Genomic DNA, 57,671 nt, shown 5'->3' with positions numbered 1-57,671 from the left:
CGAGCTCGAACTGGCCGGGCGCGACCTCGTTGTGCCGGGTCTTCGCCGGGATCCCCTGCTTGAACAGCTCGCGGTCGAGTTCGATCATGAACGACAGCACGCGTTCCGGGATGGCACCGAAGTAGTGGTCGTCGAACTCCTGGCCCTTCGACGGCGGTGCGCCGAACAGGGTTCGGTTGCAGGTCATGAGATCTGGTCGCGCATAGAAGAAGTGCTCGTCGATCAGGAAGTACTCCTGCTCGGCGCCGGCGTAGGAGACGACGGTGTCGACGTCGTCGTGGCCGAAGAGGCGGAGCAACCGCATGGCCTGCTTGCTCATGGCCTGTTGGCTGCGCAGGAGCGGGGTCTTCTTGTCGAGGGCCTCGCCGGTCCACGAGATGAAGATCGTCGGGATGCAGAGGGTGTTGCCGTTCGGGTTCTCCAGGATGTACGCGGGACTGGTGACGTCCCAGCCCGTGTAGCCGCGGGCTTCGAAGGTGCCGCGCAGACCGCCGTTGGGGAAGCTCGACGCGTCGGGCTCGCCCTGCAGCAGCGTCTTGCCCGCGAACTCGGCGAGCGATGCGCCGGTGGAATCGGGTTCGAGGAACGAGTCGTGTTTCTCGGCCGTGAAACCGGTGAGCGGGTAGAAGACGTGGGCGTAGTGGGTGGCGCCCTTCTCGATGGCCCAGTCCTTCATGGCCACCGCGACGTAGTCGGCGAGGGTGGGGTCGAGCGCGCAGCCGGTGTCGACGGTCGCGGCGACCGCTTTGAAAACGTGCTTGGGCAGCCGCTTCTTCATGACCGACAGGCTGAACACATTGCGCCCGAACGTGTCTGCGAGGGGTTCGGTGAACCCCGGCGCCGACACGTCGTAGGTCGTCACGGCCTCGATCGCCTGTCGGCGGGACATGCTGCCACTCATGGACACTCCTGGATGATCTGGGCCCCCTGTGCGCGGGGGCGCACGACGACGTCGGTACGCCGTTTGTCGCAATTGCGAGCGCTTCGACGCTATGAGCTGGGTGTATGCGCCCGATTGCCCCCATGTGACGCCGAGGAAAACTAGTGCCCCTCGGAACCGGTCGAGGCAACGCCGTTTCCCGAAAACCCGTGGCGCGATGGTCTACCGCAGCGTCGCGTTGTCGCCCATCACCGCGCCCTCGCGGCGCGGATCGGCGCCGCCGATCCAGCCGCCGCCGTGTCGCAGCAGGGCGCTGAGCCCGCTCGACTGTTCCTCGACCGACACCTCGGCTCCGCGTTCCCGGAGGCCGCGGACCAACGGATCGTGTGCGCCGTCGTCCGTGGTGTCGACGAGCGGGTGTTCGCCGCCGACGTTGGAGGTCGGGGTGTTGGCCGAGCCGAAGTCGATCATCGACACGGCCTGCTGGGGATCGAGGCCCCAGTCCAGCATCCCGACGATCGTCTTGATGACGAACTGGATGATCACCGACCCGCCGGGGGAACCCAGGGCCGCGACCACCTCGGCCGGCGCTCCGTCGGCGCCGGGCTGCAGAACGAGTGTGGGCGCCATCGACGAGCGCGGCCGCTTGCCCGGCGAGACCCGGTTGGCGAGCAGCGTCCCGTCGTCGTCGCGGGGTTCGGCAGAGAAGTCGGTCAACTCGTTGTTGAGTAGGAACCCGTCGACCATGTGGTAACTGCCGAAGGCGGATTCGATGGTCGTCGTCATCGTGGCGACGTTGCCGTACCGGTCGGCGACGGTGATGTGACTGGTTCCGTGTTCGGTGCCCGGGTGCGACCCCAGGGGCACCGGTCCGAGGTCACCCGCCGGCGCCTCGCCGAGCGAGGAGTCGGGTGAGATGAGCGCTGCCCGAGACCGCAGATAGGCCGGATCGAGGATGGTCGCGACCCCGCGCCCGGGCAGCGGGACGAAGTCCGGGTCGGCCACATACTTGTCGCGATCGGCGTAGGCGAGGCGTTCGGCCTCGGTGACGAGGTGCACGGCGGCTGGGTCGGGACGCCCGCCGTCGGCGTCGAGATCGGACGGCGGCATCGACGGCAGATCGAAGTTCGCCAGGATGCCCAGCGCCGACGCGACGGCGATCCCGCCGGACGACGGTCCGGGCATGGCCACGATCTGTCGCCCCCGATAGGTGGTGACCACCGGCTCCCGGGCGATGGCACGGTAGTCGCGTAGATCCTGCTCGGTCATCAGGCTCGGTGTCATGCCGCCCGCGGTGCTGCCGGCCTCGGCGACGATGGCTCGGGCGAGCGGCCCGTCGTACATCGCGCCCGCGCCGTCGGCGGCGAGGGCGCCGAGCGTCTTGGCGTACGCGGGGTTGACGAGCCGCGTGCCCGCCGGCTTCGCGGCGCCGTCACTCGCGAGGAAGTAGGAGCGGGCCTCGTCGTCGGCACCGAGTTCGGCCGCCGACGCGGCGATCGCGGTCGCCAGCCGCGGGCTGATGTCGAACCCGTTGTCGGCCAATTCGATCGCCGGATCGAACAGATCTCGCCATGGTTGTCCGCCGAAGTCGGCATGGACCATCTCGAGCATGCGCAGCACGCCCGGCACGCCGATGGACCGTCCCGAGGCGCTGGCACTCGGCGCGGGTGGGGTGGGATCGTTGGGGGCGATCCGGGTCAGGTAGGTCTCGGTGGCCGCCGCCGGCGCCGTCTCGCGACCGTCGAAGGCCCGCACGCTCTTCGACCCCGCGTCGTAGTAGAGCGCGAAGGCGCCTCCGCCGATCCCGGAGGATTGCGGCTCGACGAGTCCCAGCACCATCTGCGCGGTGACCAGGGCGTCGGCGGCCGTCCCGCCGTCGCGCAGCACCTCGCAGGCCGCGCGGGTCGCGAGCGGATTGGCGGTTGCCGCTGCGTAGGTGTCGGTGACGACCGGTCTCATCCCTGTTCGGAAGCCGGACGCGACTTCCGGTCTGGTGGCGATGTCGGTGGGTGCGGCCGTCATCGTCTGGGCGTCGATCATCTCGCCGTTGGGGATCTCGGCGCAGGTGACCGGACTCGCTTCCGGCTCGGCTGGATCCGAGCCGCAGGCAGTCGCGAGGAAGGTGGTGGCCGTCGCGACGACGAGGACACGTACCACTCGAGAGACTCCGGACCCGGCCGTCATCGGCCAAGCGTACTGACCGAGTGGCCGTTCGCGACGCGAACTGGGTCGAATGTTCAGGACAGCGGCCGTGACCGCATAGGGTCGAGGCGGAGGGCCGCACCGGCATGGTCGGCCGGACGAGACGAACGGGGAGAATCGTGGGAGTGGTACGGCATCAGGCGAAGATCGACAGGCCGCGCGAGCGGGTCTTCGACTACATCGACGGTTACCAGAACGTCCCGGAGTACCTGCTCGGAGTCACCCGGTTCGAGCCGACGACGGAGAAGACCAGCGGACTCGGAGCGAAGTTCGCGGTCTCGATGGACGTCGGGCCGAAGACACTGAAGTCGGTGGTCGAGTGCACCGACTACGTCGAGAACGAGCTCATCGAGTTGAAGGCCGTCGAGGGTTTCGACGCGAACACGACGTGGCGTTTCGCCGACGCGGACGGTGGATCGGGCACCGAACTCGACGTCGAGATCAACTACAACCTCCCCGGCGGTATGGCGGGCAAACTCCTCGGCAAGGTCGTGGGACCGTTCGCCGCTCAGGCGGTGCGGCACACGGAAGCGACGATCAGGAAGAAGATCGACTAGGAGCCGGATTCCGGCTCGGGCTCGGCCGACTGCCGTTCGAGCGCCGGGCCGGGTTCCGGTATCCGGTTGGGCAGGTGCCGCGAGAACAGCAACGCCAGCACGAGCAGGCCGAAGACGACGAACAGCGACTGCTGCAGGGCCGCGATCTGCGAATCCGAATAGGCCTGTGACACCGCCTGTGCGGACTCCTCCGAGCCGCCCGCGTCGAGGACGAGGGTGCGCGCCTCGTCGGCGGAGATGATCGGCACTCCCTGCTCGTCGACGGCGGCGATGATGCGTTGTTGGTCGGTGGGGGAGAGGTTCTCGGCGTCGTCGACCGCCGACACGAAGCCCGACGACAGCATGAGCAGGAAGACCGATCCCGCGACCGCGGTGCCGAACGACGACCCCAGGTTCTGGAAGGTGCCCTGCAGGCCGCCGACCTCCGAGGTGTCCTTCTCCTCGACAGCGGACATGTTGACGTTGCCGAGTTGTGAAGCGAGCAGACCGAAGCCGGCGCCGACCACGAACATGCCCGCGGCGAAGGCGGCGTTGCGCAGATCGATTCCCACCGAGGCGATGACGAGGAGTGTCCCCAGCGCCATCGTGATCTGTCCGCCGCGCGCGATGAACCGTGCGGAACGCCGTGCGGTGAGCCAGGATCCAAGGATCGAGAACAGGACGAGCCCGACCGAGAGCGGCAGGATCTTCACCCCGGTCTGCAGTGCGTCGCGTCCGAGCATCGTCTGCAGGTAGACGGGGACCACGAAGAACAGGGCGGCGATCGCGAAGTACTGGGCGAGGAAACCGCCGAGTCCGCTTCGGAGAGCAGCGATGCGGAAGAGTTCGACACGCAGCAGCGGTTGGCGGCCGGACGTCGCCAGGGTGCGCTGCCGCAGGACGAACAACCAGAGCACGACGACCCCGGCGAGCAACAGGTATGCCACGGGGGAGACGCCCAGCGGGGCGATCTCGTCCCCGCCGATCTCCGGTGGATGCTGCGGCTTCAGCCATCCCCACGTCTTCGATTGCAGTACGCCGTAGACGATCAGCGACAGGCCGCCGGCGGATGCCACGACGCTGAGGGGGTCGATGCGTACCTCCGGGTCGCGGGGTACGTCACGAATCAGCTTGGCCGCGAACAGGACCGCCACCATGACGACGGTCTCGGCGACGAACACGTAGCGCCACGACAGGTATGTGGTCATCACGCCACCGAGCAGCGGGCCGACGGCGGCGGCCAGCCCGGTGACCGCGCCCAGGATCGAGAATGCGGTGACCCGGGCCTTGCCCGTGTAGTTGATGGCGGCCAGCGATGCGATCGCGGGGATGACGAGCACCGCGCCCAGCCCCTCGACGAGTGACCAGCCGATGAGCAGGACGGTCAGGTTGGGACTCAGCGCTGTGGTCAGCGAGCCGATGCCGTAGATGACCGCACCGATCTTGAATGCTCTTGCGCGCCCCATCAAGTCGCCGAGCTTGCCTCCGGTCAGCATGAAGGCGGCCATCGTCAGCGCGTAGAAGGTGATCGCGGCCTGCATGCCGGTGATCGAGGTCCCGAGGTCGTCGGCCACGACCGAGATGGACACGTTCATCACGGTGCTGTCGAGCACCATCACGAACTGTGAGACGGCCAGGATGATGATCACAGACCAAGAGCGCATCGTCAGTCTCCTCAGATGTGGTGAGCGCTCTGATCTTTACAGGTTCGGCGGTTTACTGCGCGGGATTGAGCATCGGTACGAGGAACTGGCGCGCCACCGTGGCGAGCTGCGCGTCGTCGGTGATGTCGACGACGCGGCTGGGCACGGTGAGGAACGACGCGGAGATGCGGACCATCATCTCGGCCACGAGATCGACGTCGAGTTCGTCGGAGATGTTGCCCGCCAGCTGTTCCCGGCGCAGCTGGGCGGCGACGAAGTGCTGGACCGTCGCGAGCAGCATGCCGTCGCCGCCGATCATCGATTCGATCAGCATGCTGGGCTCGGCGTCGCTGATCTCACCGATCAGCGGGTTGCCGGAGATCGCCCGCAGCGAACCGACGAACCCGACCACGACGCGGTCGGCCACGGTGTCGGCGCGGGGGATCTCCGCGCGGAACCGGTCGAAGTACCGACGGAACTCGCGGAGCACCACCTGGTCGACCAGGGCGTCCTTGGTGGCGAACTTGCGATACAGGGTGACTCTCGTGACGCCGGCGCTCTTCGCCACCTTCTCCATCGGCGTCCGTTGCACGCCCAGCCGGCAGAAGAGTTCGAAGGCCGCGTCGAGCAGACGTTCGGCGGTGGGATCGGCGGCCTCGTCGGATTGAGCCGCGGATTCGAGAAACGCCCGCTGGAGAAGCGAGCTGGACAGCGAAGCGCCGGACGGCTGCGTGGTCACTCGCCTCACCCCCTTCCTCACATCATGACCGCATGAGCTTCCATGATCGCAAAATTCGCGAAAGAGGTGTGTTCTGGACCACGCGGTGGTAACAATGATACAAGGATACGTTGTTTGTCACATTGATACATGGAAGTGATGGGACGGGGTCATGGAAGATCTGAACAGGCGGAACCTGATACGCGCGGGCGGTGTCGTCGGCGCAGCCGGTGCGGTCGCGGCGCTCTCGCAGACGACGCCGTGGACGTGGTCGCCGGCGAACTCGGTGCCCGGCCGCGGTCGCGGCGCGGACCCGCGGCAGCTGTGGGACGACGAGGCCGACCCGGTGATCGCCAAGGTCATCGACAGCGGGCAGGTGCGCAACGTCAATCGCCTGCTGCGCACGTGGCATCGCAACTCGCAGCCGCTGCCCGCCGGGCTGCCCTCGGAACTGCGCGACTTCATGGAGCACGCTCGTCAGCTGCCCGCGTGGGCCGACCAGGCCAAGCTGGCCGACGCGGTCCGATTCAACCAGAAGCGCGGAACCTACCTCGGCGTCCTGTACGGCTTCGCCAGCGGCATGATGAGCACCGTCATCCCGCGCGAGGCCCGGTCGGTCTACTACTCCAAGGGCGGATGGGACCTCAAGGACCGCATCACCAAGACCGCGAAGCTCGGATACGACATCGGATCGCTCAACGCCTATCAGCCCGGCGGCGAGATGATCGTGACCTGCGTGAAGACCCGTATGGCGCACGCCGGCGTGCGACACCTCCTGCCGCAGTCGCCGCACTGGGTGCACGGCGCGACGGAGAAGAAGCCGATCAGTCAGGCCGACATCATGGTCACCTGGCACAGCCTGCCGACGACCGTCATGCGCAACTTCGACAAGTGGAACGTCCCGATCGCGGCCGACGAATCCGCCGGATTCCTGCATTCGTGGCAGATCACCGCTCGCCTGCTGGGCGTCCAGGACGAGTACATCCCCGCCTCCTGGGCCGCCGCCGACTCGCAGGCGCAGCAGGTCCTCGACCCGATCCTGGCGCCGACCCCCGAGGGTCGCAAGCTCGCCGACATGCTGCTCGACCTCGGCATGAACCTCGACCTCTCGCTGATCTCGCGCGGCGTCCTGGGGGCGCTCACGCGATTCGTGCTCGGTGACAAGGTCGCCAACTGGTATCAGATCCCGCGGGAGCCCGTGTGGAGCCCGCTGCTCGAGACGGCGTGGGGTCCGTACGTACAGATCCGCGAGGGCCTGCTCAACGTCGGCATGCCGCGTGAGGCGTACTGGCTGTTCGACGAGTTCCTCCGCCAGTTCGTGCTCTTCTACATGTCCGAACTGCGGATGCCGATCAACATCGAGATCCCGGTGATCAACAACCCGAAGTACAACTAGCCAGAAACTAACCGGCGGACTTCTTCTCAGCCCCCGCCGACTCACCGACTTCCACCGCCCGGTCCTGCTTCTTCTTGTTCCGCTTCGGCAACAGGGGGATGCGGGGCCGGGCGGTGAGCCATTTGCTGAACGGTAGGCGTAGGAGCAGGTCGACGAGCGCCAGCGAGACCGCCAGAACCAAGGCGATCAAGATGATCGAGCGCAGGACCGCCGAGTGCGGGAACCAGTCGAAGAGTCCGCTGAGGAATCCCACCCGGCCCAGGATGTCGAGGACCAGCGGGTGGACTGCGAAGACGCCGAACGCGCGCAAGGTGGCCTGCGACACCAGCTTCCCGCCCGCCGGACGGCCGGCGGCGCGTCGGTCATCCCAGACCAGACCGATGAGCCACAACAGGACGAAGCCGCCGACGAACCAGGGCAGGGACACCGGGTTCCAGGCCGTGTTGGCCTTCCACGGCACATTCCCCGGCGATGTCGCCAGCAGGTATCCGGCAACGGTGAAGGCCGCGCAGCCCGCCGCGACCAGGACGACCGTCGCCATGTGGTCGCGGAGCCAACGGTCCACCGCCTCGCGATGCTGCGCGGCCAGCACGCCCATGGTGATGAAGAGCGCGTACATCGGCAGCGTCTTCCACAGGTGCTGGTAGGCGACGTCCCAGACGTGACCGGAGGGTCGGGGGAGGTACTGGTAGACGACGAACACTAGGAGTTGGATCGCGGTCCCGCCGGCCAGCAACAGCCATGGGTGATTGCGGCCGCGTTCGAAGACCCACGCGATCAGTGGGAAGAACAGGTAGATCTGCATCGAGATCAGCAGGAAGTACAACTGGTACTTGCCCTCGCCCACGAGCAGGTCGTGCCCGAGCCGGGGCAGCATCTCACTGATCGGCGGGAACGGATTGTCGGCGATGATGATGTGGTCGGTGATCGTGTAGATCAGCGTCCATGCCAGGTAGGGCCCGACGACGAGCCCGAAACGACGCCGCCAGAACTGCCACGGCGACATCTCCCGACCCTGCATGCTCAGCACGAGGACGTAGAGGGTCACCGCCACGAAGCCGTATCGCGTCAGGTGGCACAGGGTGCCGACGAGATTCGCGCCCCTGATCTCGTCGGCACCGCCGTTGATGGCGTTGATGCTGTGCGCGACGACCACGAAGGTGAACAGGACGACCCGGACGAAGTCGGCGGTGTGCGCGCGACCGCGGGGCTTGGTCGTGGGCGAGGGAGGGGCCGACTCGGCGGGACGGGGTGCCACGGAGTCCGCAGACCCTTTCGCGCTGGTCGTGGTCTCGTCGTCGGCGGTGGGTGCCGACCCTGATGCCGCGTGCACCAACGAAAAGACCTCCCCGGGTGAAACGGTAGAACGTATGCGGTAGGCAGTGTACGGACACAGGCTGGCAGGAACCTCAACGCCGGGGTGTCCTCAGTGGTGACGATCACAGCCGGAAATGTCCGGTTCGCGTCGGGGTCGATCGTACCGGTCCTCGCATTCCGACGCCGGGCGTCACACATCGTCGTGGGTGTTCCCGGCGACGGGGGCGAACTACACGATCTTCACCATCTGAGGTGTGTGGTGTGGCCGGGTGAGGTCGCTCGCGTAGACTCCCGCTGTCGGGGAGCCGCGCCACCGTGGGCTCTTCGCGGTCCGCCTTCGTAGCTCAGGGGATAGAGCAACCCTCTCCTAAAGGGTAGGTCGTAGGTTCGAATCCTACCGAGGGCACCAGTCTGGCCGTTCCACTGCGCGAGTGCCGTCTCGCGGGGTTTCGGCCTACGAACTCACGCCGGATTTCGCGAACCGCCGACGGTAGACGAGTGGCGAGACGCCGACACTCGCGGCGAAATGGTGTCGCAGCAGCGTCGCCGACGTGAAGCCGACCTGGCGTGCCACCTCGTCGACGCTGGCGGTGGTCGTCTCGAGCAGGTTCTTCGCCGACAGCACTCGCTGTTCGGTCAGCCAGCGGCGAGGCGAGATGCCGACCTCGTCGACGAAGCGACGCGCAAAGGTACGTCCGGACATGTGCATCCGGGACGCCATGTCGTCGATGCTGATGTCGCGGTCGAGGTTGGCCGTCATCCAGGCCAGAAGCGATCCGAAGCCCTCGTCGGTGCACGCCGGCATCGGGGCCTCGACGAACTGGCGTTGTCCGCCGTCGCGGTGCGGTGGCACGACCATGCGCCGCGCGATGCGGTTGGCGACGGCCGGTCCCCAGGATTCGCGGACCAGGTGCAGCGAGGCGTCGATCCCGGCGGCTGTGCCGGCGCTCGTGGTCACGGGTCCGTCGTCGACGAAGAGGACGTCGGTGTCGACCTGCGCCTGGGGGAACATGCGCGCGAGATGGTCGCCGTAGCGCCAGTGGGTGGTGCACCGACGGCCGTCGAGGAGTCCGGCCGCGCCGGCGACGAACGCGCCCGAGCAGACGGTGAGGACACGTCCGCCGTTGTCGACGACCGCACGGATGGTGTCCAGGATCTCGACGGGGTAGTCACCGCTGATGCTTCCGCCGGGGATGACGACGAGATCGACGTCGCGGCACTCGTCCAGGGTGTGCGACACCTGGATCGACACCCCGTTGCCGACGGCCAGCGCGGTTTCGGGATCCGGCGTGGCGACCCGGAAGTCGAAGGCGGGGACGTCGTCGTCGGTGCGGTCGAGGCCGAACACCTCGTGCACGACGCCGAACTCGAAGAGCGCGACGTGTCCGTACAGGAGGACACCAACCGAATGCAGCACCTGACCAGTATGGCAGATAATTTGCGAACATTGACTGAACTGCCACTGGTGGCCGAAATGATGTGGGCGGAGGATTACTGCCATGACACTCCTCTTCGTTCTCGCCCTTGTCGTGGTCGCCTCGGTCGCCGGTGCAGCCGGCCTACTGAGTCTCACCGCGCGACGTACCCCCGTCGGCCAGCGGACGCCGGGCCAGCGGATTGCCGACTGGTTCACCCGGAATCCGCGGCGCCCCTACGGTCCCGACACTGAGCGAGTGGCAGCAGAACTGAGCATCCTCACCCGCCGGTACGACAAGCTCATCTGACCCGTCGGCCGCTGCGCTACCGTTGCGGTCGTGAGTTCACAGACAGTCCTCGTGACCGGCGCGACCAGTGGCATCGGGGCCGAGGTCGCCCGCCAGTTCGTCGCGAGGGGACACCGGGTCTACGGCACCACCCGCAATCCGGATTCCGTACGCAACCCGATCCAGGGCGTCACCTACGTCCGGCTCGACAACGCCGACTACGAATCCGCCGAGTCCTGCGCGGCCCTCGTCGGCGACGTGGACATCCTGATCAACAACGCCGGCGAGTCCCAGGCCGGTGCGCTCGAGGACACCTCGATGGCGGCCGTCGAGGATCTGTTCCGGGTCAACGTCTTCGGGCCGATCGCGCTGACCAAAGCGGTGTTGCCCGGCATGCGTCTCCGGCGCCGGGGCACGGTCGTGATGGTCGGGTCGATGTTGTCCAGCTTCCCGGTCGCCTTCCGGTCCAATTACGCCGCGACCAAGTCGGCGTTGAAGGCTTTCGCGCTCGCGTCGCGACGCGAGTTGGCGCCGTACGGGATACGGATGATCAGTGTCGAACCCGGCACGATCGCCACCGGCATCGGTGATCGCCGCAGCATTCACATCGGCGACGACTCGCCCTATCGCGCCGAGTACGAGACGCTCGCCGCCGCCACCCGGCGCAACGAGGACGCGGGCATCAGTGCGGCGAGCATGGCCACCCAGATCGTCGGCGCCGCCCTGTCCGAGCATCCGAAGCCGTTCTACGCCAAGGGTAATCAGGCGGGGGTGGTCTTCCTGCTCCGGCGGCTCGCGCCGCGACAGCTGATCCTGGACATGACCGCGCGCAAGCACGGACTCCCGAAGGTGAAGATCTGACCGTGCGACTCACGTTGCGAGTCATCGGGATCGGACCCGGCGGACCGCGTCAGATCACGCTGCAGGCGATCGACGCGATGGCCGACGTCGATGCCTTCCTCGCGTTGGAGAAGGGCCCGGCGAAGAGCGGCCTGCTCGACGCACGCCGCGCCATCCTCGACGAGCATGCGCGACAGGGGCATTCGCTGGTGGAGATCCCCGATCCGCCACGCGACCGGGAACCGGACGACTACGACGCCGAGGTCCGGCGCTGGCACGCCGCGCGCGCCGAGCTGATCGCCGGCGCCCTGCGCGACGAGGTCGGCGACGGGGGAGTGGCCGCCTTCCTCGTCTGGGGCGACCCGGCCCTCTACGACAGCACGCTGCGGATCGTCGACGATCTCGCCGCCCGCGACGACCTCGAACTCGAGGTCGAGGTCATCCCCGGCGTGACCAGCGCGAGCGCGCTCACGGCGGCCCACGGCATCGTCGCCAATCGCGTCGGCGAACCGATCCACACGACCACGGGCCGACGCCTCGCGGAGACGCCCGCGGGCGCCGACGCGAATCAGATCGTGATGCTCGACGCCGACCTCACCTTCCGGCACACCGCCGACCCGGAGGATCACATCTGGTGGGGCGCCTACGTCGGCACCGAGGACGAGATCCTGATCAGCGGCAAGGTCGGTGAGGTGACGGACCGGATCGTCGAAGCTCGCGCCGAGGCCCGGGACCGGATCGGCTGGATCATGGACATCTATCTGCTGCGGAAGAGTCGCCAGTAGCCGGACCCTTCGTGACGCGCCCTCCGCAAGCTCCGGGCGCTCCTCAGGGAACGGAGGGGCTGCGCTCGCTTCCTCGCACCTCGGGGCCCACCCCGCTCCCTGAGGAGCGAGCTTGCGAGCGTCACGAAGGGTCCTGGTGAGATGCGTCGCCAGATCACAGGTGTTCTCGCGCCACCAGTTCCACCGTCACGAGCATCGCGATGGAACTCACCGCGAGCAAGGCGATCAGCACGAACATCTGCATCGCCGCGGCCGCCCACACCGACGCCCCGCCGAGGACCATGCCGACGAACGCGCCGGGGATCGTGACGAGTCCCACCGACTTCGTCTGATCGAGGCCGGGGACGAGCGCGGTCGCCGAGGGCGGGCCGGCGATCTCCATCCGAGCGTCCCGCGGGTCGAAGCCGAGCGACAGCGCGGCTTCCACCTCGCCGCGACGGACCGACAGCTCGTCATGCGCCCGGCGTCCGGCGAGCGAGGCGGTGACCATCGCGCCGCCGAGCATGATGCCGGCGGTGGGGATCACGGCGATGCCGCGAGCGGGAAGCACACCGACTGCCACCAGAGCGGTCACGATCGCGATCGTCGGCGCCGCCACCGGCCCGGCACACCACGCGGTTCCCGCCAGGCGGGGACCCCCCGGTCGCACGCGTCGGGCCGAGGTCCAGGACGCGGCGGTCGCCATCACCGCGACGAACAGCGCCGAGGCCCACAGGTGGGGGATGACGGCGGCGAGCACGGCAGCCAGCGCCGCGAGTTGCGCGCCGGCCCGGAGCGTGGCGACGACGGTCTCCCGGGCCAATCCGCTCCGACGGTTCACCAGCACGGCGACCACGGCCAGCAGTACGACGGCCACCACCAGTGCGGGCCCGATGCGCACCACCGCGTCGCCGATGCCGTTCACCGGTTCAGTTCACCAGATCTGACGCAGCGCGCCGAGCATCTCCTCGCGGATCTCGCTGCGGCAGATGACGAAGTCCGGCATGTACGGATGCCGGTTGTTGTACACGATCTCCGACCCGTCGAGGCGACTGCAGTGCAGTCCGGCCGCCAGCGCGACCCCCACCGGCGCCGCGTTGTCCCACTCGTACTGACCGCCGGCGTGGACATAGGCATCGGCATCGCCGCGGACGACGGCCATCGCCTTCGCGCCGGCCGAACCGACCGGCACCATCTGCAGACCCAGTCGGTTCGCCACGTAACTGGTCTCATACGAGCCGCCCCACCGGGAGGTGACGAGACGCCGGGTCAGTTCGCCGGTGGTCTCCGCGACGGTGTCGGAACGGAACAGTTCACCCGTCGCGGGCAGCGACACCGACGCCTCGGTGACGATCCCGCTCTCGGTCAGCGCGACGTGTACGGCCCAGTCCGGCGAGCCGCCGGCGAATTCCCTTGTGCCGTCCAGGGGGTCGATGATCCACACGCGCGACGCGGTGGCCCGGTCGCCGACGTCGGCGGCTTCCTCGGACAACACCGCATCGCGTGGCCGGTGTTTGCGGAGCACCGTCGAGATCCAAGCCTGCGCAAGCGCATCGCCCACATCGCCGAGCATCGCGCCGCCGAGCAGGTCGCCCGAACGGATTCCGAGGAGTACTTCGCCGGCTCCCTGCGCGATCCGGGCGGCCAGCTCGGCGTCGGAAAGTCGGGAGTTCATCCCACAACTAGAGCACACTGGTGGCATGCCTGAGCTCCCAGAGGTGGCCGCCATCGCCGACTACGTCGACGGCCGTGCGGCCGGACTCCCGATCCGCCGGGTCGACGTCGCGTCGTTGTCGGTGCTGAAGACCGCGGACCCGCCCTACACGGCGCTGATGGACCGGATCGTCGAATCCGTCGGCCGGGTGGGGAAGTACCTGGTCATCCGTACCATTCCCGGTTCGGCGGCCACTGCGTCAGAGCCGTTGCTGCAGCTGGTCATCCATCTGTCGCGGGCGGGCTGGGTGCGGTGGAGCGAGGACTTGTCGCCCAAACCCCTGCGGCCGGGCGGGAAGAGCCCGATCGCCCTGCGGGTGCACTGCGGCCTACCCGGCGAGGGGTTCGACGTCACCGAGGCCGGGACGCAGAAGCGACTCGCGGTGTGGCTGGTCCGCGACCTCGCCGACGTCGAACGGATCGCCGGTCTGGGACCCGACGCGCTCGAGCTGACGTCCGAACAGTTCGCCGAGATCCTCGCCGGCACCACCGGCCGGATCAAGAACGTGCTCACCGACCAGCACACCATCGCCGGGATCGGCAACGCCTACTCCGACGAGATCCTGCACACGGCACGCCTGTCGCCGTTCGCGTCGTCGAAAACACTGAAGGCCGACCAGGTCGCGACACTCTACGATGCCATGCGCGGCGTGCTCACCGACGCGACCGGGCGTCTGGAGGGGCAGGCCGTCGCGCGGCTGAAGTCCGAGAAGCGCACTGGTCTGCGCGTGCACGCCCGCACCGGCCTGCCGTGTCCGGTGTGCGGCGACATCGTCCGCGAGGTGTCGTTCGCGGACCGGTCCTTCCAGTACTGCGCCACGTGCCAGACGGGCGGGAAGGTGCTGGCGGACCGTCGGATGTCGCGGTTGCTGAAGTAGGTCGCGCCGGGCGACCGGGAAGGCAGAACTTACCGGCCGGTAGCCTGGTCCTCGTGACGACACGGCAGAGGATTCTCATCACGGGTGCGAGTTCGGGGCTCGGGGAAGGCATGGCCCGACGCTTCGCCGCCCAGGGACGTTCGCTCGCCCTCGCGGCGCGCCGCCGCGAGAAGCTGGACGCGCTGGCCGGCGAACTGCGGCCCACCGCCGCACAGGTCGAGGTCGCGACGCTCGACGTCACCGACGTGGACGCCGTCCCCGAGGTCTTCGGGAGGCTGGCCGACGGTCTGGGCGGTCTCGACCGGGTCATCGTCAACGCCGGACTCGGCAAGGGCGCACCCCTCGGCACCGGCAAGGCCGCCGCGAACATCGAGACCGTGCAGACCAATCTCGTCGGCGCGCTGGCCCAGGCCGAGGCGGCGCTGGAGATCTTCCGTGCCCAGAACGCCGGGCACCTCGTGCTGATCAGCTCCATCTCGGGTGTTCGCGGCATGCCCAAGGCGCAGGCCGCCTATTCGGCGTCGAAAGCCGGGCTGACGGCGCTGGGGCAGGGACTCCAGGCCGAGTTCGCGTCGTCGCCGATCACGGTGTCGGTGGTCGCGCCGGGCTACATCGAGACCGATATCAACCGAGGCGTGAAGACGTCCCTGATGGTCGAGACCGACAAGGGCGTCGACGCGCTGGTCAAGGCGATCGAGGCGGAGAAGGACTGGGCCCCGGTGCCCGCGTGGCCCTGGACACCCATCGCGGCCGCGCTGAAGTTCCTGCCGGCGTCGGTCAGCCGCCGACTGGTCTGACTTGTGTAGTTCGTTCAGACAGTGGATGTTTCGCGTTCGACCCCGGCGACGGGCTACCGTCACGGGATGGGTGTTCATCGGTTCGAGCGGCTGACGGCCGTCCTCGCCGCGTGCGCCGCGGGGTCTGGCGTTCTCGCGGGTTGTGCGCCTGCGGCACCGCACGATCGCGATCCGATGCCCTCGCCTCCGGCGTCGACGTCAGCGCCGCCGCCCTCCACCAAGATCGTGACCGCCGGACCACAGCGCGACGAGGGGCCGGTGATCAGACGGTTTCCGCTCCTGCAGGGCTCGGTGATCGAGGGCTGGACGGCCGGCACCCTCGGTGGCAACTCGTCGGACAGGGTCCCCGGACCATCCACCTACTGGTTCGACGCGGTCGTGCACGTCGGTACCGACCGCGCGGCAGCATGGGCGGGGCAGTACGACGCCGACCCGGTGGCCCCGCCTGACTCGGTGGCGGGCGCGTTGCGCGACCTGGTGCCGCCCGGCGGCTTTGTCGGCGGGCCCGCCCTCGACCGTGCGTTTTCGTCACCGGAGTGGCGCGCGACGGTGTACCTGTCGCTGACGACGGGTCGCGTGGTCGTCCTGGGTATCGACGACTGACCTGCGTAAGGTGGCCGTCGTGGCGAACAAGCAGGGACAAGTGGTGGCCTCGGGCGCGTTTCAGGTGTTCGGCGCTCGACAGCGGGATCAGGTCGGCGAACTGCTCGGCGAGATCTTCGACCGCACGGACATCGCGGCCTTGGGCTCCGACTGGCGGGGCATCGTCTACTTCACCCTCTCCGACGACGAGACCACCGCCGCCGACACGGTTCTCGGCTTCGACCCGTCGAGCGGGACCTCGGGTGAGCTGGCCACCGTCGACGAGGTGTCCGAGGCCGTCCGGACCGGTGACGTCGCCGAGGCCGTCGACGTGGCGAGCTTCGATGCGTGGCGGGAGGCGACCGGTACCCGCGCCCTGGACATGGGTGCCTGCGTGCCACCCGCCCTGTATGAATTCCTCGGCGGTGATCCCGCCGAACGAGACGTCGAGCCAACCGATCTCGTCACCTACGTGGCGACCGCGGCCGCGATCATGGGCCGCATCCAGTCGCTCGGCGTCGAACCCGGGGACGAGATCCCCGATGCGGTCTTCGACGAGGAGTACTGGAAGTAGCTCAGACCGCGCGGCCCCGTCGCTCCCGGTACCACGCGACGAGGGCGTCGGTCGACGAATCGTCGTGTGTGTCAGGCGCTTCGGGACGGGTGATGGTACCGAGCAGTTCCTTGGCCTGGGTCTTGCCGAGTTCGACGCCCCACTGGTCGAAGGGGTTGATGCCCCAGATGGCGCCTTCGACGAAGACCTGGTGCTCGTAGAGCGCCACGAGCTGGCCGATCACCGAGGGGGTGAGCTGGGGGGCGAGGATCGAGGTGGTGGGACGGTTGCCCGGCATCACCTTGTGGGCCACGACATGTGCGGGCACGCCCTCGGCGGCGATCTCGTCGGCGGTCTTGCCGAAGGCGAGCACCTTGGTCTGGGCGAAGTAGTTGCTCATCAGCAGGTCGTGCATGGAACCCGAGCCGTCGGGGGAGGTCGGCAGGTCGTCGGTGGGTTCGGCGAAACCGATGAAGTCCGCCGGCACCATCCGCGTGCCCTGGTGCAGCAGTTGGTAGAAGGCGTGCTGCCCGTTGGTTCCCGGCTCGCCCCAGAAGATCTCGCCGGTGTCGGTGGTGACATGGTGGCCCCCGGCGGTGACGGACTTGCCGTTGGACTCCATCGTCAGCTGCTGCAGGTAAGCCGCGAAGCGGGCCATGTCGTTGCTGTACGGGAGCACCGCGCGAACGCCGACATCCCAGAAATTGTTGTACCAGAGGCCGATCAGGCCGAGGATGACCGGCGCGTTGCGTTCGAGGGGCTGGGTGCGGAAGTGCTCGTCGACCTGGTGGAAGCCGTCGAGGAACTCGGCGAAGCGTTCCTTGCCGATCGCGGCCATCACCGACAGCCCGATCGCGGAGTCGACCGAGTACCGGCCGCCGACCCAGTCCCAGAAGCCGAACATGTTGTCGGTGTCGATGCCGAACTCCGCCACTTCGGCGGCGTTGGTGCTTACGGCGACGAAATGCTTTGCCACGGCGTCGGAGTCGGCGTCGAGCGCCTGCAGGAGCCAGGTGCGCGCGGCGGCGGCGTTGGTGAGTGTCTCGAGAGTGGTGAAGGTCTTCGACGCGATGATGAACATTGTCGTCTCGGCGTCGAGGTCGGCGAGGGTGCCGACCATGTCCGCGGGGTCGACGTTGGAGACGAAGTGGCAGCGGATCCCGGCGTCGACGTAGTGGCGCAGCGCCTGATAGACCATCACGGGTCCCAGGTCGGAGCCGCCGATGCCGATGTTGACGACGTCGGTGATGGGTTTTCCGGTGTGTCCCTTCCACTCTCCGCTGCGGAGGCGGTCGGTGAACTCGCCCATCCGGGTGAGGACCTCGTGTACGTCGGTGACGACGTCCTGGCCGTCGACGGTCAGTGTCGCATCGGCCGGCAGGCGCAGCGCGGTGTGCAGGACGGCGCGATCCTCGGAGGTGTTGATGTGGGCGCCGGCGAACATGTCGTCGCGGATCTCCTCGAGACCGACCTCGCGGGCCAGGCTCATCAGGAGTTCGAGCGTCTCGCGCAGCACCCGGTGCTTCGAGTAGTCGATGTGCAGATCGCCGACGTCGACGGTGAGTTCGCGCCCGCGCGCGGGATCGATCGCGAACACCTCACGCAGGTGCATGGCGTACACATGCGGCTGATGAGCCGCGAGCGCCTGCCAGGACTGCGTCGCGGTGATGTCGCCGTGGTCGGTGCCGGTGAAGTCGCTGCCAGGTGCCTGGGTGCTCATGACCACCAACCTTATGTGCTCGGCGTCGCGGCCGCGACGGTCGTCACACGTGGCGCCAGGCGTCACCGGATCACCGCGTCGTCGGTGTCCCGGGGCCGACAGGTCAGCGGCCCAGTGGCCCTCGCCCCAGACGCAGCAGCAGCATCGCGAGGGTGTGCCCCTCCTGGCCGAGATCCTGGAAACGCTCGAGGACCTTCACCTCGCGGCTGTGGACCAGGCGAGGGCCGCCGGAGGCCATGCGTGCGGCACCGATCTTCTTCGACACCGCCGACCTGCGCTTGATCGCGGCGAGGATCACGGCGTCGAGCCGGTCGATCTCGAGCCGCAGCTGGTCGATGTCGTCGGGCAAGTCGCCGACCTCGGACGAGAGCTCGTACTTGTCGAGGTCGATCGAGTGCTCGAACGACGTGCCGCCGGACGGGCGGGGGTCCTGAGCGCCGGGGCTGGGGCTGCGGTCGGTCACGCGCCCGATTTTGCCACGACGCCCCGCGACGACCCGCACGCGGCCGAGTCACCCGACCCGACCACGACGCCGCTCGCGGCACATGGAAACTGGAGCGCATGCCCAATGCTCGGATGGTGTCCCTCGTCGCCCTGTCCCTGATCGTGGGTCAGCTGATCATCCGGGGCTGGCTCGTCGCGACGGGCAACTTCTACTGGGACGATCTGGTCCTCGTGGCACGCGCGTCGTCGAACCCGATCCTGTCCTGGGAGTACCTGGGCCACAGTCACGACGGGCACTTCATGCCGGCGGCGTTCCTGCTCGCCGGGGTGGCCACGTGGCTGGCACCGCTGAACTGGGTGCTGCCGGCGCTGATGCTCGTGGCGATGCAGGCGATCGCGTCGGTGGCGGTGTGGCGGATGGTGCGGGTCATCGCGCCGCGCGCCCGCATCGGTGCGCTCGTCGCGCTCGCGTTCTATCTGTTCAGTCCGATGACGGTGCCCGCCTTCGCCTGGTGGGCGGCCGGCCTCAACACCCTGCCCCTGCAGGCGGCGATGGCGTGGATCGTCGCCGACGCGGTCCGCCTCGCACGCGGTGACGTCGACGACGCGCGACGACGGCTGGTGTGGATCCGCTCGACGATCGTCTTCCTGATCGCGCTGGCGTTCTTCGAGAAGTCGTTGTTCATCCTCCCGGTGGCGCTGGTGGCCGCGGTCCTCGCGAACGGCGGTCCCCGCGCGACGACGGCGACGCTGCGGGCCGCCCGGGAGCTGTGGCTGGCGCTGACCGTCGTCGCCGCGTCGTGGGTGGCGGTGTACTTCGTCACCACCGACCCGACGTCGGGTGAGCATTCGGTGGCGCAGACCGCGCGCCTGGTCTGGCGGTCGGTGACCGATGCGATCGTGCCGTCGCTCGTCGGCGGGCCGTGGGAATGGGAGCGGTGGACGCCGAGTCCGCCGACCGGCTTCCCGCAGATGTGGATGATCGTCGGCGGCTGGCTGGTGCTGGCCGCGGTGACCTGGTGGGCGGTGGCCCGCAAGCGCGGCGGCGCGGCGATCGTCGTGTGCGCGTTGATCTACGCCGTGGCCGCCCAGATCCCGGTGATGTGGAACCGGTCGAGCCCGCAGACGGCGATCGAACTCGCCCAGCACATGCGCTATCTCCCGGACACGGCGCTGGTGTTCACCATCGCTCTGGCCCTGCTGTGCGCCGCGCCGGCCCGGACGACCGAGGTGGGCGGACGGCATGCGCGCACGTCCGACGCCGCGGCCGGGCGCGATGAGGAGCGGTCGGCCGCTCTGCCCGCGTTCGCGTCCGTCGTCGGTGCGCTCGTCGTGGTGTCCGCGCTGGTGTCGCTGGTCTCGTTCGCGTCGTCGTGGCGGGACAACCCGACCGGCGACTACCTCGAGACCGCGACCGCATCGCTGCACGACGCCGCGACGCAGGGACCGGGCGGCGTGACCATGCTCGACCAGTCCGTGCCCCTGGAGATCCTGCAACCCTTCGTCTACCCCGACAACCAGGTCAGCCGCATCTTCGGCCGCGTGGAGCCCCGGCCCGACTTCGGGGTGGCCACCGACCGGTTGTTCGTACTCGACACCGCGGGAAATCTCGTGCCCGGCGGCGTGACGCAGCGCCGCACCATCTACGCGGGGGCGGGGACCTGCCGGACCCCGGAGGTCGCCGGACCCACCCGACTGCGACTCGACGGTCCGCTCTTCTCCTGGCCCTGGACGATCGCGCTCAGCTACTGCGCGACCCGGGACGGCGAGATCGAGATCGCGCTCGCGGACGGGGACGCGGTGCGGGCGCCGGTCCGGGCGGGCCTGGGGTCGGTGTATGTCCGGATCAACGGTGGCGGCGACCACGTCGATCTGCGGCCCCTGACGCCGGGGCTGCGGCTGCACACCGGCGCCGGCCGGGTGGGCGAGGCCGCCGAGGCGCGCTTCGCCGGCGGCTGAGTTCTAGTGGTGTGTCTCGGAAATAAGCGACTGGTCTCCGGCGCTCGATCGGCGCCTGGCTGCGTTGTCGTCGGTCGAGATAGCTCCGCTATCCCTCCCTCCTCCGCCTTGCCAGACCACCGATCGCTCCACCGGATACCGGCCACCTATTTCCGAGACACACCACTAGTCGTAGTAGAACGCGGAGATGTTGTCGCTCTGGTTCTCCGCGGCGATGAGGGCCCGCAGCGCCGACGCGGTCTCCGCCTCGGCGACGAAGTAGACGACCTGCGCGTCGCCCGCCGCGGCGACCTGCTGCTCCATCTGCTTGCGGAGCACCTCGGTGCCTTCCCAGGACGGATCGAAGGTGCCGCCGACGATGTGGTCCTGATATCCCTCACCGAAGGTGATGTGCATGTTGCCGTCGGTGCCGATGCCGTCGAAGACGTAATCGCCGCGCTTGATCGCGTAGTAGCTCGGCAGGCCGGTCACACCGGAGCCGAACCGGGCCTGTGCCGGTTCCTTGTTCCCGGTGCGGACGTAGACGATCTCGGTGTTGGTCTGCTTCTCGTTGTTGTCGATGAGATCGTTCAGTTCGTCTGTGGTCGCGTCGATGAACGCGAGATAAGTGAAGGTGTACCGCGACGCGATGTTGGTGTCCGGCGGGAGGTTGGTCGCCGCGCAGCGGGTGGTTCCGTTGCGTCCGAAGTCCACCCGCAGGACCACCTTGCACTCACCTCCGACGGCGCCGGGCGGGCGGTTGCCGACCGCGAAGTTCAGCGTCAGGCCGTAGTTGAAGTGGCCGCGGACGTCGTCGGCGTACGGGCTGCCCTGCACGGTGTAGTCGAAGGCGCAGGACGAGGTGGTGCATGCACCCGTCTGGCGCGAGGACACCACCGGCTGCTCCATCCAGAGGCCGGGGGCGGGCACCGACAGCAGGTCCGAGACGAGTGCACGCTGGTTCGCGAACACCTTCTGGGCCTGGTCGGCCGGCTGCAGGCTGACCGCGGCGTCGATGTCGTAGGTAACCGGGCCCTGCACGCTCTGACCCTTGACGTTCGTGACGTTCTTCGTCTCCGGGTCGAAGGTGACCTCCCACGCGCCGATCTTCACCTTGTCGTCGCCGACGAACTCGATCGGCGGGTCGGTGGTGGGCCAGCGCCGGGCGTCGGGGGTGCCCTTGTTGGGCGCCGGGAGCTCGGCCCCGAGCTGCGGCGCGTCGCCGTTCTCGATGTTGCCGATGTCGCCGGCGAGGTTGTCCGGGCCGAGGATCGTGCCCAGGCGCGGCAGGCTGGTGAAGCGGGTGGAGGCCCACTTGTTGTCGAGCGGGGCGGCGTCGAGATTCGTCTTCTCGGCGTCGACGAGGAGTTCGTCCCACAGAGCGCCGGGGGCGCTGAGGAACGGGCTGTTGCCGATCTGCCGGTACTCGCCCTGTTGCGAGCCCAGGGTGATCGTGCCCTCGGCGGTGTTCGACGTGGTGACGATCAGGTCGTCGAACTCGACCGTCCCCTCGCCGCGCTCGTCGTCGTACTTGTAGGTGACCTTGCCGGTGAACTTCGCCGCCGGGCTCGTCGCCATCTTGAACAGCACCTCGTCGAGGCTCTTCTGCGCACGGAACGCGGGGGTGGGCTCCACGGTGCCGGCGCTGCTGAACGGGACGAACGACAGGACGAGCGCGATGACGAGGGCCAGTGCTCCGACACCGAGGGCGATGGCGGCGGGGACGATGGACGGTCTCTTCATGGCGCCTCTTCCTGCTCGCCGGGGCGTCGTCGCCGCGTGCGAGTTGTTCGCAGACAGGGCACCCCGAGCCGGTGATACCGCGTCATATTAGCCGCGGGACACGGCGATCGGGGCCTCAACCCACGGGGCCGGTCGGCTGTTCGGTCGACCACGTGCCGGGGTGGAGCGGACCGGCCGACGGGGGTCTGTCGGCGGTGGCGGGTAACCTGGACAACCGATGAACAGCTCTTCTTCTGCCCCTCTTCTCGCCGGTCGCGCGGGCGCCGCTCCCTCGGGTGCGGCCGCCGACGACCGGGTCGCGCGCCTGCTCGACGGTCTCAACCCGCAACAGCGCGCCGCGGTGCTCCACGCCGGCGCGCCGTTGCTGATCGTGGCGGGCGCGGGCTCGGGCAAGACGGCGGTGCTGACCCGCCGGATCGCCTACCTGCTCGCCGCGCGGGACGTCACGCCCGGGCAGATCCTGGCCATCACCTTCACCAACAAGGCCGCCGCGGAGATGCGCGAGCGGGTCATCGACCTCGTCGGCCCCCGCGCCGCCTACATGTGGGTCTCGACCTTCCACTCCACATGCGTGCGCATCCTCCGGGCGCAGTCGGGGTTGCTGGAGAAGATGAACTCCAACTTCTCCATCTACGACGCCGACGACTCGAAGCGGTTGTTCGGCATGGTCATCCGTGACCTCGACCTCGACCCCAAGAAGTTCAGCCCGCGCGGCGTTTCGGTGGCCGTGTCGAACTTCAAGAACGAACTCATCTCGCCCGACGAGGCGCTGGCCGCGGCGCCCGAGGACGACCCGACGTCGACGACGATCGCGCAGATCTACGCCGAGTACCAGCGCCGTCTGCGCGCCGCAAACGCCTTCGACTTCGACGATCTGATCGGGGAGACCGTCGCGCTGCTGCATCGGCATCCGCAGGTCGCGGAGTATTACCGGCGCCGATTCCGTCACGTTCTCGTCGACGAGTACCAGGACACCAACCACGCGCAGTACGTGCTCATCCGCGAACTGGTGGGGGAGCAGACCACCGCGAGTGGTCTGGAGCCCTCGGAGCTGTGCGTCGTCGGCGACGCCGACCAGTCCATCTACGCCTTCCGCGGTGCCACCATCCGCAACATCGAGGAGTTCGAACGCGACTTCCCGTCCGCCGAAACCGTTCTGCTCGAACAGAACTACCGGTCGACGCAAACGATCCTGTCGGCGGCCAACGCCGTCATCGCGCGCAACTCCAACCGGCGCGAGAAGAAGTTGTGGACCGACTCCGGTGACGGCGAACTCATCGTCGGCTACGTCGCCGACTCCGACCGCGACGAGTCGACGTTCATCGCCAAGGAGATCGAGGAACTCACCGACTACTCGATCGGCGGGTCGTCGAGTCACAAATACTCCGACATCGCGGTGTTCTACCGCACCAACACCGGTTCGCGTGCGATCGAGGAGGTGTTCGTCCGGCACGGGATTCCGTACAAGGTCGTCGGCGGCACCAAGTTCTACGAGCGCAAAGAAGTGCGGGATGTGGTGGCCTACCTGCGGGTGGTCGCCAACCCCGACGACTCGGTCAGCCTGCGCCGGATTCTCAACACGCCTCGGCGCGGTATCGGCGATCGCGCGGAAGCCTGCGTCGCCGTGCATTCGGAGAACACCGGACGGAGCTTCTACGAGTCGCTGATGGACGCTGCCGAGGGCAAGGTCGCATTGCTCAACACGCGGGCGGTCAAGCAGATCGGCGGGTTCGTCGAACTCATCGAAGGGCTCCGGTCGGACTTCCTGACCCACTTCGGCGAGGCCGGCTCGGAGGACGCGGATGTGGCCTTCCTCGACGCCACAGAGGAGTCGGCCGACATCGGCGAACTCGTCGACGCGATCGTCGAGCGCACCGGCTACCGCGCCGAACTCGAGGCGTCCAACGATCCACAGGACGGCGCACGCCTCGACAACATCAACGAACTCGTCGCCGTGGCACGGGAATTCAGTGCCGACGCCGCGCAGGTCGACGCCGATGCCGACGACCCCGAGGTCGAGGTGGACCGCGAGGGCGAGCCCGAACCCGGTTCGCTCGCAGCGTTTCTCGAGCGGGTCTCACTCGTCGCAGACGCCGACCAGGTGCCGGATGAGGGCGAGGGCGTGGTCACGATGATGACCCTGCACACCGCCAAGGGCCTCGAGTTCCCGGTCGTCTTCGTCACCGGTTGGGAGGACGGTCATTTCCCGCACATGCGCGCGCTCGGCGACCCGGCCGAGCTGAGCGAGGAGCGGCGCCTGGCCTACGTCGGGATCACCCGCGCCAAGCAGCGTCTGTACCTCACCCGGTCGGTCACCCGCGCCTCCTGGGGGCAACCGGTGTCGAACCCGGAATCCCGTTTCCTGCAAGAGATCCCGCAACACCTCGTCGACTGGCGCCGAACCGAACCCAAGCGCTCCATGCGCGGCTTCGGCGGATCGTCGGGCGGCGTGTTCGGCCGCGACGGGGCATTCTCCGGTTCGGGTGGTTCGTCGATGGGCCGTGGCCGCTCGTCGTACTCGTCGGATCCGGCCCGCGGACGCAACAAGCAGGTTCAGCTCGACATCGGCGACCGACACAACCATCCGAAGTACGGCATGGGCAAGGTCGTGGCCAAGGAGGGCAGCGGCGCCACCGAACGCGTCACCATCGACTACGGCGGCAGCGCGGGACGCGTCACACTTCTCACCGCGGGCGGGATTCCCGGGGACAAGCTCTAGGGCTGGGTCCGCAAGGAGCGCACGCCCCGCTCCCTGATCCGGAAGAAGTGACCCCCACTGCTCCCTGAGGAGCGCCCGGAGCTTGCGGAGGGCGCGTCACGAAGGGTCCTGGCAACCGAGACTGCGAATGCCCTTCGTGACGCGCGCGAGCTCGCCCCTCAGCAACCGCGCCTGACGGCCATCGTGGACTACGAAAGAACTCGTTGTGCTCGGAGCGGGCCCAACCACTGCTCCCTGAGGAGGCCGGAGCTTGCGGAGGCCGTCACGAAGGGTCCTGGTGAGACCGCGTCGCCAACCCCTCGTGGCTCGACGCGACCTGTGGGGCCCTTCTGCTAGCCGGTGTAACCGGAGAGCTTCACGCCCTTGGCTGCGAGCCAGGGCACAGGGTCGATCTTGGTGTTGCCGTTCTTCCACACCTCGAAGTGCAGGTGCGGGCCGAACGAAAAGCCCTCGTTGCCCACCAGGGCGATGACGTCGCCGGCGGTGACGCGCTGGCCTTCGGTGACCAGGACGCCCGAGGAGGCCATGTGGCCGTACATGGTGACCGTGCCGTCGGCGGCCTGGATCTGAACCCAGTGGCCGTATCCCGACGCGGGCTCGGCCTTGATCACGACACCGTCGGTGGCGGCGTGGATCGGGGTGCCGAGGGGAGCGGCCATATCGATGCCGCCGTGCATGGTGCCCCAGCGCATCGCGAAGGCGGAGGTGAAGTCGTAGCTGCCGAGCGGGATCGGCGAGGTGAAGAGCGGGCGCCGGGCCAGGGCCTCGCGACGATCCTGGTCCGCCGCCATCTTGGCGCCCACACCCAGCTGATTGGTGAAGACGTTCATCTGGTCGGTCTGTGCGGTCGCAGCAGCGACGCCGGGGCCCAGCTCCGCGGGTGCGGCGCCCGGGGCGGTGGCGTCGTTGACGGCCGCGGCGTTCACGGGTGCGGGCGCCTCGTCGCTCGTGCCGACCTGAGCGACCGCGGCGACGGCCGCGCCGGCGGCCATGGCGATGAGAGCTGCGCGTCCGCCCTTGAGGGCGTTCGGCGGCGCCGCGATGCGGTGCTTGCCGCCACGCCGGACCCGTTGTCCGGCCGGATTCGTCCGGAAGGGGCGATGCTCGGTGTCGTCGTCGAGATCGTCGTCGTCGAGCGAACGGAGTTCGCCTCCGTCGAAGATGTCGAGCTCGGCGCCCTCGACGTCGAACGGCTCGTCGTGCTCGTACTGATCGAACTCGTGCTCGGGGATCAGGATGTCCTGAGTGATCTCCGAACGGGTGGGACGGTAGTAGCCCTGCCACGACGACGGCGTCCAGCCGGCGTCGGAGTGCTCGCGAGTGGAGGTGTCGGAGTCTGCGAAGTCGAACTCGTAGTCGGTGAGGTCGTACCCGGCCGCATCGTCGGTGTCGACAAGGGGGATGATCGTGGTCATCTCTTCCGCTGTGACGTCATCGATCAACCCGCCCGATCGGACGCGGCCCGATCCGCGTGAGACACCGAGTCCCGCCAAATCGTCCACCTCATCTCTTCGCTACCGCATCTCGTCGCCGGCGGATCGAAGTCACCGTCCGTAATCCTTCTGTGACCACCGCTGAGAGCCGACGGTAACGAAATGATTGCGGCAAGTCCAACCGTAGAAAGCGACAAACCGGCATATTGTGAGCTGAGTCACATGGCTGGTCGCCAAGTATGGAAATTGCCGGATTTTCTGTTCACTACAGCAAATTCAACCTGTGAAGACCGCGCGCCGATGAATTCTGCGGTCGTCGCAGTTCATGGGGTCGGACCGACGCTGCGGACCTCACGTCACGACGTCAATACTGTGAGAACCGACCGAGCGAGTGATCTGTCGCACAAGCGCAGGGTGCGCGCGGGGTGGCGATTCCCGACAGGTTTAGAGTCCGATATGGCCCGCATTACACCCTTGCGCGGGCAAATCTACGAGATGGTGAGCTGAATGGATCTCTTCGAATACCAGGCGAAGGAACTGTTCGCCAAGCACGGGGTTCCCACCACACCCGGTCGGGTGACCGATGATGCCGCCGATGCGCGGGCGATCGCCGAGGAAATCGGCAAGCCCGTGATGATCAAGGCGCAGGTCAAGACCGGCGGGCGTGGCAAGGCAGGCGGCGTCAAGTACGCCGCGACCCCGGACGACGCGCAGTCCCACGCTTCCAACATCCTTGGCCTCGACATCAAGGGCCACGTCGTCAAGAAGCTGCTGGTCGCCGAGGCCAGCGACATCGCGGAGGAGTACTACATCTCCTTCCTGCTCGATCGCACCAACCGCTCCTACCTGGCCATGTGCTCGGTCGAGGGTGGCATGGAGATCGAAGAGGTCGCGGCGACCAAGCCCGAGCGCCTCGCGCGGGTCGCCGTCGACGCCGTGAAGGGTGTCGATCTGGAAACCGCGCGCTCGATCGCCGAGCAGGGCCATCTGCCTGCCGAGGTGCTCGACGCCGCAGCGGTCACCATCGCGAAGCTCTGGGAGGTCTTCGTCAAGGAAGATGCCACCCTGGTCGAGGTCAACCCGCTCGTCCGCACCCCGGACGATCAGATCCTCGCCCTCGACGGCAAGGTCACCCTCGATGCCAACGCCGACTTCCGTCAGCCCGGCCACGAGGAGTTCGAGGATCGCGACGCCACCGATCCCCTGGAGCTCAAGGCCAAGGAGAACGACCTCAACTACGTCAAGCTCGACGGCGAGGTCGGCATCATCGGCAACGGCGCGGGACTGGTCATGTCGACCCTCGACGTGGTCGCCTACGCCGGTGAGAAGCACAACAACGTGAAGCCCGCGAACTTCCTCGACATCGGCGGCGGCGCCTCGGCCGAGGTCATGGCTGCCGGCCTCGACGTCATCCTCGGCGACGAGCAGGTCAAGAGCGTCTTCGTCAACGTCTTCGGTGGCATCACCGCATGTGACGCCGTCGCCAACGGCATCGTCGGTGCTCTCGAGAAGCTGGGGTCCGACGCCAACAAGCCGCTGGTCGTACGCCTCGACGGCAACAAGGTCGACGAAGGCCGCAAGATCCTGGCCGATGCGAACCACCCGTTGGTCACGCTCGCCGAAACCATGGACTCGGGCGCCGACAAGGCCGCCGAGCTGGCGAGCAAGTAAGGGAGCCACGGAATATGTCGATCTTTCTGAACAAAGACAACAAGGTCATCGTCCAGGGCATCACCGGCGGTGAGGGCACCAAGCACACCGCTCTGATGCTCAAGGCCGGCACCAACATCGTCGGCGGTGTCAACGCGCGCAAGGCCGGCACCACCGTGTCGCACGTCGACGCCGACGGCAACAACGTCGAGCTGCCGGTGTTCGCATCGGTCGCCGAGGCCATGAAGGAGACCGGGGCCGACACCTCGATCGCCTTCGTGCCGCCGAAGTTCTCCAAGGACGCCATCATCGAGGCCATCGACGCGGAGATCCCGCTGCTCGTGGTCATCACCGAGGGCATCCCGGTGCAGGACTCCGCCTACGCGTGGGCCTACAACGTGGAGAAGGGCGAGAAGACCCGCATCATCGGCCCCAACTGCCCCGGCATCATCACCCCGGGTGAGGCGCTGGTGGGCATCACGCCGAACAACATCACCGGCAAGGGGCCGATCGGTCTGGTCTCCAAGTCGGGCACCCTGACCTACCAGATGATGTACGAGCTGCGCGATCTCGGCTTCTCGACCGCCATCGGCATCGGCGGCGACCCGGTCATCGGCACCACCCACATCGACGCCATCGAGGCGTTCGAGAAGGATCCCGAGACCAAGCTGATCGTGATGATCGGTGAGATCGGCGGCGACGCCGAGGAGAAGGCCGGCGAGTACATCAAGGCCAACGTGACCAAGCCCGTCGTCGGCTACGTCGCGGGCTTCACCGCCCCCGAGGGCAAGACCATGGGCCATGCCGGCGCCATCGTCTCCGGCGGTGCGGGCACCGCGCAGGGCAAGAAGGAAGCCCTCGAGGCTGCGGGCGTCAAGGTCGGCAAGACGCCGTCCGAGACCGCCGCGCTGGCGCGGGAGCTCTACGAGGCACTGTAAGAAGTCACGGAAACCGAAGAACCCGAGCGGGTCTGCCCGCTCGGGTTTTTTCGTGGGCCGACCGACCGGATCGGCGCGTGCGATAATTCGTCGGTGAACTCCCCGGCGCGACGCGGCGCGATCTCCCAGCTGGCAGGGGAGTCGATGCGGTTCGCCGGGGTGGTGGCCGACGTCGCGGAACGTCTACCCCTCGCGGGCGGGGTCGTCGGGTCCGTCCGTGCGCGGCTGGCCGAGGCCGCCGACACCGCTGTCACCGTGGTGGTCTCGACGACGCGAGCCGTTCTGGGAGTCGTCATCCGTGAGGTCGTCGACGCATTGGTCGAGGAGGTCGACCTCACCGACCTCGTCCTCACCCACGTCGACCTGAAACGACTCATCAGCGAGGTCCTCGCACTCATCGACATCGACGAGGTGATCACCACGGTCGATCTCGATCGGGCTGTCGCACAGGTGGATCTGATGGCGGCGATCGATCTGGTGGACCTCGACAGGGTGATCGGCAAGGTCGATCTCGACTCCGTCGCCACCCGGATCGACATCGACGCGATCGCGGCCCGGATCGACATCGACGCCATCCTCGGGCGCGTCGACCTGATCGGACTCGCCGAAGAGATCATCGACGGTGTCGACCTCCCCGACATCATCCGGGAGGCGAGCACGTCGGTGACCGCCGATGTGATGACCGACGTGCGCAGCACCAGCGAACGTGCCGACGACGCGGTGGCCAACGCGGTCAACCGATTCTTGCGTCGCCGCGGTGCCGCGGCCATCGAGGCAGCTCCCGATGAGGAGGGGCCACGATGACCGCGGAACCGAAACCGACAGAGCCGCTGCAGAACTCGTCCCCGACGACGCCCGGTCTGCCGCCCGTGCACAAGGCCCATGCGGTGCAGGACCGGGACAAGAACGCGGGCATCGTGAGCCGGGGTGTCGCCTCGTTCCTCGACCTCCTCGTCGTCTGGACGATCCTCGGTGCCGCCTATGCGGGCCTGTCCCTGATGAAGTTCGTGCTCTCGGTCAGCGAATTCTCGTTGCCGGAGGTCAATCTGGTCTTCACCACGACCGGCTTCGTGCTGGTGGCGGTGCTCTACCTCGCGACGTGCTGGGAGGTCTCCGGACGCACCCTCGGGTCGGTCGTGATGGGCCTGCGGGTGGTCAATTCAGAGGGTGCACGCATCCGGCCGACCATCGCGGTGCTGCGCGCCCTGCTCTGTACGTTCTTCGCGATCGGTCTGGTGTGGGTGGTCGTCGACCGGCGTCGGCGGTCGGTGGCCGACGTCCTCCTGCGCACCCGGGTCATCTACTCTCGCTGACCGCCTTGAGCTGAGTCAGTCCCTTCTCGAAGTCCTTGCCCAGCATCTTGTCGAAGATGCCGAAGAACCCTGCCACGCGGCTGAACAACGTCTGTGCGCCGACCATCGTCCAGGACACCCGCGTCGCCTGTCCCTCCGGCGCGAGTTCGAAGGTGACGGTGTTGGTGGCCTTCATCGGCTTCTCGAAGGCAAGGTGCACCTCGACCTCGCGCGGCTCGTCGACGCGCGTGATCTCCATGGCGCCGCGACCGGCCTTCTTGTTGCCCGACCACGCGTACTTCGCGCCGACACCGGATTCCGCACCGGAGTAGTCGCGCGTCATGTCGGGGTCGACGCCCTCCCACGGCGACCAGTGCACCCACTGGTGGAAGTCGACCAGGTACGGCAGCACCGCAGTGGGCGGTGCGTCGACGATGGTGGATCGGGTGATGCGGAAGGTGTCGGACATGCGGGCCCCCGGAAGATCGGTCGGATGGTACGGAACGGGTGTCGGGCTGACGAGAGTATGACACCGGGCGCCGACGAAAATCATCGCGTCGGGGCGTCGCCGGGGGTCGACGTCAGGCCGGAGCCACCCGGCCGTGGCGGGATACGGTGTGAGGCATGGGTGAGCGGGCACGGCTGACGGCGACAGACCTGCGCGAGATGATCATCGACGACGACACGTGGGAACCGTGGGATGCGCCGGTCGGTGAGCCCGCGACGACGTCCGATGGTGCGGACGACACCTATGCCATCGAGCTCGACCGGGCACGCCGAAAGAGCGGTTCGGACGAATCGGTCACCACCGGCGCCGGCGCGATCGGCGGCCGGCGAGTGGCGATCGTGCTGGTGGAGTTCGAGTTCCTCGGCGGGTCGATCGGGCGCGATGCGGGGGCCCGGATCGTCGCAGCGGTCCGACGCGCGACACGCGAACGACTCCCGCTGCTGGCGTATCCCGCCTCCGGAGGCACCCGGATGCAGGAGGGAACCGCGGCGTTCCTGCAGATGGTTGCCATCACGGGTGCCGTGACCGACCACAAGGCCGCCGGCCTGCCCTACCTGGTGTACCTGCGTCATCCGACCACGGGCGGGGTGTTCGCGTCGTGGGGTTCGCTCGGCCACATCACCTGGGCGGAACCCGGAGCGCTCATCGGTTTTCTCGGGCCGCGCGTCTACGAAGGCCTGTACGGGGAGCCCTTTCCGGCCGATGTCCAGACCGCGGAGAATCTGGTCCGCACAACGGTTGTCGACGACGTGGTCGATCCCGTCGATCTGCCGGCCCGCCTCGCCGCGGTGCTGCGACTGCTCGACGCGCGTGACCGGCCGTCGTCGGACGACTCGGTGACGGTACGTCCGCAGCGCACGCAGTCGGGGGAGTCGGAGGACACCTGGGCCTGTGTGCTCGCCACCCGCGAGGCCGGACGCGCGGGCCTGGTCGAGTTCCTGGCCGGCGGGGATTCGGCGCCACTGTCGGGTGCCGGGCCACTGCGCTTCTCGCTCAGCGACTTCGACGGTCGGGTCGCGTTGGTCGTCGGCTACGACCGGACGTCACAGGAGGCGGGGAACCTCCCGGGGCCGCGACATCTGCGCGAGGCGCGGCGGGCGATCATGGCGGCCGACGACCTCGGACTCCCGGTGGTCACCGTGATCGACACCCCGGGCGCGGAACTGTCGGTCGTCGCCGAGGAGGGTGGCCTCGCGGCGCAGATAGCGCGCTGCACAGTCGAATTGCTCAGTGTGCGCGTGCCGACGGTCTCGGTCCTCCTCGGGCAGGGTGCGGGCGGCGCCGCGCTCGCGCTGTTCCCCGCCGACGTCCGGGTGGCGCGCGCCGACGCCTGGCTCTCGCCGTTGCCGCCCGAGGGAGCGAGTCTCATCGTGCACCGTGATCTCGACCATGCCGGTGAGATGGCCTCGCGGCAGGGCATTCTCGCCGGGCGCATGGCCGCGCAGGGCATGATCGACCACGTCGTCGACGCCGGATCGGACGACGAAGCGCTGTCGGCGATCCGCGACTGGATCGGCCGGTATCTCGCGGGATCGCCGGTTCCGGACGACGAGGCACGAACACGCGTGCCGACGAAAGACGCGCGATGAGCGCGCGCACCGTCGCCGTCGGGGCGCTCATCACCGACGAGTCAGGACGGATCCTGTTGATCCTGAGGCGGAACGAGCCGTCGGCCGGGCACTGGAGCCTCCCCGGCGGCCGGGTGGAGCCCGGGGAGTCGCTGGAGCAGGCGGTGGTCCGCGAGGTCGAAGAGGAAACCGGCTTGCGGGTGACGGTCGGCGAACCGGCCATCCAACTCGAGATCCCGGTCGGCGACGGACGGGTGTACGAGGTCCACGACTTCCGTGCCGAGATCCGTTCCGGGGAACTACGTCCAGGTGACGACGCCGCGGACGCGGCGTACTTCACACCGGCCGAGGTCCGTCGGGCGAAGGTCACGAACAGGTTGGTGGAGTACCTGGAGCAGGCCGGTGTGTTGCCGCCGGAGTCGCCCTGACGGCGCACCCGCCGACGGTCCCGGCGCAGCGGGGCCGACGTGGTGCACGGACATGGTTTTGTGCAGGATGGAGGGATGACCGATCTACTGCCCCTGGACCCTGACCAACTCCTCACCACCACCCGCTCGGTGCGCAAGCGTCTCGACTTCGAGCGTTCCGTGCCGCTCGACGTGGTCAAGGAGGCGCTCGAGGTCGCGTTGCAGGCACCGACCGGCAGCAACAGCCAGACCTGGCACTGGATCGTGCTCACCGATCCCGAGCTGAAGCAGAAGGTCGCGGACTATTACGCGCAGTCGTTCGCCAAGTACTACTCGGGCCAGGCCCCGCGGGATGAGACCGGCAAGCGCGTCGCCTCCAGTGCCCAGTACCTCGCCGACACGATGGGTCAGGTCCCGGTGCTCGTCATCGGCGCCATCTACACCGGTGGCGACCTGCCGGCGGGTAACCAGGCCGGTGTCTGGGGTTCGCTGCTGCCGGGTGCCTGGAGCCTGCAGTTGGCGTTGCGTGCTCGCGGCCTCGGATCGGCGTGGACGACCCTCCACCTGAACTACGAGAAAGAGGTGGCCGAGCTCCTCGGCATCCCGGCCAACATCCATCAGGGCGTGTTGCTGCCGGTGGCCTACAGCAAGGGCACCGATTTCAAGCCCGCGCCGCGGAAGTCTCTCGACTCGGTCCTCCACATCGACGGCTGGTGAGCGCGAGGTGCCGGATCACTTGTGATCCGGCACCTCACACCGCAGAGCCGCCAGTGCCATCGCGGTCAGGAGCCGGCGCAGTCCGTCCTGGTCGAAGTCGGGTAGGCGAGGCGAGGAGTTGAGCAGCCCGAACATCGCGTGAACGCGCACGCGGGCTTCCTCGCGGTCGAGTGTGCCCCCGTTCTCGTCGACCACCGCGAGGAGCACGTCCACCCACCGTTCCACATAGCGGCGCTGCAGCAGCCGGACCCGGTGATTGGCGTCCGGGGTCATCGACGGCAGGTCCCGATCCTGCACCGTGATGAGGTCGGGACGGGTGACGAGGACGTCGATGTGAAAGCCAATGAGCGCCACCAGGGTTTCCGACGGTGAGCCGCCGCGGTCGGCGACCTCGCTGCCGCCGTCGTGCAGTCGCTGACTGATGTCGATGAGCATCTCGTCGAGAAGCTCGGTCTTGGAGGAGAAGTGGCGGTACATGGCCGGGCCGCTCACCCCGACGGCTCGGCCGATGTCCTCCAGTCGCACGCCGGCGAATCCGCGCTCGGCCATCTGGTGGGCGGCGGCGGACAGCAATTCGGCACGACGGGCCGCCTTGGCCTGGGTTCGGCGCGTCGGCGGACGATTCGTGATCTCCGATTCGTCCTCGCGCGGTTCATGCGTCGCGGACATCGATCCCGAACTCTACGCGTTCGCGCGTGCGGACGAGATGCAGCGTGTCCGACGTCGGCGCGCGGGGTGGGTGACCCGGTCGAATGAAAACTGCGCCGGCCGGTGCTCACGAGGCCGGGAAGGGCCTAGTCTTGCGCATGATCGCGCGCCGGACGGCGGGCGCAGAACAGTCCGAAAGGGCGGCGGGCCGAGTCCCGCAGCAGCGAGGAGGAGCGGATCGTGAATCCAGGCGAACCCCAGCACCCCGGCGGTCAGTGGTCAGGCGTTCCGCAGGGCCCACCGCAGACCGGGGGCTTCGCCGACAACCAGGATCAGACGGCCCACGTCCAGCACCCGGGCACCGGGAGTCTTCCGCCTCAGCAGTGGAACCCCGGCGCGCAGTACCCGCCTCCCGGTCCCGGCTGGGGACAGCCGGCACGCGGACCACGTGCGGACCTGTCGGTGATCTTCGCGCTGGCCTCCGCGGTCGCGGGGGTGGTCACGTACTTCATGGGCTTCCTCGGGTGGATCTCGGTCGGGGTCGGCTCCGAGGAGGAACTCAACCGCTGGGGAACGGATTTCGAGGAAGGGCAGGGCGGTATTCCCGCGTACTTCTCCTACGAGATCGTCCTGAACCCCGGCAAGTTCTTCATCCTGCTCGGGGTCGTCGGCATCGCGGCGACGTTCGTGCTGGTTCCGAGCTATCGCAAGGCGCTGCCGTTCCTCGCGGTCGTCGGAGTCGCCGCGTGGCTGGCCCTGTTCGCCGCGGCACTGATCACGCCGCCGTTCCTCGACCTCGGCGCCGGTGCGATCGTCGGGCTGATCCTGGGATTCCTGCAGGTGGCGCTGCTCATCGCGGCGGCCTTCTTGTACGGTCTGAAGAAGGATGACGCGCCCAACCGGGGATGACGGCCCCGACGATCCGATCGTCGGCCTCCTGCGTCGTGCGGGATGTGTCTTCGCCGACGAAGAAGCCGCGGTGCTTCGCGAACACACCACCAACGCAACCGAACTCGACGCGCTCTGTGCCCGACGCGTGGCCGGCGTGCCGATTGAGCATCTGGTGGGCTGGGTGCAGTTCGGCGAGTTGCGGTTGTCCGTGGGCACGGGCGTCTTCGTGCCGCGGCAGCGTTCCCTGTTGTTGGCGCGCACCGCGATCGCCGCAGCAGATGCGTGCCGGTCGCCGACCGTACTCGAGGCGTTCTGCGGCGTCGCACCCATCGCCGCGAGTGTTGCGGCCGCGGTGCCCGGCGTCGAACTGCATGTCGTCGATGCTGACGACACCGCCCTCGGCTTCGCGCGCCGAAACCTGCCGGGCGGGACCGGGATTCACCTCGGTGCCGGGCTCGTCCCGCTGCCGGCAGCACTACGCGGCCGCCTGGACGTGATCGCCGCAGTACCTCCCTACGTGCCCGAGTCGGCGCTCGGACTGCTGGCGCCGGAGGCGCGGGATCACGAACCGCGCGGCGCGCTGCTCGGCGGCCGGGACGGCCTCGACCACATCACGGCCTTGATCGCCGACGCCCGGAGATGGCTCGCCGTCGGTGGCGAGTTGCTGATCGAGATGAACACCGCGCAGTACGACCTGGTCGCCGTCGCCCCGCCGACCAGAGCGCACTACGAGTGCGAGGTCGTCTCGGGCGACGACGGCCAGACCGCCGTGGCGCGTCTTCGGCGGGCACGCTGAGGCCGGCCGGTGTGAGCGAAGCGCTCCTATCTGCCTAGAGGTGTGAGCGAAGCGCTTCTAACTGCTCCCTGAGGTGTGAGCGAAGCGCTTCTAACCGCTCCCTGAGGAGCGAGCTTGCGAGCGTCACGAAGGGTCATGGTGAGCCGGGTTGTGAAGACCCTTCGTGACGCGCCCTCCGCAAGCTCCGGGCGCTCCTCAGGGAGCAGGGGCAGGTCGTTCTTTCGGATTGGGGAGCAGTTGTAACCAGGTGTTTCGAATCACGGACCGATGCTCAGCCTCAGATCCCCAGCACCTCCCGCTGCCGTGCGACCGCTTCCCGGTAGCGCGCGACGTTGGCCATCTTGATCCCCTCGTAACCCCGGACCATGTCCGGTAGTTCCGCGAGGTCGACGACCGCGGGTACCTGGTCCGCGCCGATGCGCCCACTCGCGAGCGCATCGAGCGCGGCGTCGACGAGTTCCCGGTACTCGACGATCAGCGCGCGTTCGGTGCGTCGGATCTCGCTGCGGCCGAACGGGTCCAGTCGGGTCCCCCGGAGCCGCTTCGCCTTCGCGAGCGCGCTCAGCGGGGTGTCGGCCCACGATCCCAGCGCCAGCTTCTCGCGCATCCCCATACTCCGTAGGGTCGGTGGGTGGAGGCGTACCGCGACCTCGGCGTCGGCGCCGAATTCGTCGGCGATGCGCGCGGCGAACGCCGGATCCTGCGTGAGCCGGGCGACCTCGTACTCGTCCTTGTAGGCCATCAGCTTGTACAGGTTTCGGGCGACGGCGGCGGTGAGCGGGGCGTCCGATGCGACGCGTCGTACGCGGTCGACCGTGTCGAGGTAGGTTCGCGCGTATCTCTCGTCGGAGTGGGCGGTCAGCTCGTCGTACCGGATCGCGATGGTGCGCCGGAGGTCGGCGTCGATATCCCCGAGCGCGCTGACCACCTCGAGGGCGTGGCGGCTCGGTTCGATCTCGGCGACCCCGCGACCGTGCAGTCCGTCGATGGTGCCGGACACGGAGTCGGGATCGGACACGACCTGCCGGCCGCGCCGGAACGCCTGGACGTTCGCGTCCACGGCCACGCCGTTGAGCTCGATCGCCCGCTCGATGGATTCCGCCGAGATGGCCAGCGCCCCGGCTTGATACGCAGCACCGACCATCAACATGTTGGCGTACTGCTCGTCGCCGAACAAGGCTGTCGACACCGCTCCCGAATCGAGGTACACGGTCCGCGCGACCCGGGAGTCGACCGCGGAGTGGACGGCGGAGTCCGCCGGGAACCCGACCGAGGTGTCGATGACCATCAACCCGGTCGGCACCTGGGTGGTCGAGACGATCGCGACCGTCTTCTCGGGAGCGGTGACCTTGAGGTTGACCGGGTCGGTGCCGACCAGCGGATCGCACACGAGGTACAGGTCGCAGTCCTCGGACGCCACCTTCGCCGCCTGCTCCAGCGGATACGGGGCCACCTTGATGTCGCTGACCACGGCGCCGCCCTTCTGCGCGAGCCCGGTCATGTCGACGGTCCGGGCCGAGTGGCCGTCGAGGACGGCAGCGGTGGCCAGGACCTGGGACACGGTCACCACGCCGGTACCGCCGATACCCGTGATGCGCAGGGAGAAGGTGTCGCGGATGGCGGGGACCGCGGGCATCGGCAACACGGTGTCCGCCAGATCGGCTGCGCGCGTGCGGATGCGGTCGGTGCCCGGGGTGACCGTGACGAACGACGGGCAGTCGCCCTTGAGACAGGAGAGGTCGAGGTTGCACGAACTCTGGTCGATGCGCGTCTTGCGTCCGAACTCGGTCTGGACCGGGTGCACCGAGAGGCAGTTCGACTTCTCGCCGCAGTCGCCGCACCCCTCGCAGATGCGTTCGTTGATCACGACGCGACGAGTGGGGGTGGGCATGGCGCCGCGCTTGCGCTTGCGGCGCTTCTCGGCGGCGCAATGCTGATCGTGCACGAGCACCGTGACGCCCGCGACGCCCGCGAGTTCGGTCTGTACCTCGAGCAGGTCATCGCGGTGGCGGACCTCGACGGTGTCGGGGAGTCCCAGCGTACGAACATGTTTCGGGTCGTCGGAGGTGACCACGACCCGGCTGACACCTTCGTCGAGCAGCAGTGACGTCAACCGCGGCAGGGTCATCCCGCCCACCGGGTCCTGTCCGCCGGTCATCGCGACGGTGCCGTTGTAGAGCAGCTTGTAGGTGATGTTCGCGCCCGACGCCACGGCCGCCCGCAACGCCAGCGACCCCGAGTGCGAGAAGGTTCCGTCGCCGATGTTCTGCACGAAGTGGTCCGCGGACACAAACGGGGCCATGCCGATCCATTGCGCGCCCTCGCCGCCCATCTGGGTGACCCCGGCGATGTCGCCGACCTGCCGGGGATCCATCAGCAACACCATCGCGTGACAACCGATGCCGGCGCCGACCAGGGTGTTCTCGGCGACCTTCGTCGAACTGTTGTGGGGGCAGCCGGAGCAGAAGTACGGGGTGCGCACCGCCAACGGGAGTTCGATGCGGGTGCGGCGAGCGGCTTTGCGGTCGAGCCAGATCCGCGCGGCGTCGACCCCGTGGCGGGCGAGACGGTCGGCGAGTCCTCGGGTCACCGCGTCGACGTCGAGTTCGCCGAAGCGGGAGAACAAGGTCGATCCGTCTTCGTGCACCTTCCCCACGATGCGCGGGGCCCGCGGGTGGCGGAACAGGATGTCGCGCATCATCGTCTCGATGAAGTCGCGCTTCTCCTCGACCACGATGACCTCGTCGAGATCACCGGTGGCGGTGTCGAACATGAAGCGATTCAGGATCTCTCGCTCGATCGGGTAGACCATGCCGAGCTTGAGGATGCGGATTCCGAGCCGGCGCAGATCCTCGTCGTCGATCCGCATCAGACGCAGTGCTTCCCGGAGATCGAGGTAGGTCTTTCCCGCGGCGACGATGCCGATGCGGTCGTCGGGACTCGAGACCACGATCCGGTTGAGGCCGTTGAGCCGTGCGTACTCCTGCGCACGCGGGAGCCGGGTGGTCAGCTGATTCTGTTCGAGTTCCATGAGGTGGGCGCCGAGTAGGCGCCCGCTGGGCACGTGGGGGCTCGTCCCGAGGTCGCCGTAGACGGGCACTATGCGGTCCGGGTCGACGCGTGCGGTCGACGCGCCGTCCGCGACGTGCGCGGAGATCTTGAGCGAGGTCCAGACCCCGCTGGTGCGGCTCATGAGCGCCGCATGGACACCGAGATCCAAGATGTCTTGGGAATCGGCCGGATAGAGGATCGGGATGTAGAGGTCGGCCAGCGCCATCTCCGATGCGCACGGGACCGTCGAGGATTTCGCGCCCGGGTCGTCACCGACCAGCGCGACCGCGCCACCGGTGGAATGGGTTCCGATCAGATTCGCGTGCCGCAGGGCGTCCGTCGCGCGATCGAGACCGGGCGCCTTGCCGTACCAGTATCCGACGACGCCGTCGCGGGGGAGCCCGTCCGCGGACGGCGTCAATTCGGCACCGCCGATGACCTGTGCGGCGAGCTGCGAACCCATCACCGAGGTCGCGGCGAGCTCTTCGTTGAGACCGGGCCGGTGGATGACGTCGTACGGGGCGAGATGCTCGTGCCGTCGGGCGAGTTCGAGATCGTAACCGGCGAGGGGAGAGCCCTCGTAGCCGGAGATGAACGAGGCCGTCCGGAGGCCGGAACGGCGGTCGACGCGAGCGCGGTCGCGGACCATGCGTACCAGGGCCTGGATGCCGGTGAGGTAGATGTCGCCGGACTCGCGGGTGTAGCGGTCGTCGAGCGAGAACCCGGTGGCTGCCGTCTCGGGCGGCGTGCCGGGGGTCGGGACGTGCTCGGAGCGAGCGCGGTCGTCTGCGAGGGTCATGGGGTCACCTGGCCTTCTGTGTGCGGTGGCCGGTCCGGGGTTCCGGGGTGTCGGCGCATCGGTTGTGTCGGCCCGGGGGTGGTGGGCCTGCCACAACAGTACGAGAAGACGTGATGCGCGTCACGTAGGTCATGTCGACGCGGTGGATGAACCGGGGCGTGACATGGGCCACTTCATCGCGTACGATCACTTTCAGTTAATAGCCACTAACTGAAGGGTCGACGGTGACCAGCACGCTCGACGGCTTCCGGGCCGCACACCAGCGCAATCTCGACCTGCTCGACGAACGCCTGCGAGAGGTGTCCGCCGGCGGCGGCGCGAAGGCTCGTGATCGCCACGTCGCTCGCGGAAAGTTGCTCCCGCGGGACCGGGTCGACGGGCTGCTCGACGTCGGGTCGCCGTTCATCGAGGTGGCCCCGCTCGCGGCCTTCGGGATGTACGGCGGCAAGGTGCCCGCCGCCGGGGTCATCGCCGGCGTGGGGCGCGTCGCGGGTCGAGAGTGCATGATCGTCGCCAACGACGCCACGGTCTCCGGCGGCACGTACTACCCGGTCACGGTCAAGAAGCATCTGCGTGCGCAGGAGATCGCGGCGGCCAACCGGCTCCCGTGCATCTACCTCGTCGACTCGGGCGGCGCGATGTTGCTCCAGCAGGACGAGGTGTTCCCCGACCGGGATCACTTCGGACGGATCTTCTTCAATCAGGCGACCATGAGCGCCGCCGGCATCCCGCAGATCGCCGCGGTGCTCGGGTCGTCGACCGCCGGCGGGGCCTATGTCCCGGCGATGAGCGACGAGACGGTGATCGTGCGCAATCAGGGCACCATCTTCCTCGCGGGCCCGCCACTGGTGAAGGCGGCGACCGGAGAAGATGTCTCCGCCGAGGACCTCGGCGGTGGTGCGATGCACTCATCGGTCTCCGGTGTCACCGACCACCTCGTCGACAACGACCAGCAGGCGCTCGCCAAGGTCCGCGAGATCGTCGCGACGCTCGGGCCCCGTGAGGCGCCACAGTGGGAGACGATCCCGGTCCGCGAGCCGGTGCGGCCGCAGACCGACATCTACGACGTGGTGCCCACCGACCCGCGAACTCCGTACGACGTCCGATCGGTCATCGAGATCCTGTGCGATGGAGGAGAATACAACGAGTTCAAGGCGAACTACGGCACCAGTCTGGTGACGGCGTTCGCGCACCTGCACGGTCACCCGGTGGGGATCGTCGCCAACAACGGTGTCCTGTTCAGCGAATCCGCGCTGAAGGGAGCTCATTTCATCGAACTGTGCGACCAGCGTCGCATCCCGTTGCTGTTCCTGCAGAACATCACCGGCTTCATGGTCGGCAAGGCCTATGAGCAGGGCGGCATCGCCAAGAACGGGGCCAAGATGGTCAATGCCGTGGCGTGCGCACGCGTGCCCAAGTTCACCGTCATGGTCGGCGGCTCCTTCGGCGCGGGCAACTACTCGATGTGCGGACGCGCCTACTCGCCCAGATTCCTCTGGATGTGGCCCAACGCCCGCATCTCGGTCATGGGCGGACCGCAGGCCGCCGACACCCTCGGAACGGTGCGACGCAACCAGATCGAGCGATCCGGCGCGGAATGGTCCACCGAGGACGAGGAAGCGTTCAAGGCCCCGATCCGCGAACAGTTCGAACAACAATCGGATGCCTACTACTCGACGGCCCGGCTGTGGGACGACGGCATCGTCGACCCCGCGCAGACCCGGACACTACTCGGCCTCGCTCTCGAGACCGCCCGCTACGCACCGCTCGCCGATCCGCGCTACGGCGTCTTCCGGATGTGACCGCCGATGCCGACGCCGCTCCGCCTACCCCGAGGACTTCGACCGTGAGTACCAGACCCATCCGCAGTGTCCTGGTGGCCAACCGTGGTGAGATCGCCTGCCGGGTGATCGACACCCTGCGCCACATGGGAATCCGCAGTATCGCAGTCTATTCCGACGCCGACGCGCAGGCGCGCCACGTCCGGGAGGCCGACGTCGCGGTGCACATCGGCCCGGCCGCCGCCACCCAGAGCTACCTCGACATCGCAAAAGTGGTCGACGCGGCACGCAAGACCGGTGCCGACGCCGTCCACCCGGGCTACGGATTCCTCTCGGAGAACCAGAAGTTCGCGGCCGCTCTGGCGGAGGCGGGCATCGTCTTCATCGGGCCGCCCGCGGAGGCGATCGCGACGATGGGAGACAAGATCACGGCCCGGGCCGCCGTCACCGCTCGCGACGTGCCGGTGGTGCCGGGTCTGTCGCGCCCCGGCCTGATCGACGACGACCTCATCGCCGCGGCCCCCGACATCGGGTTCCCGGTTCTCATCAAGCCCAGTGCGGGTGGCGGTGGAAAGGGCATGCACCGGGTGGCCGAGGCGTCGGAGCTGCCGGCCGCGCTGGAGCGGGCCCGCCGTGAGGCCGCCGCCGCGTTCGGCGACGACGCGCTGTTCCTCGAGCATTTCGTCGACACCCCGCGCCACATCGAGGTGCAGGTCCTCGCCGATCAGCACGGGAACGTCATCCACCTCGGCGAGCGTGAGTGCTCATTGCAGCGGCGGCACCAGAAGGTGATCGAGGAGGCGCCGTCGGCGCTGCTCGACGCCGAGACCCGTGCTCGCATCGGTGAGGCCGCGTGCGATGCCGCGCGCAGTGTCGGCTACACCGGGGCGGGCACGGTCGAGTTCATCGTGTCGGCGCACCGGCCCGACGAGTTCTTCTTCATGGAGATGAACACCCGCCTGCAGGTCGAGCACCCGGTGACCGAGCTCGTCACCGGAGTCGACCTCGTGGAACAACAGATCCGCGTCGCCCGCGGAGAAGTCCTGGGTCTGACGCAGGACACGATCACCCTCAGCGGCCACGCGATCGAGGCACGCGTGTACGCCGAGGACCCGGCCCGCGGTTTCCTGCCGACCGGCGGCACGATCGAGCATCTCGTCCATCCCGACACCTCGGCCGGTGGCGGCATCCGCGTCGACTCGGCCATGCTCGACGGATTGCGCGTCGGCAGTGACTACGACCCGATGCTCGCGAAGATCATCGCCTACGGTGCCGACCGGGAGGAGGCGCTCGAACGTCTCGATCAGGCACTGGCCCACACACGCGTGCTGGGCGTGGTCACCAACATCGACTTCTGCCGCTTCGTCCTGCGCCAGCAGGCGGTCGTGGACGCCGACCTCGACACCGAGCTGTTGGACCGCCTCGTCACCGATTACGCTGCGCCGGAGCCCATTCCCGAGGCACAGGTGCTCGTGGGTCTGGCACGGATCGGCGCTCGCGATGCCGACGACGTCTGGTCCTCGGCGGTCGGATGGCGGGTCGGTCGATCCGCTCCGGTCCGCACCCGCCTCGTCGCCGGCGGACGACATTCGACGGTGGCCATCCAGGTCGATGCCGCCGACGAATGGTCCGTCTCGGGAACCGCCACCGTCACCTTCGACGACGACGCCGAGGCGCCGTGGACCGGGCACGTGGTCTACCAGCCGGCGCAGCCCGGCGACGGTCGCGGATCGGACCGCCTGGTCGTCGACGGGGTGACGCAGTCGTGGTCGAGTGTTCGAGTCGGAGAGAGCTGGTGGGTGGGAGGGCCGTCGGGCACCTGGGTCCTCGAACTCGCGAAGCCCCTGCTCGACGAGGCCGCCGACGAGCACGCCGGCGAGATCACCAGCCCGATGCCGGGCACCGTGGTCGCCGTCGCCACCGAGATCGGGGCCGACGTCTCCGCCGGCCAGTCGATCGTCGTCGTCGAGGCGATGAAGATGGAACATGCACTCACCGCGCCGGTGGACGGCACCGTCGACATCTCCGTGAAGGTGGGGGACAAGGTCGACGCGGGACAGATCCTCGCCGTCGTCACCGCCGGCGATCCCCTTGATCCCTGAGGTGCGAGGAGCGAAAGCGACGAGCCTTTACTGATCCCTGAGGTGCGAGGAGCGAAAGCGACGAGCCACGAAGGGCCCTGAACCACCCGTCGAACAACCTTCCCAGGAGAACACTCACATGGAACTCACCCAGGAGTACACCGACCTCATCGCGACGGTCCGCGACTTCGCGCAGACCGTGGTGGCGCCGGTGGCCGCGAAACACGATGCCGAGCACAGCTTTCCGTATGACGTCGTCGCCCAGATGGGCAAGATGGGACTGTTCGGGCTTCCCTTCGACGAGAAGTACGGCGGCATGGGCGGCGACTACTTCGCCCTGTCACTCGCGCTGGAGGAACTCGGCAAGGTCGACCAGTCCGTCGCCATCACCCTCGAGGCCGGGGTGAGTCTGGGCGCCATGCCCATCTACCGATTCGGCAGCGAGGAGCAGAAAGAGCAGTACCTCCCCGAACTCACCGCGGGCACGGCGCTCGCCGGCTTCGGGTTGACCGAACCCGGGGCGGGTTCGGATGCCGGGGCCACCGCGACCACGGCCCGTGACGACGGTGACTCCTGGATCATCAACGGCGGCAAGCAGTTCATCACCAACTCGGGGACCGACATCACCTCACTGGTGACGGTGACCGCGGTGACCGGGGTGAAGGAGAACGGCAAGAAGGAGATCTCCACGATCATCGTGCCGTCCGGCACGCCGGGTTTCACCGCCGAGCCGGCGTACAACAAGGTCGGGTGGAATGCCTCGGACACCCATCCGCTGACCTTCACCGACGTGCGCGTTCCCAAGGAGAACCTGCTCGGTGTCCGCGGCCGCGGATACGCCAACTTCCTGTCCATCCTCGACGAGGGGCGGATCGCCATCGCAGCCCTCGCCACCGGCGTCGCCCAGGGGTGCGTCGACGAGAGCGTGAAGTACGCCAAGGAGCGACAATCCTTCGGCAAGGCGATCGGTGAGTACCAGTCGGTGTCCTTTGCGATCGCCCGGATGGAGGCGCGCGCCCATGTCGCGCGGACCGCCTACTACGACGCGGCGGCGAAGATGTTGGCGGGCAAGCCCTTCAAGAAGGAGGCGTCGATCGCCAAGATGATCGCCAGTGAGGCGGCGATGGACAACGCCCGGATGGCCACGCAGATCCACGGTGGATACGGCTTCATGAACGAATATCCCGTCGCCCGGCACTACCGCGATTCGAAGATCCTCGAGATCGGTGAGGGCACGACCGAGGTGCAGCTCATGCTGATCGCGCGCGAGCTGGGGTTCGCATGAGCGACACCACCGGCGGGCGTCGAATCGTGCAGCGCGGGTTGTGGTTCGGCGAGTTCGAGGAGGGCACGATCTACGCACACCGGCCCGGACGCACTGTCACCGAGGCCGACAACGTGCTGTTCACGACGCTGACCATGAACACACAGGCGCTGCACCTCGACGCCGCCTGGTCGGCCGAACAGCCGGGTTTCGGCGGGCAACGCCTGATCAACTCCATGTTCACCCTGTCGACGATCGTGGGATTGTCGGTCTCCCAACTCACCCAGGGCACCCTCGTGGCGAACCTGGGCTTCAGCGAGGTCGCCTTCCCGGCGCCGTTGTTCGCCGGCGACACCCTGTACGCGGAGACCGAGTGCACCGGTAAACGCGAATCGCGGTCGCGTCCGGGTGAGGGCGTGGTGAACTTGACCCACATCGGACGCAACCAGCACGGCGAGGTCGTCGCCCGCGCCGCACGAGCAACGCTGGTGCGCAGGCAACGGACGGAGTGACGACGATGTTCTTCGAGGACTCACCCGGCGGCCCGGTCGCGGGTTCCGGGTTGTCGGGGCAGCTCACCAACGCGTGGCTGCCGCCCGGGCCGGCGATGTTGTTCTGCCCGGCGGACCGTCCCGAGCGATACCAGAAGGCCCTCGACCGGGCCGATGTCGTCATCCTCGACCTCGAGGACGCGGTGTCGCCGACGAACCGCGCCGCAGCCCGGGAGGCTCTCGTCGCCAATCCGATCGATCCGGACCGCACCATCGTGCGGATCAACCCGGCCGGTACCGGCGACTACCGGCGCGATCTCGCCGCCGTCTCGGAGACGAACTACCGGGTGGTCATGCAGGCCAAGGCCGAGGACGTGTCCTCGATCCTGGACACCGCGTTCCAGACGATCGCACTGATCGAGACGCCGCTCGGCGCGACCCGCGCCCGCGACATCGCCGCCACCTCCAACTGCATCGGACTGATGTGGGGGGCAGAGGATCTCGTCGCGGGCCTCGGCGGCACGTCGAGCCGGTTCGGTCCGGGTGAACCCCGGCCGGGTGAGTACCGGGACGTCGCGAGTTGGGTCCGGTCGATGGTCCGCATCGCGGCCGCCGCGTACGGAAAGTTCGCCGTCGACTCGGTGCACCTCGACATCGCCGACGTCGACGGACTCGTCGCCGAGGTCCGCGACGCGGTGGCCCTGGGTTACACCGCGACCGCATGCATCCATCCGTCCCAGGTCGATCACATCCGGAACGGTTACCGCCCGTCGGACGAGGCGGTCGAGTGGGCGCGCAAGGTCCTCGACGGTGCGGCCGAACACGCGGGCGGGGTGTTCAGCCTCGACGGTCAGATGATCGACGGGCCGGTCCTGCGCCAGGCGGAGGTCGTCCTGTCCCGTGTGAGCGGTACGCGTACCGATCCCGCCCCCGAGAACTGACGAAGCCCCCGACCATCCGGGCATCCACCCCCCGAGAACAGACCGGAGCAAGAACATGAGCACCGAGGCTCACCCGAAGCCTGCACACACGCGCGGTGAGGAGACACCGGCACTGCTCACCGAGACCATCGGAGCCACCCTGGCCCGAACCGTCGCGGACCACGGCGAGCGAACCGCGTTGATCGACGCCGCCGCAAGGCGGGAATGGCGATACACCGAGTTCCACCGTGACGTACGCGCGCTCGCGGCCGGACTGCTACGACTCGGCGTGTCGGTCGGCGACCGCGTCGGGCTGTGGTCGCCGAACCGGTTCGAATGGGTGTTGACCCAGTACGCCGCGGCCGAGATCGGCGCCGTGCTGGTCAATCTCAATCCCGCGTACCGGCAGAACGAGATCGAGTACGCGCTGCAGCAGTCCGGGACGAGCGTCGTCCTGGCCGCCGAGAGCTTCAAGGACTCGGCCTATTCGACGATGCTCGAACAGGCCCGGCCACAGTGCCCGGAGCTGCGCGAAGTGGTCCTGTTCGAATCCCCTGGCTGGGATGCGCTGTGTGTCGAGCCGAGCGCCGACGAGCTCACACGCGTCGACGAGATCGCTGCGTCGCTCTCACCCGACGACCCGATCAACATCCAGTACACCTCGGGTACAACGGGTTTCCCGAAGGGTGCGACGCTGTCGCACCGGAACATCGGGAACAACGGGTACCTCGTCGGCGAACTGCTGAACTACACCGCCGACGACCGGATCTGCCTACCCGTGCCCTTCTACCACTGCTTCGGCATGGTGATGGGTAACCTCGCGGCGACGAGTCACGGTGCGGCGATGGTGATTCCGGCGCCGGCCTTCGACCCGCGGGCCACCCTCGAGGCGGTCGCGGAGTACCGCTGCACCAGCCTCTACGGCGTGCCCACCATGTTCATCGCCGAACTCGGCCTGCTCGACGACGGGCTCGACATCGACCTGTCGAGCCTGCGCACCGGCATCATGGCGGGGTCGCCGTGCCCCGAGTACGTCATGCGGCAGGTCGTCGACCGCATGCACATGCGTGAGGTGTCGATCTGTTACGGCATGACCGAGACGTCGCCGGTGTCGACGCAGACGCGGGTCGACGATCCCCTCGAGTTGCGTGTGACCACCGTCGGGCGGGTCGGCCCGCACCTGGAGATCAAGGTCGTCGATCCCGGAACCGGGGAGACCTCGGCGCGCGGCGAGACGGGCGAGTTGTGTACGCGCGGTTACTCGGTGATGACCGGATACTGGAACGACCCGGAGAAGACGGCCGAGGCCATCGACGCCGACGGCTGGATGCACACCGGCGACCTCGCCGACATGGACGAGAACGGTTATGTCCGGATCACCGGGCGCATCAAGGACATGGTGATCCGCGGCGGGGAGAACATCTACCCGCGCGAGATCGAGGAGTTCCTCTACACCCATCCCGACATTCTCGACGCCCAGGTGATCGGGGTGCCCGACGTGAAATACGGCGAGGAGCTGATGGCCTGGGTCCGGTTGCGCGACACCGCAACCGAATTCACCGCCGACGACCTGCGCGAGTTCGCGACCGGCAAGATCGCGCGACACAAGATCCCGCGGTACGTCCATGTGGTCGAGGAGTTCCCGATGACCGTCACCGGCAAGGTCCGCAAGGTGGCGATGCGCGACGAGGCGGTCTCGATCCTCGAGCAGTTGCGATGAGCACGTCGAGGACTGCGGAGCGGGTCACGAGCACCCAGATGGACCGGTTCGGTCGCTTAGTCGCCGAGCGATTCGGGTCCGGCACAGGCGATTACGACGACCTGTGGTCGTGGTCGGTGGAACATCCGGCCCGGTTCTGGCGTGCCGTCTGGGAATTCTTCGACCTCGACGCCCTCGCCGCGGAGCCGCTCGGCCCCGGGGACGAGGCGGTGCTCGCCGACGACCGGATGCCCGGTGCGGTCTGGTTCCCCGGGATGCGGTTGAACTACGTCGATCAGATCCTCCGGCACGCCGCCCTGCCCGGTGCCGCGATCGTGGGCATCGACGAGGCCGGTGACCGTTCCGAGATCGCGTGGGCGGAACTGCCGGCGCAGGTCGCGGGCCTGGCCGCGGCCCTGCGTGCGCGCGGAGTGGGGTCGGGGGACGTGGTGGCCGCCTACCTCCCCGACATCCCCGAGGCCGTCATTGCCTTCCTGGCCACCGCATCCCTGGGCGCGATCTGGTCCGGATGTGGACAGGACTATGCCCCGCAGGGGGCAGCCGGCCGACTCGGCCAACTCGCACCCAAGGTCCTGTTCACCGCCGCCCGATATCGCTACAACGGCAAGGTCGTCGACAAGCGCGCCGACAGCGCCGAGCTCGCCGGGCTACTGCCGGACCTGGTCGCGCACATCACGATCGGCGCGACCGAGGAGTCTTCGTCGGCCCTCGACTATGCCGACGCCGTCACCAGCGACCCCGGCGACTTCCACCCCGTCAAGGTGCCCTTCGATCATCCGCTCTGGGTGCTGTTCAGTTCCGGCACCACCGGACGCCCCAAAGGCATCGTGCACGGACACGGGGGAGTCCTGCTGGAGCACCTGAAAGCCGGTGCCCTGCACGGCGATCTGTCCGCAGACGACGTGTTCTTCTGGCAGACCGCGCTCAGCTGGATGATGTGGAACTATCAGGTCGCCGGACTTCTCTGCGGTTCGCGGATCGTCTGTTACAGCGGTTCGCCCCTGTACCCCGACGCCGACCGCCTGTGGCAGGTCGTCGACGACGAGCACGTCACCTACTTCGGCACGAGTCCCGGTCAGCTGCAGGCCTCGCGGAAGGCGGGTCTGGAACCGGGCCGCCGGCACGACCTCGGTCGGTTGCGCACTCTCGGGAGTACCGGATCATCGCTCGCCGCAGATCTTTTCACCTGGGTCGACGACCACGTCGGGGCCGGACTGCCCATCTCGTCGATCAGCGGCGGCACCGACATCGTGTCCGCGTTCGCCGGCGGCTCCACCGGTGTACCGGTCGTCCCGGGGGAGCTGTCGGTGCGCTACCTCGGTGTGGCACTGGAGAGTTGGTCGCCCGACGCCCGCCCGCTGGTGGGGGAGGTGGGTGAACTCGTCGTCACCGCGCCGATGCCGTCGATGCCCGTGAGCTTCTGGGACGATCCCGACGGTGCGCGCTACCGCGCGGCTTATTTCGCCCACGAATGGGAGGGCGGTGCGTCGAATCCCGAGAAACCGGTCTGGCGGCACGGCGACTGGGTGACGGTGACCGAACGTGGGTCGCTCGTGATCCACGGCCGCAGCGACGCGACGTTGAACCGCCACGGGATCCGGATGGGATCGGCCGACATCTACGAGGTCGTCGAAGCGCTCGACGAGATCGCCGAGGCCTTCGTGCTCGGTGTCGACGGACCGGACGGCGCCTACTGGATGCCGCTGTTCGTCACCCTGGTCCCCGGCGCGACGCTCGACGACGCGCTGATCGGCCGGATCGCGGGCGCGGTCCGCGACCGCCTCTCCAAACGCCATGTGCCCGAAGAGGTCATCGAGGCCCCCGGGATTCCGCACACCCGGACCGGAAAGAAGCTCGAGGTTCCGGTCACCGCGATTCTGGCGGGCCGTTCCGAGGTCAACATCGACCCCAAGGCGGTCGACGACTACGCGCTGATCAACTGGTACGCCGAGCAAGGGCGCGCGCATCGCTGGTGAGCGGGATTCGTGGCCCGGCGGGGCGACCCCGATGTGCAAGGGTCATGGGACCCGGCTGGTATGTGTACTAGCGTGGTCGACAGTTCTGCGCTCGTGGGGGGGCGACGGCCGGACGCCGTCACCTCGACGCGACCCGCTGATCCTGACCGACCGACCCGACCAGGAGATCGTCATGACCTACCCACCCGGCGGCTACGGGCAGCAGCAGCCCGAGTCCGGCCAGTCCTACGGCCAGTACGGCAATCAATCCGGATATCCCCAGTCCGGCGCGCACAACACGGGTCCGCAGGCGAGCCCCGCGCCCGGTTCCGATCAGTACGGTCAGGCCCAGCAGTACGGGGGTCAGCAGTACGGGGGCCAGCAGTACGGTCAGAGCGGACAGTCCTACGGCCAGGGGCAGCCGGGTTACGGCCAGAGCCCCGCGCCGGGATATGGCCAGCAGGGATACGGCCAGCAGGGGTACGGCCAACCCGGATACGGCCAGGACCAGCAGGGCCAGCAGGGCTACGGCCAGTACGGATACTCCCCGCAGCCGACCAAGACGCCGAGTCAGGGACTGCCGGCCATCACCCCGGTTCTCCTCGCCGCCGCGATCGGCGCCTTCGGCCTCATCGTCCTCTTCAGCGGGTTCCTGTCCGCCGCCGAGACCTATGACTTCGCGCTCAAGCTGTTCCAGACCCAGTACAACGCGCCGTACACGCTGATCAGCGTTGCCGGAATCCTGGCGCTCATCTCGCTGATCCCGGGCATCAAGGTGCCTGCGGCGCCGATCGTGGCGTCGCTGGCGATCACCTCGTTCCTGATCACGCTGTTCCAGTTCCTCAACATCGACGACAACGGTGCCGGGGCGATCGTGCTGCTGATCTTCACCCTCCTGTCCGCGGTTCTCGCAGTCGTGTGGTTGCTCGTCGACGCCGGCGTCATCAAGGTGGCGCCCGCGGTGGGCTCGGCGACCGCCGCGGTAGCCCCCGGCTCGTCGGCCGCGCAGTCCGACACCGGCGCTCACCAGCAGACCGGTGGCTACGGTGAGGCGCAGACCACCGCCTACGGCACCGGCAGCGCGCAGGCTCAGTACGGCCAGCAGTCGTCGGCGAACTACGACCCGTCGGCCTACTCGCAGTCGTCGGGCGCGTCGACCGCCGGTCAGAGCGGTTACTCCGGCGGTGCGAGCGAATCGTCGGCATCGGCCTCCGGTCACGGCGAGTCGGGCTACGGGGACTACCGTCCCGGCCAGTACGCGGCCGGCGCCTCGGGCGCATCCCCGGCCGCGCCCAGTGGATCCGCCAGCCCCTCGGGCACCGACACCCCGGCCGGAGACCACTCCACCACGGTCTTCCAGAAGCCGGAACCGCCCACCGGCAGCGGCAACTGACAGAACCCACAGTGCCCCGTCGACCATCGGTCGACGGGGCACTGTCGTTGTGCGGACGGTCCAGCGGTGAGCTGACTCCCTTTCGCAGCCCGCTCGGCGCGTCTACGACGGCCTCGGCCGGGACCGTGTCAGGCTCATGACGATGCCCTCCCTCAAGTCGGACCCGACCACGGACAATCTGGCGTCGCAGCTGCGTAACCTGCGGCGATCACGTCGTGCGCAGCGCACGGCGGCCGAGGGCTCGGCCCGGCAGCTCGCGGTTGTCGCGTTCACCGTTCCCGCGATAGCGCTGGTGACGCTGATCGTCGTGATGCTCTCGGTGCTGCTGCTGGCCGGCAGCGGCCTGACCGGACTGCCGAGTGCGATCGCCTCGGGCTGGCTGGCCGTCCACCAGGTGCCGGTCACGATCAGCGGGGTCACCATAGGTGTGCTGCCGCTGCTGCCGACGCTTGCGGTCGCCGCCGGCACTGCCTGGCTGACGGCCCGGGCCGTCGCCGGTGGCACGAACTCGAACGAACGCGATCGGCACGACCTGTTCGACCTCGGCGCCGTCGTGTTCTCGGCGGTGATCGGTCCCGTTCTCATCACCGCGATGTCCCTGGCGGTCGTCATGGACGGCGGGTCGGTCCTGCCGGTGCAGACGCCCAACGCGCTGCTCGCGTTCCTCTACACCCTCGGCGTACACGGCGGTGCGGCGGTCGCCGGTGTCGTGTGGAGCCGACGACGCGACTTCGCCGTCCGCGGGGGCGTGACCCACGCCGATCGTCGCGGTTTCCGGTACGGGCTGGTGGCGGCGCTGCTGCTACTGGTGGCCGGAGCCGTGCTGGTGTGTCTGCGAATGTTGATGAGGCACGGGCAGATCGGTGAACTGATCGAGACCGGTTACGACTTCGACGGGTTCCTGGGACTCACCCTGCTGTCGATGCTCTACCTCCCGAACGTGATGGTCGCCGCGATGGCGGTGCTCGTGGGTTCCGACGTCCAGATCGGTGCGACGACGGTCGACCTGTTCACGGTCCGCGGTGACGCCGTCCCGCCCGTCCCGGTTCTCGCGGTCCTTCCCGACGGGCCGGGTGCCGGGGTATGGGGATTCGTCGGACTGCTCGTGCCGGCCGGTGTCGCCGCGTTCGTCGGCTGGCGATGCCGCGACCTCGATCCCATGGCCCACGTGCGTTCGGTGGGTGTCGCCGCGGCGGTCGCGGCTTCGGTGGTCGCCGTTCTCACCGTCTCGGCGGGTGGAACGCTGGGGGAGTTCGGCGAGGTCGTCGTGACGGTGTCGGCGGCCGGGGTCTTCACACTGGGTTGGATCGCGGTCGTCGGCCTGCTCATCGTGCTCGTCTACGCCTTCCTGCCGTCGACCCGAGCGGCACGTCTCGCTGTCGGCGAGGAGTACTTCGAGGATCCCCTCGACCTCGGTTACGAGGACGAATACGTCATCGTCACCGATCTGGACGAGGACGACGAGTACGCCGAGTACGCCGAGTGCTCAGAGGTCGAGGACGGCGAATTCGAGGACGGCGAGTACCAGGACTCGGACTACGACGACGGTGAGTTCGACGACGGTGAATTCGGGGACGCTGACCTCGCGGACGACGACGCGGAGAACGTCGCCGGGTTGGACCCGGACGACTCCGATCTCGACACCGCATCCGGGCGCGCGCCGGCGAAGAACCGCGTGTACGACGACGATCTCGACGTGGCGGATCTCGCCGTCGACGTGGATCACGACCTCCATCCCGGTTCGCACGGGGCCTCACGGCAACGCTGACAGCGCGCTTCCCAGGCGTGCCCCGGCGGCGCCACCCGGCGCGGGCGGCCCAACGTGCGGCGATTAGTCTCGACGACGTGGCATCCCCGACGGCACCTGGTCGCACCCCGCTGGTGGTGATGGCGTCGGGCACCGGTTCGCTGCTGGAATCGCTGATCGCGCGCGCCGGTGACGAGGATGCCCCGTTCCGTGTCGCGGCGATCGTGGTCGACCGCTCGTGCCGGGCGCAAGAGGTCGCGCAGCGCCACGACATCCCGCTCATCACCTGCCGTGTCGCCGACCACGCCGACCGTGCGACGTGGGATCGTGCGCTGACCGACGAGGTCGCCGCGATCGAGCCGGAGTGGGTGGTGACCGCCGGTTTCATGAAGATCCTCGGCCCGGCTTTTCTCGGCCGGTTCGGCGGTCGCGTCGTCAACAGTCATCCAGCGCTGCTACCCGCGTTTCCGGGCGCCCACGGGGTCGCCGAGGCGCTCGACTACGGCGTCAAGGTCACCGGCGCGACGGTCCATCTTGTCGACGAGGGCGTGGACACCGGCCCGATTCTGGCGCAACAGGTGGTCAGCGTCGTCGACGACGACACCGCCGACAGCCTGCACGAGCGAATCAAGACGGTCGAGCGCGTGTTGCTCGCCGACGTGGTGACCGCACTGGTCACCAGAGGAGTAGTCATCGATGGACGAAAGGCCCGCATCCCGTGAACGCACCCAGCTCTGACAGCTCTCGTCGACCGATTCGGCGCGCGCTGGTGAGTGTCTACGACAAGAGCGGTCTCGCCGACCTCGCGACGGCACTACACGCGGCCGGAGTGGAGATCGTGTCCACCGGGTCCACCGCGAAGACCATCGCCGGCGCGGGCGTGCCGGTCGTGGAGGTGTCCACGCTGACGGGCTTCCCCGAGTGCCTCGACGGCCGCGTCAAGACCCTGCACCCCAAGGTGCACGCGGGCATCCTCGCCGACACCCGCAAGTCCGATCATGTGGCTCAGCTCGACGAACTGGGCGTCGCCGCATTCGATCTCGTCGTCGTCAATCTCTATCCGTTCACCGAGACGGTGGCGTCCGGTGCGACTCCGGACGAGTGCATCGAGCAAATCGACATCGGCGGCCCGTCGATGGTGCGTGGGGCCGCGAAGAACCACCCGTCGGTCGCCGTCGTGGTCGATCCCGATGACTACTCGCTGGTGACCGAGGCCCTCACGGCCGACGGGTTCTCGCTCGTCGACCGGAAGAAGCTTGCGGCAAAGGCTTTCCGGCACACCGCGGACTATGACGTCGCGGTCGCGTCGTGGATGTCGAGTGTGGTTGCGCCCGAGGACGAGTCGCAGTTCCCGGCGTGGGCCGGTGCGACCTGGACCCGCTCCGCGGTGCTGCGTTACGGCGAGAACCCGCACCAGCCGGCCGCACTGTATGTCGGTAACGCCGGGGCCGGCGGGGTTGCGACCGCCGAGCAACTCCACGGCAAGGAGATGAGCTACAACAACTACACCGACGCCGATGCCGCGTGGCGCGCCGCCTACGACTTCGATGCCCCGGCGGTCGCGATCATCAAGCACGCCAACCCGTGTGGCATCGCCATCGGCGCCGACATCGCGGAGGCGCATCGCAAGGCGCACGCGTGCGATCCGGTCAGCGCCTACGGCGGCGTGATCGCGGCGAATCGTGAGATCACCGTGGCGATGGCCGAGCAGGTCGCCGAGATCTTCACCGAGGTGATCGTCGCGCCCGGCTTCGCCGACGGTGCGCTCTCGGTGCTGACCCGTAAGAAGAACATCCGCGTCCTGGTGGCCACCCCGCCGGCGGCGACCGGGATCGAGACGAAGCCGGTGTCGGGCGGACTGCTGATGCAGCAGCGCGACGTCCTCGACGCCGACGGCGACAATCCGGCCAACTGGAACCTCGTGGCGGGTCCGCCGGCCGACAACCAGACCCTTGCCGACCTCGAGTTCGCCTGGCGTGCGTGCCGTTCGGTCAAGTCCAACGCCATCCTGCTGGCGTCCGACGGTGCGTCGGTCGGCGTCGGCATGGGCCAGGTCAATCGCGTCGACTCCGCGCACCTGGCCGTGCAACGCGCCGGCGACCGGGCAGCGGGGAGTGTCGGGGCGTCGGACGCGTTCTTCCCCTTCCCGGACGGACTGCAGGTGCTGCTGTCGGCCGGGGTGAAAGCCGTTGCGCAGCCGGGCGGTTCGATTCGAGACAACGAGGTGATCGAGGCGGCCGACGAGGCGGGCGTGACGCTCTACCTCACCGGGGCGCGTCATTTCGCTCACTGATCTCGCTCTACTGGTCGTCGCCGGTTTCGGCGCCGGCCTGATCGGCTACATCACCGGGCTGGCGTCGATCGTCAGCTATCCCGCACTGCTCGCGGTCGGACTCAGTCCGATCGCGGCCAATGTCACGAACACGGTCGCGCTGGTCGCCGTCGGGGTGGGCAGTACCGCACAGTCGGGACGCTCCCTCCTCGACGGTGACCGCAGGCGGCTGATCATCGGCGCGATCGCCTCGCTCATCGGCGGCACGGTCGGGGCGGTGCTGTTGCTGTCGACGCCGGCCGAGGCGTTCGAGACCGTCGTGCCGTTCCTGGTGGCGATCGCCGCGATCGCCCTGCTGGCGCAACCGGTTCTGCGGCGGTGGGCCACCTCGCACGTCGAGCGTCCCTGGGTGTTCATCCTGGGCCTGACGCTGATCTCGGTGTACGGCGGGTACTTCGGGGCGGGCGCCGGCATCATGATTCTCGCGCTGATGCTCGTGGTGACCAGCGAACCACTGTGGCGCGCAGCGTTGTCCAAGTCGTTGTTCCTCGGCATCGCCAACACCGTCGCCGCCATCGGTTTCATGATCTGGGGTCCCGTCGACTGGTGGGCGGCGCTCGCCATGGCCGTCGGCTGTCTTGCCGGCGGGTGGTGCGGCCCGCCTGTCGTGAAACGGCTGCCGCCCGGGCCGCTCCGGATCGTGGTCGGGGTGTGCGGGCTCGGACTCGCGGCGTGGCTCGCGGTCAGCTGACGTCGGCGTGATGAGCAGGCGGTTGTCGTCGGTGTGCCCGCGGCAGCCCCTGCTCCCTGAGGAGCGTCCGGAGCTTGCGGAGGGCGCGTCAGCCCCTGCTCCCTGAGGTGCGTCCGGAGCTTGCGGAGGGCGCGTCAGCCCCTGCTCCCTGAGGTGCGTCCGGAGCTTGCGGAGGGCGCGTCAGCCCCTGCTCCCTGAGGTGCGTCCGGAGCTTGCGGAGGGCGCGTCAGCCCCTGCTCCCTGAGGTGCGTCCGGAGCTTGCGGAGGGCGCGTCAGCCCCTGCTCCCTGAGGTGCGTCCGGAGCTTGCGGAGGGCGCGTCAGCCCCTGCTCCCTGAGGTGCGAGGAGCGCAGCGACGAGCCACGAAGGGTCCGGCGACCGGCAAGCTTCAACTCGACCGGCAGACTTCGATCGAGGTCTGGGAGTCGAGTTGAAGTCTGTCGGTCACAAGTCGGGGCAGGTATGCGAGACAGTCCCGCCGGTCGAGGTCGACTGCGCTCCTCGGTTGAGCCTTGCGGCCGGGGGTGGGGCAGCCACGCTTCCTCGGATCGGTTGCGTATGTTGTCAGTAGCGCACGTTCGGCCGAAGGAGCGCTTCAATGTCGGGGGCACGGGCATACAGCGATGCCGGTCTTTCCATTGGGCGCAGTTGTCTAAGAGCAACTTCGGCCTGCAGGTGAAGCTGCCCAACAGGGTGCGCTACCGGACATCGATTTGCCGCAGTCGGAAGTATCGCGGCCCACTGACGGGGCGGCAGCCCATTTGGCAGTTCACGGCGGCCGTCAGCCCGCATGTGGTCCAGGTGCAAGGGCGGGGTAGCGGCGAGGGTTTCACAGTACGGCCCCGTTCCCGGTCCACGATCCGACCGGGAACGGAGCCGACTGCAGTGTCGCTGTGGAGTTGTCAAGGGACGGATGCGGTCCCGGGCGGGCGCCGGGAGCGAGGCTGCTACGCGAACGTCTGGTGGTCTGTGGCGGCAGCGGTCAGGCGGCGTCGTCGAGTCGCATGGTGCGTCGGTTGTAGGCGGGTAGTGGTCGGCGTTGCGGGTCAATACTGGCGGGTGGGACGAGCCAGGGATGGCGGTCGAAACCCATCACGATGTCCCAGCCGTGGTGGTGGACCTGCGTATGGCAGCGCTGACACAGCAAACAGCCGTTGTCGAGGTCGGTGGGTCCACCGTCGGCCCACGACTTGATGTGGTGGACCTGGGTATGTGACGGTGGTGCACCGCATTTGATGCAGCAGGCGTCGCGCACGATGATTGCTTTGCGGAGGTGTGCCGGATACAACCGACGGGTGTGACCCATCTGCAGCGGTACGCCCTCACTGTCGAGGGTGATCTCGGTCAGCGAGCCGTCGCACGACGCTAGTTTCGCGGTGGCATGGCTGACCGTCCCGGTCCACGGCAGCGTTGCGAGTTCTCCGGTGGCGGGGATGGTCAGCATCAGTTGCGTGCGTGGGCTTCCGACGGTGTCGATGGTCGCGCCGATCGCTGCTTGGTCGAGGATCAACTC

At 68.2% G+C, this 57,671-nt stretch carries 48 protein-coding genes and 1 tRNA gene (1 of these 49 running past the window's edge); 33 read left to right on the top strand and 16 right to left on the bottom strand.

Annotated features, from left to right (window positions below):
* Together B1818_RS17070 and B1818_RS17065 are read right to left on the bottom strand one after the other, a co-directional pair.
* Positions 1-901 carry the 5' portion of a glutamine synthetase III gene (locus B1818_RS17070; protein ID WP_078113418.1) on the bottom strand. Its footprint begins 1,271 nt before the window's first position, so the window shows 901 of its 2,172 coding nt (coding positions 1-901); its start codon is at positions 899-901; the stop codon falls past the left edge of the window.
* Positions 902-1,102: 201 nt separating this feature from the next.
* Positions 1,103-3,064, bottom strand: a complete 1,962-nt coding sequence (locus B1818_RS17065; RefSeq protein WP_139363041.1) for a gamma-glutamyltransferase family protein — start codon at positions 3,062-3,064, stop codon at positions 1,103-1,105.
* 137 nt (positions 3,065-3,201) lie between these two features.
* Here B1818_RS17065 and B1818_RS17060 point away from each other — a divergent pair, with 137 nt between their 5' ends.
* Positions 3,202-3,639, top strand: a complete 438-nt coding sequence (locus B1818_RS17060; RefSeq protein ID WP_078113415.1) for an SRPBCC family protein — start codon at positions 3,202-3,204, stop codon at positions 3,637-3,639.
* Here the strand turns inward: B1818_RS17060 and B1818_RS17055 are convergent.
* Positions 3,636-5,282 carry an MFS transporter gene (locus tag B1818_RS17055; protein WP_078113414.1) on the bottom strand — a complete coding sequence of 549 codons (1,647 nt, stop codon included), beginning with the start codon at positions 5,280-5,282 and terminating at the stop codon, positions 3,636-3,638. The two genes, B1818_RS17060 and B1818_RS17055, sit on opposite strands and share 4 nt — an antisense overlap.
* 52 nt (positions 5,283-5,334) lie before the next feature.
* Entirely contained in the window at positions 5,335-6,000 is a 666-nt protein-coding gene (locus tag B1818_RS17050; RefSeq protein ID WP_068972455.1) for a TetR/AcrR family transcriptional regulator, read from the bottom strand.
* A 151-nt stretch (positions 6,001-6,151) separates the two neighbouring features.
* Here B1818_RS17050 and B1818_RS17045 point away from each other — a divergent pair, with 151 nt between their 5' ends.
* Complete coding sequence (locus B1818_RS17045) at positions 6,152-7,375, top strand: oxygenase MpaB family protein (RefSeq protein ID WP_058251559.1); 1,224 nt, start codon at positions 6,152-6,154, stop codon at positions 7,373-7,375.
* 7 nt (positions 7,376-7,382) lie between these two features.
* Here B1818_RS17045 and B1818_RS17040 read toward each other — a convergent pair whose 3' ends face one another.
* Positions 7,383-8,708, bottom strand: a complete 1,326-nt coding sequence (locus B1818_RS17040; protein ID WP_078113413.1) for an acyltransferase — start codon at positions 8,706-8,708, stop codon at positions 7,383-7,385.
* Positions 8,709-9,025: 317 nt separating this feature from the next.
* Here B1818_RS17040 and B1818_RS17035 point away from each other — a divergent pair.
* Positions 9,026-9,101, top strand: a tRNA-Arg gene (locus tag B1818_RS17035).
* A 45-nt stretch (positions 9,102-9,146) separates the two neighbouring features.
* Here B1818_RS17035 and B1818_RS17030 read toward each other — a convergent pair.
* The gene (locus tag B1818_RS17030; protein ID WP_078113412.1) at positions 9,147-10,109 is read right to left on the bottom strand and encodes a GlxA family transcriptional regulator; all 963 of its coding nucleotides are present in this window, start codon (positions 10,107-10,109) and stop codon (positions 9,147-9,149) included.
* 82 nt (positions 10,110-10,191) lie between these two features.
* Here B1818_RS17030 and B1818_RS17025 point away from each other — a divergent pair, with 82 nt between their 5' ends.
* The 3 genes from B1818_RS17025 to cobF are packed head-to-tail and all read left to right on the top strand — an operon-like array spanning position 10,192 to position 12,020.
* Positions 10,192-10,416 (top strand): hypothetical protein, encoded by a 225-nt coding sequence (locus B1818_RS17025; protein ID WP_078113410.1) that lies wholly within the window; start codon positions 10,192-10,194, stop codon positions 10,414-10,416.
* 30 nt (positions 10,417-10,446) lie between these two features.
* Positions 10,447-11,256 carry an SDR family oxidoreductase gene (locus B1818_RS17020; protein ID WP_078113409.1) on the top strand — a complete coding sequence of 270 codons (810 nt, stop codon included), beginning with the start codon at positions 10,447-10,449 and terminating at the stop codon, positions 11,254-11,256.
* Positions 11,257-11,258: 2 nt separating this feature from the next.
* Positions 11,259-12,020 carry a precorrin-6A synthase (deacetylating) gene (gene cobF / locus B1818_RS17015; protein WP_078113408.1) on the top strand — a complete coding sequence of 254 codons (762 nt, stop codon included), beginning with the start codon at positions 11,259-11,261 and terminating at the stop codon, positions 12,018-12,020.
* A 154-nt stretch (positions 12,021-12,174) separates the two neighbouring features.
* Here cobF and B1818_RS17010 read toward each other — a convergent pair whose 3' ends face one another.
* Positions 12,175-12,924: an ABC transporter permease gene (locus B1818_RS17010; protein WP_058251553.1), complete on the bottom strand. Its 750-nt coding sequence runs from the start codon at positions 12,922-12,924 to the stop codon at positions 12,175-12,177.
* 9 nt (positions 12,925-12,933) lie between these two features.
* A complete protein-coding gene (locus B1818_RS17005) occupies positions 12,934-13,674 on the bottom strand; it encodes a 3'(2'),5'-bisphosphate nucleotidase CysQ (protein ID WP_078113407.1) in 741 nt (246 codons plus the stop codon).
* A gap of 25 nt (positions 13,675-13,699) precedes the next feature.
* On the opposite strand from B1818_RS17005, the gene B1818_RS17000 reads away from it, so the two are divergent.
* From B1818_RS17000 to B1818_RS16985, 4 genes are all read left to right on the top strand, one after another.
* A complete protein-coding gene (locus B1818_RS17000; RefSeq protein ID WP_058251551.1) occupies positions 13,700-14,590 on the top strand; it encodes a DNA-formamidopyrimidine glycosylase family protein in 891 nt (296 codons plus the stop codon).
* 53 nt (positions 14,591-14,643) lie between these two features.
* A complete protein-coding gene (locus tag B1818_RS16995) occupies positions 14,644-15,387 on the top strand; it encodes an SDR family oxidoreductase (RefSeq protein ID WP_058251550.1) in 744 nt (247 codons plus the stop codon).
* A gap of 66 nt (positions 15,388-15,453) precedes the next feature.
* A complete protein-coding gene (locus B1818_RS16990) occupies positions 15,454-15,990 on the top strand; it encodes a hypothetical protein (protein ID WP_078113406.1) in 537 nt (178 codons plus the stop codon).
* Positions 15,991-16,009: 19 nt separating this feature from the next.
* Positions 16,010-16,543 carry a hypothetical protein gene (locus B1818_RS16985; RefSeq protein WP_078113462.1) on the top strand — a complete coding sequence of 178 codons (534 nt, stop codon included), beginning with the start codon at positions 16,010-16,012 and terminating at the stop codon, positions 16,541-16,543.
* A gap of 1 nt (position 16,544) precedes the next feature.
* Here the strand turns inward: B1818_RS16985 and pgi are convergent, their stop codons facing one another.
* Together pgi and B1818_RS16975 are read right to left on the bottom strand one after the other, a co-directional pair.
* Complete coding sequence (gene pgi / locus B1818_RS16980) at positions 16,545-18,242, bottom strand: glucose-6-phosphate isomerase (RefSeq protein ID WP_078113461.1); 1,698 nt, start codon at positions 18,240-18,242, stop codon at positions 16,545-16,547.
* Between the two features lie 103 nt (positions 18,243-18,345).
* Entirely contained in the window at positions 18,346-18,705 is a 360-nt protein-coding gene (locus B1818_RS16975; protein WP_033203695.1) for a chorismate mutase, read from the bottom strand.
* Between the two features lie 98 nt (positions 18,706-18,803).
* Between B1818_RS16975 and B1818_RS16970 the strand changes: the two genes are divergently transcribed.
* Positions 18,804-20,645: a hypothetical protein gene (locus B1818_RS16970; RefSeq protein ID WP_078113404.1), complete on the top strand. Its 1,842-nt coding sequence runs from the start codon at positions 18,804-18,806 to the stop codon at positions 20,643-20,645.
* 165 nt (positions 20,646-20,810) lie between these two features.
* Here B1818_RS16970 and B1818_RS16965 read toward each other — a convergent pair whose 3' ends face one another.
* Positions 20,811-22,367 carry a hypothetical protein gene (locus B1818_RS16965; protein ID WP_078113403.1) on the bottom strand — a complete coding sequence of 519 codons (1,557 nt, stop codon included), beginning with the start codon at positions 22,365-22,367 and terminating at the stop codon, positions 20,811-20,813.
* 217 nt (positions 22,368-22,584) lie between these two features.
* Between B1818_RS16965 and B1818_RS16960 the strand changes: the two genes are divergently transcribed.
* Positions 22,585-25,086, top strand: a complete 2,502-nt coding sequence (locus B1818_RS16960; RefSeq protein ID WP_058251545.1) for a UvrD-helicase domain-containing protein — start codon at positions 22,585-22,587, stop codon at positions 25,084-25,086.
* A gap of 332 nt (positions 25,087-25,418) precedes the next feature.
* Here the strand turns inward: B1818_RS16960 and B1818_RS16955 are convergent, their stop codons facing one another.
* Entirely contained in the window at positions 25,419-26,588 is a 1,170-nt protein-coding gene (locus B1818_RS16955; protein ID WP_058251544.1) for a M23 family metallopeptidase, read from the bottom strand.
* Between the two features lie 438 nt (positions 26,589-27,026).
* Between B1818_RS16955 and sucC the strand changes: the two genes are divergently transcribed.
* The 4 genes from sucC to B1818_RS16935 all read left to right on the top strand — a co-directional run bounded on the left by sucC (position 27,027) and on the right by B1818_RS16935 (position 30,420).
* The gene (gene sucC, locus B1818_RS16950) at positions 27,027-28,190 is read left to right on the top strand and encodes an ADP-forming succinate--CoA ligase subunit beta (protein WP_010843609.1); all 1,164 of its coding nucleotides are present in this window, start codon (positions 27,027-27,029) and stop codon (positions 28,188-28,190) included.
* Between the two features lie 14 nt (positions 28,191-28,204).
* The gene (sucD, locus tag B1818_RS16945; protein WP_058251543.1) at positions 28,205-29,107 is read left to right on the top strand and encodes a succinate--CoA ligase subunit alpha; all 903 of its coding nucleotides are present in this window, start codon (positions 28,205-28,207) and stop codon (positions 29,105-29,107) included.
* A gap of 93 nt (positions 29,108-29,200) precedes the next feature.
* Positions 29,201-29,911 (top strand): hypothetical protein, encoded by a 711-nt coding sequence (locus B1818_RS16940; RefSeq protein ID WP_223258814.1) that lies wholly within the window; start codon positions 29,201-29,203, stop codon positions 29,909-29,911.
* Positions 29,908-30,420 (top strand): RDD family protein, encoded by a 513-nt coding sequence (locus B1818_RS16935; RefSeq protein ID WP_058251542.1) that lies wholly within the window; start codon positions 29,908-29,910, stop codon positions 30,418-30,420. Before B1818_RS16940 ends, B1818_RS16935 begins: the two co-directional genes overlap by 4 nt.
* Here B1818_RS16935 and B1818_RS16930 read toward each other — a convergent pair.
* The gene (locus tag B1818_RS16930) at positions 30,404-30,868 is read right to left on the bottom strand and encodes an SRPBCC family protein (protein WP_058251541.1); all 465 of its coding nucleotides are present in this window, start codon (positions 30,866-30,868) and stop codon (positions 30,404-30,406) included. The genes B1818_RS16935 and B1818_RS16930 overlap by 17 nt on opposite strands.
* A gap of 155 nt (positions 30,869-31,023) precedes the next feature.
* Here B1818_RS16930 and B1818_RS16925 point away from each other — a divergent pair, with 155 nt between their 5' ends.
* From B1818_RS16925 to B1818_RS16915, 3 genes are all read left to right on the top strand, one after another.
* The gene (locus tag B1818_RS16925; protein WP_058251540.1) at positions 31,024-32,496 is read left to right on the top strand and encodes a carboxyl transferase domain-containing protein; all 1,473 of its coding nucleotides are present in this window, start codon (positions 31,024-31,026) and stop codon (positions 32,494-32,496) included.
* Complete coding sequence (locus B1818_RS16920) at positions 32,493-32,903, top strand: NUDIX hydrolase (RefSeq protein ID WP_058251539.1); 411 nt, start codon at positions 32,493-32,495, stop codon at positions 32,901-32,903. The genes B1818_RS16925 and B1818_RS16920 overlap by 4 nt, the downstream gene beginning before the upstream one ends.
* Positions 32,904-32,978: 75 nt before the next feature.
* On the top strand, positions 32,979-33,599 hold the full coding sequence (locus B1818_RS16915; protein WP_078113402.1) for a nitroreductase family protein: 621 nt from the start codon (positions 32,979-32,981) through the stop codon (positions 33,597-33,599).
* Positions 33,600-33,614: 15 nt separating this feature from the next.
* Here the strand turns inward: B1818_RS16915 and B1818_RS16910 are convergent, their stop codons facing one another.
* Complete coding sequence (locus tag B1818_RS16910; protein ID WP_078113401.1) at positions 33,615-34,268, bottom strand: TetR/AcrR family transcriptional regulator; 654 nt, start codon at positions 34,266-34,268, stop codon at positions 33,615-33,617.
* 219 nt (positions 34,269-34,487) lie between these two features.
* On the opposite strand from B1818_RS16910, the gene B1818_RS16905 reads away from it, so the two are divergent.
* Together B1818_RS16905 and B1818_RS16900 are read left to right on the top strand one after the other, a co-directional pair.
* Positions 34,488-35,156, top strand: a complete 669-nt coding sequence (locus B1818_RS16905; protein WP_078113400.1) for a DUF5336 domain-containing protein — start codon at positions 34,488-34,490, stop codon at positions 35,154-35,156.
* On the top strand, positions 35,134-35,934 hold the full coding sequence (locus B1818_RS16900) for an SAM-dependent methyltransferase (RefSeq protein ID WP_078113399.1): 801 nt from the start codon (positions 35,134-35,136) through the stop codon (positions 35,932-35,934). The genes B1818_RS16905 and B1818_RS16900 overlap by 23 nt, the downstream gene beginning before the upstream one ends.
* A 277-nt stretch (positions 35,935-36,211) precedes the next feature.
* Here the strand turns inward: B1818_RS16900 and B1818_RS16895 are convergent, their stop codons facing one another.
* Positions 36,212-39,784, bottom strand: coding sequence for an indolepyruvate ferredoxin oxidoreductase family protein (locus B1818_RS16895; protein WP_078113398.1), 3,573 nt, complete (start codon positions 39,782-39,784; stop codon positions 36,212-36,214).
* Positions 39,785-40,008: 224 nt separating this feature from the next.
* Here B1818_RS16895 and B1818_RS16890 point away from each other — a divergent pair, with 224 nt between their 5' ends.
* The 12 genes from B1818_RS16890 (at position 40,009) to B1818_RS16835 (ending at position 56,159) form a co-directional block, all read left to right on the top strand.
* Positions 40,009-41,586, top strand: coding sequence for a carboxyl transferase domain-containing protein (locus B1818_RS16890; RefSeq protein ID WP_065631772.1), 1,578 nt, complete (start codon positions 40,009-40,011; stop codon positions 41,584-41,586).
* A gap of 44 nt (positions 41,587-41,630) precedes the next feature.
* Positions 41,631-43,667: a biotin carboxylase N-terminal domain-containing protein gene (locus B1818_RS16885; protein ID WP_078113397.1), complete on the top strand. Its 2,037-nt coding sequence runs from the start codon at positions 41,631-41,633 to the stop codon at positions 43,665-43,667.
* 118 nt (positions 43,668-43,785) lie between these two features.
* Complete coding sequence (locus B1818_RS16880; RefSeq protein WP_058251531.1) at positions 43,786-44,931, top strand: acyl-CoA dehydrogenase family protein; 1,146 nt, start codon at positions 43,786-43,788, stop codon at positions 44,929-44,931.
* Positions 44,928-45,422: a MaoC family dehydratase gene (locus B1818_RS16875; protein ID WP_078113396.1), complete on the top strand. Its 495-nt coding sequence runs from the start codon at positions 44,928-44,930 to the stop codon at positions 45,420-45,422. The genes B1818_RS16880 and B1818_RS16875 overlap by 4 nt, the downstream gene beginning before the upstream one ends.
* A gap of 5 nt (positions 45,423-45,427) precedes the next feature.
* Positions 45,428-46,342 carry a CoA ester lyase gene (locus B1818_RS16870; RefSeq protein ID WP_078113460.1) on the top strand — a complete coding sequence of 305 codons (915 nt, stop codon included), beginning with the start codon at positions 45,428-45,430 and terminating at the stop codon, positions 46,340-46,342.
* 55 nt (positions 46,343-46,397) lie between these two features.
* Positions 46,398-48,041 (top strand): AMP-binding protein, encoded by a 1,644-nt coding sequence (locus B1818_RS16865; RefSeq protein ID WP_078113395.1) that lies wholly within the window; start codon positions 46,398-46,400, stop codon positions 48,039-48,041.
* The gene (locus tag B1818_RS16860) at positions 48,038-50,017 is read left to right on the top strand and encodes an acetoacetate--CoA ligase (RefSeq protein ID WP_078113394.1); all 1,980 of its coding nucleotides are present in this window, start codon (positions 48,038-48,040) and stop codon (positions 50,015-50,017) included. Before B1818_RS16865 ends, B1818_RS16860 begins: the two co-directional genes overlap by 4 nt.
* Positions 50,018-50,189: 172 nt before the next feature.
* Complete coding sequence (locus B1818_RS16855; RefSeq protein WP_058251527.1) at positions 50,190-51,389, top strand: DUF5336 domain-containing protein; 1,200 nt, start codon at positions 50,190-50,192, stop codon at positions 51,387-51,389.
* A 142-nt stretch (positions 51,390-51,531) separates the two neighbouring features.
* Complete coding sequence (locus B1818_RS16850) at positions 51,532-53,157, top strand: DUF6350 family protein (RefSeq protein ID WP_176455947.1); 1,626 nt, start codon at positions 51,532-51,534, stop codon at positions 53,155-53,157.
* A 77-nt stretch (positions 53,158-53,234) separates the two neighbouring features.
* Positions 53,235-53,858, top strand: a complete 624-nt coding sequence (purN, locus tag B1818_RS16845) for a phosphoribosylglycinamide formyltransferase (protein ID WP_078113392.1) — start codon at positions 53,235-53,237, stop codon at positions 53,856-53,858.
* The gene (gene purH, locus B1818_RS16840) at positions 53,855-55,429 is read left to right on the top strand and encodes a bifunctional phosphoribosylaminoimidazolecarboxamide formyltransferase/IMP cyclohydrolase (RefSeq protein WP_058251525.1); all 1,575 of its coding nucleotides are present in this window, start codon (positions 53,855-53,857) and stop codon (positions 55,427-55,429) included. The genes purN and purH overlap by 4 nt, the downstream gene beginning before the upstream one ends.
* Positions 55,416-56,159 carry a sulfite exporter TauE/SafE family protein gene (locus B1818_RS16835; protein ID WP_078113391.1) on the top strand — a complete coding sequence of 248 codons (744 nt, stop codon included), beginning with the start codon at positions 55,416-55,418 and terminating at the stop codon, positions 56,157-56,159. The genes purH and B1818_RS16835 overlap by 14 nt, the downstream gene beginning before the upstream one ends.
* Positions 56,160-57,140: 981 nt before the next feature.
* Here the strand turns inward: B1818_RS16835 and B1818_RS16830 are convergent.
* Positions 57,141-57,671 (bottom strand): HNH endonuclease (locus tag B1818_RS16830; RefSeq protein WP_139363040.1); only part of this gene is annotated, 531 nt, incomplete at its 5' end.

The organism is Gordonia sp. IITR100 (assembly GCF_002009645.1).
GTDB classification, from domain to species: domain Bacteria; phylum Actinomycetota; class Actinomycetes; order Mycobacteriales; family Mycobacteriaceae; genus Gordonia; species Gordonia hongkongensis.
The sequence above is the reverse complement of the archived record's forward strand: the minus strand, read 5'-3'. Positions and strand labels throughout refer to the sequence as shown.

What these genes read in the sequence shown, in the direction of transcription:
- B1818_RS17005 (WP_078113407.1), bottom strand. Translation starts at nt 13,674, where the DNA reads ATGAACTCCCGACTTTCCGACGCCGAGCTGGCCGCCCGGATCGCGCAG.
- B1818_RS16910 (WP_078113401.1), bottom strand. Translation starts at nt 34,268, where the DNA reads ATGTCCGCGACGCATGAACCGCGCGAGGACGAATCGGAGATCACGAAT.
- B1818_RS16925 (WP_058251540.1), top strand. Translation starts at nt 31,024, where the DNA reads ATGGGTGAGCGGGCACGGCTGACGGCGACAGACCTGCGCGAGATGATC.
- B1818_RS16915 (WP_078113402.1), top strand. Translation starts at nt 32,979, where the DNA reads ATGACCGATCTACTGCCCCTGGACCCTGACCAACTCCTCACCACCACC.
- B1818_RS16855 (WP_058251527.1), top strand. Translation starts at nt 50,190, where the DNA reads ATGACCTACCCACCCGGCGGCTACGGGCAGCAGCAGCCCGAGTCCGGC.
- sucC (WP_010843609.1), top strand. Translation starts at nt 27,027, where the DNA reads ATGGATCTCTTCGAATACCAGGCGAAGGAACTGTTCGCCAAGCACGGG.
- B1818_RS16880 (WP_058251531.1), top strand. Translation starts at nt 43,786, where the DNA reads ATGGAACTCACCCAGGAGTACACCGACCTCATCGCGACGGTCCGCGAC.
- B1818_RS16935 (WP_058251542.1), top strand. Translation starts at nt 29,908, where the DNA reads ATGACCGCGGAACCGAAACCGACAGAGCCGCTGCAGAACTCGTCCCCG.
- B1818_RS16960 (WP_058251545.1), top strand. Translation starts at nt 22,585, where the DNA reads ATGAACAGCTCTTCTTCTGCCCCTCTTCTCGCCGGTCGCGCGGGCGCC.
- B1818_RS16850 (WP_176455947.1), top strand. Translation starts at nt 51,532, where the DNA reads ATGCCCTCCCTCAAGTCGGACCCGACCACGGACAATCTGGCGTCGCAG.
- B1818_RS17025 (WP_078113410.1), top strand. Translation starts at nt 10,192, where the DNA reads ATGACACTCCTCTTCGTTCTCGCCCTTGTCGTGGTCGCCTCGGTCGCC.
- B1818_RS17065 (WP_139363041.1), bottom strand. Translation starts at nt 3,064, where the DNA reads ATGACGGCCGGGTCCGGAGTCTCTCGAGTGGTACGTGTCCTCGTCGTC.
- sucD (WP_058251543.1), top strand. Translation starts at nt 28,205, where the DNA reads ATGTCGATCTTTCTGAACAAAGACAACAAGGTCATCGTCCAGGGCATC.
- B1818_RS16930 (WP_058251541.1), bottom strand. Translation starts at nt 30,868, where the DNA reads ATGTCCGACACCTTCCGCATCACCCGATCCACCATCGTCGACGCACCG.
- B1818_RS17055 (WP_078113414.1), bottom strand. Translation starts at nt 5,282, where the DNA reads ATGCGCTCTTGGTCTGTGATCATCATCCTGGCCGTCTCACAGTTCGTG.
- B1818_RS16870 (WP_078113460.1), top strand. Translation starts at nt 45,428, where the DNA reads ATGTTCTTCGAGGACTCACCCGGCGGCCCGGTCGCGGGTTCCGGGTTG.
- B1818_RS16860 (WP_078113394.1), top strand. Translation starts at nt 48,038, where the DNA reads ATGAGCACGTCGAGGACTGCGGAGCGGGTCACGAGCACCCAGATGGAC.
- B1818_RS16970 (WP_078113404.1), top strand. Translation starts at nt 18,804, where the DNA reads ATGCCCAATGCTCGGATGGTGTCCCTCGTCGCCCTGTCCCTGATCGTG.
- B1818_RS16920 (WP_058251539.1), top strand. Translation starts at nt 32,493, where the DNA reads ATGAGCGCGCGCACCGTCGCCGTCGGGGCGCTCATCACCGACGAGTCA.
- B1818_RS16900 (WP_078113399.1), top strand. Translation starts at nt 35,134, where the DNA reads ATGACGCGCCCAACCGGGGATGACGGCCCCGACGATCCGATCGTCGGC.
- B1818_RS16965 (WP_078113403.1), bottom strand. Translation starts at nt 22,367, where the DNA reads ATGAAGAGACCGTCCATCGTCCCCGCCGCCATCGCCCTCGGTGTCGGA.
- B1818_RS16865 (WP_078113395.1), top strand. Translation starts at nt 46,398, where the DNA reads ATGAGCACCGAGGCTCACCCGAAGCCTGCACACACGCGCGGTGAGGAG.
- B1818_RS17000 (WP_058251551.1), top strand. Translation starts at nt 13,700, where the DNA reads ATGCCTGAGCTCCCAGAGGTGGCCGCCATCGCCGACTACGTCGACGGC.
- B1818_RS17045 (WP_058251559.1), top strand. Translation starts at nt 6,152, where the DNA reads ATGGAAGATCTGAACAGGCGGAACCTGATACGCGCGGGCGGTGTCGTC.
- B1818_RS16875 (WP_078113396.1), top strand. Translation starts at nt 44,928, where the DNA reads ATGAGCGACACCACCGGCGGGCGTCGAATCGTGCAGCGCGGGTTGTGG.
- pgi (WP_078113461.1), bottom strand. Translation starts at nt 18,242, where the DNA reads ATGAGCACCCAGGCACCTGGCAGCGACTTCACCGGCACCGACCACGGC.
- B1818_RS16990 (WP_078113406.1), top strand. Translation starts at nt 15,454, where the DNA reads ATGGGTGTTCATCGGTTCGAGCGGCTGACGGCCGTCCTCGCCGCGTGC.
- B1818_RS16895 (WP_078113398.1), bottom strand. Translation starts at nt 39,784, where the DNA reads ATGACCCTCGCAGACGACCGCGCTCGCTCCGAGCACGTCCCGACCCCC.